The organism is Plantibacter sp. CFBP 13570 (assembly GCF_014841395.1).
GTDB lineage: Bacteria > Actinomycetota > Actinomycetes > Actinomycetales > Microbacteriaceae > Plantibacter > Plantibacter auratus.
In genome coordinates, this window is sequence record NZ_JACYTW010000030.1 from 1 (window position 1) to 46,975 (window position 46,975).

Annotated in this window: 44 protein-coding genes and 1 tRNA gene; 18 read left to right on the top strand and 27 right to left on the bottom strand. The window is 67.8% G+C overall.

Annotation, left to right across the window (positions count from 1 at the left end):
* The 3 genes from IFT89_RS11430 to IFT89_RS11440 all read left to right on the top strand — a co-directional run.
* A partial coding sequence (locus IFT89_RS11430; RefSeq protein ID WP_202939021.1) for a hypothetical protein occupies nt 1-190 on the top strand: 190 nt, incomplete at its 5' end.
* Between the two features lie 11 nt (nt 191-201).
* On the top strand, nt 202-525 hold the full coding sequence (locus tag IFT89_RS11435) for a hypothetical protein (RefSeq protein WP_202939022.1): 324 nt from the start codon (nt 202-204) through the stop codon (nt 523-525).
* 485 nt (nt 526-1,010) lie between these two features.
* Complete coding sequence (locus tag IFT89_RS11440; RefSeq protein WP_202939023.1) at nt 1,011-2,645, top strand: DUF6119 family protein; 1,635 nt, start codon at nt 1,011-1,013, stop codon at nt 2,643-2,645.
* A 466-nt stretch (nt 2,646-3,111) separates the two neighbouring features.
* Here IFT89_RS11440 and IFT89_RS11445 read toward each other — a convergent pair whose 3' ends face one another.
* From IFT89_RS11445 to IFT89_RS11460, 4 genes are all read right to left on the bottom strand, one after another.
* Nucleotides 3,112-6,045, bottom strand: coding sequence for a type I restriction endonuclease subunit R (locus IFT89_RS11445; RefSeq protein ID WP_202939024.1), 2,934 nt, complete (start codon nt 6,043-6,045; stop codon nt 3,112-3,114).
* 2 nt (nt 6,046-6,047) lie between these two features.
* Nucleotides 6,048-7,394, bottom strand: a complete 1,347-nt coding sequence (locus IFT89_RS11450; RefSeq protein WP_202939025.1) for a restriction endonuclease subunit S — start codon at nt 7,392-7,394, stop codon at nt 6,048-6,050.
* Nucleotides 7,394-9,331 (bottom strand): type I restriction-modification system subunit M, encoded by a 1,938-nt coding sequence (locus IFT89_RS11455; protein WP_307783497.1) that lies wholly within the window; start codon nt 9,329-9,331, stop codon nt 7,394-7,396. Before IFT89_RS11455 ends, IFT89_RS11450 begins: the two co-directional genes overlap by 1 nt.
* Nucleotides 9,332-9,563: 232 nt before the next feature.
* Complete coding sequence (locus IFT89_RS11460) at nt 9,564-9,779, bottom strand: helix-turn-helix domain-containing protein (RefSeq protein WP_202939027.1); 216 nt, start codon at nt 9,777-9,779, stop codon at nt 9,564-9,566.
* Between the two features lie 121 nt (nt 9,780-9,900).
* On the opposite strand from IFT89_RS11460, the gene IFT89_RS20270 reads away from it, so the two are divergent.
* Entirely contained in the window at nt 9,901-10,788 is an 888-nt protein-coding gene (locus IFT89_RS20270) for a transposase (RefSeq protein WP_244650704.1), read from the top strand.
* Between the two features lie 300 nt (nt 10,789-11,088).
* On the opposite strand, the gene ychF is transcribed toward IFT89_RS20270, so the two are convergent.
* Complete coding sequence (ychF, locus tag IFT89_RS11470) at nt 11,089-12,162, bottom strand: redox-regulated ATPase YchF (protein WP_191940771.1); 1,074 nt, start codon at nt 12,160-12,162, stop codon at nt 11,089-11,091.
* A 132-nt stretch (nt 12,163-12,294) separates the two neighbouring features.
* On the opposite strand from ychF, the gene IFT89_RS11475 reads away from it, so the two are divergent.
* Both IFT89_RS11475 and rmuC read left to right on the top strand, forming a co-directional pair.
* Nucleotides 12,295-12,876, top strand: a complete 582-nt coding sequence (locus IFT89_RS11475) for an exonuclease domain-containing protein (RefSeq protein WP_064296572.1) — start codon at nt 12,295-12,297, stop codon at nt 12,874-12,876.
* A 58-nt stretch (nt 12,877-12,934) separates the two neighbouring features.
* Complete coding sequence (rmuC, locus tag IFT89_RS11480; protein ID WP_202939028.1) at nt 12,935-14,314, top strand: DNA recombination protein RmuC; 1,380 nt, start codon at nt 12,935-12,937, stop codon at nt 14,312-14,314.
* A gap of 79 nt (nt 14,315-14,393) precedes the next feature.
* Here the strand turns inward: rmuC and glpX are convergent, their stop codons facing one another.
* Both glpX and IFT89_RS11490 read right to left on the bottom strand, forming a co-directional pair.
* Complete coding sequence (gene glpX / locus IFT89_RS11485; protein WP_064296437.1) at nt 14,394-15,392, bottom strand: class II fructose-bisphosphatase; 999 nt, start codon at nt 15,390-15,392, stop codon at nt 14,394-14,396.
* Between the two features lie 50 nt (nt 15,393-15,442).
* The gene (locus IFT89_RS11490; protein ID WP_202939029.1) at nt 15,443-16,438 is read right to left on the bottom strand and encodes a fructose-bisphosphatase class II; all 996 of its coding nucleotides are present in this window, start codon (nt 16,436-16,438) and stop codon (nt 15,443-15,445) included.
* Nucleotides 16,439-16,514: 76 nt separating this feature from the next.
* Between IFT89_RS11490 and fbaA the strand changes: the two genes are divergently transcribed.
* Nucleotides 16,515-17,540 (top strand): class II fructose-bisphosphate aldolase, encoded by a 1,026-nt coding sequence (gene fbaA / locus IFT89_RS11495; protein ID WP_202939030.1) that lies wholly within the window; start codon nt 16,515-16,517, stop codon nt 17,538-17,540.
* A 62-nt stretch (nt 17,541-17,602) separates the two neighbouring features.
* Here fbaA and IFT89_RS11500 read toward each other — a convergent pair whose 3' ends face one another.
* Together IFT89_RS11500 and IFT89_RS11505 are read right to left on the bottom strand one after the other, a co-directional pair.
* Nucleotides 17,603-18,199 carry a DUF6264 family protein gene (locus IFT89_RS11500; protein WP_202939031.1) on the bottom strand — a complete coding sequence of 199 codons (597 nt, stop codon included), beginning with the start codon at nt 18,197-18,199 and terminating at the stop codon, nt 17,603-17,605.
* Nucleotides 18,196-19,227, bottom strand: a complete 1,032-nt coding sequence (locus IFT89_RS11505) for a 4-hydroxy-3-methylbut-2-enyl diphosphate reductase (protein ID WP_071261248.1) — start codon at nt 19,225-19,227, stop codon at nt 18,196-18,198. The genes IFT89_RS11500 and IFT89_RS11505 overlap by 4 nt, the downstream gene beginning before the upstream one ends.
* A 134-nt stretch (nt 19,228-19,361) precedes the next feature.
* Between IFT89_RS11505 and xseA the strand changes: the two genes are divergently transcribed.
* The 5 genes from xseA to IFT89_RS11530 all read left to right on the top strand — a co-directional run bounded on the left by xseA (nt 19,362) and on the right by IFT89_RS11530 (nt 23,668).
* The gene (gene xseA / locus IFT89_RS11510; RefSeq protein ID WP_064296441.1) at nt 19,362-20,621 is read left to right on the top strand and encodes an exodeoxyribonuclease VII large subunit; all 1,260 of its coding nucleotides are present in this window, start codon (nt 19,362-19,364) and stop codon (nt 20,619-20,621) included.
* Between the two features lie 9 nt (nt 20,622-20,630).
* Nucleotides 20,631-20,867, top strand: a complete 237-nt coding sequence (locus tag IFT89_RS11515; protein ID WP_064296575.1) for an exodeoxyribonuclease VII small subunit — start codon at nt 20,631-20,633, stop codon at nt 20,865-20,867.
* On the top strand, nt 20,864-21,559 hold the full coding sequence (locus IFT89_RS11520; RefSeq protein WP_167620449.1) for a DUF4245 domain-containing protein: 696 nt from the start codon (nt 20,864-20,866) through the stop codon (nt 21,557-21,559). Before IFT89_RS11515 ends, IFT89_RS11520 begins: the two co-directional genes overlap by 4 nt.
* A complete protein-coding gene (locus IFT89_RS11525; protein ID WP_064296442.1) occupies nt 21,556-22,197 on the top strand; it encodes a carbonic anhydrase in 642 nt (213 codons plus the stop codon). Before IFT89_RS11520 ends, IFT89_RS11525 begins: the two co-directional genes overlap by 4 nt.
* Before the next feature lie 67 nt (nt 22,198-22,264).
* Nucleotides 22,265-23,668, top strand: a complete 1,404-nt coding sequence (locus IFT89_RS11530; RefSeq protein ID WP_082455866.1) for a class II fumarate hydratase — start codon at nt 22,265-22,267, stop codon at nt 23,666-23,668.
* Between the two features lie 72 nt (nt 23,669-23,740).
* Here the strand turns inward: IFT89_RS11530 and IFT89_RS11535 are convergent, their stop codons facing one another.
* From IFT89_RS11535 to IFT89_RS11550, 4 genes are all read right to left on the bottom strand, one after another.
* A complete protein-coding gene (locus IFT89_RS11535; RefSeq protein ID WP_202939032.1) occupies nt 23,741-24,322 on the bottom strand; it encodes a prepilin peptidase in 582 nt (193 codons plus the stop codon).
* A 100-nt stretch (nt 24,323-24,422) separates the two neighbouring features.
* The gene (locus IFT89_RS11540) at nt 24,423-25,847 is read right to left on the bottom strand and encodes a PhoH family protein (protein ID WP_086473691.1); all 1,425 of its coding nucleotides are present in this window, start codon (nt 25,845-25,847) and stop codon (nt 24,423-24,425) included.
* Nucleotides 25,848-26,050: 203 nt separating this feature from the next.
* Nucleotides 26,051-27,217 (bottom strand): aminotransferase class V-fold PLP-dependent enzyme, encoded by a 1,167-nt coding sequence (locus IFT89_RS11545; RefSeq protein ID WP_202939033.1) that lies wholly within the window; start codon nt 27,215-27,217, stop codon nt 26,051-26,053.
* Entirely contained in the window at nt 27,214-27,996 is a 783-nt protein-coding gene (locus tag IFT89_RS11550) for an isoprenyl transferase (RefSeq protein ID WP_202939034.1), read from the bottom strand. Before IFT89_RS11550 ends, IFT89_RS11545 begins: the two co-directional genes overlap by 4 nt.
* Nucleotides 27,997-28,069: 73 nt before the next feature.
* On the opposite strand from IFT89_RS11550, the gene trhA reads away from it, so the two are divergent.
* Nucleotides 28,070-28,786 (top strand): PAQR family membrane homeostasis protein TrhA, encoded by a 717-nt coding sequence (gene trhA / locus IFT89_RS11555; RefSeq protein ID WP_202939035.1) that lies wholly within the window; start codon nt 28,070-28,072, stop codon nt 28,784-28,786.
* A gap of 43 nt (nt 28,787-28,829) precedes the next feature.
* Here trhA and IFT89_RS11560 read toward each other — a convergent pair whose 3' ends face one another.
* Both IFT89_RS11560 and mca read right to left on the bottom strand, forming a co-directional pair.
* Nucleotides 28,830-29,153 carry a hypothetical protein gene (locus IFT89_RS11560; protein WP_228498154.1) on the bottom strand — a complete coding sequence of 108 codons (324 nt, stop codon included), beginning with the start codon at nt 29,151-29,153 and terminating at the stop codon, nt 28,830-28,832.
* Nucleotides 29,150-30,025: a mycothiol conjugate amidase Mca gene (gene mca, locus IFT89_RS11565; protein ID WP_202939036.1), complete on the bottom strand. Its 876-nt coding sequence runs from the start codon at nt 30,023-30,025 to the stop codon at nt 29,150-29,152. Before mca ends, IFT89_RS11560 begins: the two co-directional genes overlap by 4 nt.
* 168 nt (nt 30,026-30,193) lie before the next feature.
* Here mca and IFT89_RS11570 point away from each other — a divergent pair, with 168 nt between their 5' ends.
* Together IFT89_RS11570 and greA are read left to right on the top strand one after the other, a co-directional pair.
* On the top strand, nt 30,194-30,628 hold the full coding sequence (locus tag IFT89_RS11570; RefSeq protein WP_158596544.1) for a DUF4307 domain-containing protein: 435 nt from the start codon (nt 30,194-30,196) through the stop codon (nt 30,626-30,628).
* A 156-nt stretch (nt 30,629-30,784) separates the two neighbouring features.
* Nucleotides 30,785-31,276 carry a transcription elongation factor GreA gene (gene greA / locus IFT89_RS11575; protein WP_229938696.1) on the top strand — a complete coding sequence of 164 codons (492 nt, stop codon included), beginning with the start codon at nt 30,785-30,787 and terminating at the stop codon, nt 31,274-31,276.
* Between the two features lie 85 nt (nt 31,277-31,361).
* Here greA and ilvA read toward each other — a convergent pair whose 3' ends face one another.
* Nucleotides 31,362-32,618: a threonine ammonia-lyase gene (ilvA, locus tag IFT89_RS11580; protein ID WP_137241989.1), complete on the bottom strand. Its 1,257-nt coding sequence runs from the start codon at nt 32,616-32,618 to the stop codon at nt 31,362-31,364.
* Nucleotides 32,615-33,937: an AI-2E family transporter gene (locus tag IFT89_RS11585; protein ID WP_202939037.1), complete on the bottom strand. Its 1,323-nt coding sequence runs from the start codon at nt 33,935-33,937 to the stop codon at nt 32,615-32,617. The genes ilvA and IFT89_RS11585 overlap by 4 nt, the downstream gene beginning before the upstream one ends.
* Before the next feature lie 109 nt (nt 33,938-34,046).
* Between IFT89_RS11585 and IFT89_RS11590 the strand changes: the two genes are divergently transcribed.
* The gene (locus tag IFT89_RS11590; RefSeq protein WP_137241991.1) at nt 34,047-35,393 is read left to right on the top strand and encodes a winged helix-turn-helix domain-containing protein; all 1,347 of its coding nucleotides are present in this window, start codon (nt 34,047-34,049) and stop codon (nt 35,391-35,393) included.
* A gap of 38 nt (nt 35,394-35,431) precedes the next feature.
* Nucleotides 35,432-36,958, top strand: coding sequence for a proline-rich domain-containing protein (locus IFT89_RS11595; protein WP_202939038.1), 1,527 nt, complete (start codon nt 35,432-35,434; stop codon nt 36,956-36,958).
* Nucleotides 36,959-37,037: 79 nt separating this feature from the next.
* On the opposite strand, the gene IFT89_RS11600 is transcribed toward IFT89_RS11595, so the two are convergent.
* The 6 genes from IFT89_RS11600 to IFT89_RS11625 all read right to left on the bottom strand — a co-directional run bounded on the left by IFT89_RS11600 (nt 37,038) and on the right by IFT89_RS11625 (nt 43,079).
* Nucleotides 37,038-37,922 (bottom strand): M48 family metalloprotease, encoded by an 885-nt coding sequence (locus IFT89_RS11600; protein ID WP_079002033.1) that lies wholly within the window; start codon nt 37,920-37,922, stop codon nt 37,038-37,040.
* A 19-nt stretch (nt 37,923-37,941) separates the two neighbouring features.
* Nucleotides 37,942-38,508: a LemA family protein gene (locus tag IFT89_RS11605; RefSeq protein WP_086473700.1), complete on the bottom strand. Its 567-nt coding sequence runs from the start codon at nt 38,506-38,508 to the stop codon at nt 37,942-37,944.
* 134 nt (nt 38,509-38,642) lie between these two features.
* Entirely contained in the window at nt 38,643-39,953 is a 1,311-nt protein-coding gene (locus tag IFT89_RS11610) for a D-arabinono-1,4-lactone oxidase (RefSeq protein WP_202939039.1), read from the bottom strand.
* Nucleotides 39,953-41,197 (bottom strand): alanine racemase, encoded by a 1,245-nt coding sequence (locus tag IFT89_RS11615; RefSeq protein ID WP_124768974.1) that lies wholly within the window; start codon nt 41,195-41,197, stop codon nt 39,953-39,955. Before IFT89_RS11615 ends, IFT89_RS11610 begins: the two co-directional genes overlap by 1 nt.
* Entirely contained in the window at nt 41,197-42,453 is a 1,257-nt protein-coding gene (locus tag IFT89_RS11620; protein ID WP_202939040.1) for an MFS transporter, read from the bottom strand. The genes IFT89_RS11615 and IFT89_RS11620 overlap by 1 nt, the downstream gene beginning before the upstream one ends.
* Nucleotides 42,450-43,079, bottom strand: coding sequence for a TetR/AcrR family transcriptional regulator (locus tag IFT89_RS11625; protein ID WP_202939041.1), 630 nt, complete (start codon nt 43,077-43,079; stop codon nt 42,450-42,452). The genes IFT89_RS11620 and IFT89_RS11625 overlap by 4 nt, the downstream gene beginning before the upstream one ends.
* A 197-nt stretch (nt 43,080-43,276) precedes the next feature.
* Here IFT89_RS11625 and IFT89_RS11630 point away from each other — a divergent pair, with 197 nt between their 5' ends.
* Entirely contained in the window at nt 43,277-45,472 is a 2,196-nt protein-coding gene (locus tag IFT89_RS11630) for a hypothetical protein (RefSeq protein ID WP_202939042.1), read from the top strand.
* Between the two features lie 34 nt (nt 45,473-45,506).
* Here the strand turns inward: IFT89_RS11630 and IFT89_RS11635 are convergent, their stop codons facing one another.
* The 4 genes from IFT89_RS11635 to IFT89_RS11650 form a co-directional block, all read right to left on the bottom strand.
* Complete coding sequence (locus IFT89_RS11635; RefSeq protein ID WP_064296463.1) at nt 45,507-45,818, bottom strand: rhodanese-like domain-containing protein; 312 nt, start codon at nt 45,816-45,818, stop codon at nt 45,507-45,509.
* Nucleotides 45,819-46,093: 275 nt separating this feature from the next.
* Nucleotides 46,094-46,348 carry a hypothetical protein gene (locus IFT89_RS11640; RefSeq protein ID WP_138946673.1) on the bottom strand — a complete coding sequence of 85 codons (255 nt, stop codon included), beginning with the start codon at nt 46,346-46,348 and terminating at the stop codon, nt 46,094-46,096.
* 71 nt (nt 46,349-46,419) lie between these two features.
* On the bottom strand, nt 46,420-46,635 hold the full coding sequence (locus IFT89_RS11645) for a histone-like nucleoid-structuring protein Lsr2 (RefSeq protein ID WP_064296464.1): 216 nt from the start codon (nt 46,633-46,635) through the stop codon (nt 46,420-46,422).
* Nucleotides 46,636-46,671: 36 nt separating this feature from the next.
* Nucleotides 46,672-46,745, bottom strand: a tRNA-Leu gene (locus tag IFT89_RS11650).
* Nucleotides 46,746-46,975 lie beyond the last annotated feature (230 nt).

A 46,975-nucleotide genomic window follows, 5' to 3' on the forward strand; every position in this document is an offset into this window, starting at 1 on the left:
CCGCCGCCCATCGGCGAAGGTCGGGCGACGCTGGCGCACCGGCTTCGGCGTGGCAGCGCTCGGCCTCGGCGCCCTGCTCGTCATCGGCCCGCTCCGCGACACCCCCGTGGGCTTCCTCGGGGTGGTCAGCGCGTTCGCCGGGCTCACAACCCTCGCGGGCCTGGTCCCCCGCGCCAAGCGCTGGTGGTGACGGTGCGCTACGTGGACCATGAACCAGGAATGTGGTTCCTCGTCGAGCAGGAGGGTTCGCTCTACCTCGACGCGAGGTACACCTACAGCGCCCTCATCGACGATTCCGCGCTCATCCGGCTGAACGACACCGAGCTCGCCGCCTACCTCGCGGGCGACCACGATGTCCTGTCCGACCTCGCCGGACGCATCCACAACAGTGCGCCCTACCGGAGTGAGTCGCCGTTCTTCAGCAGGGATCTGTACCGCAGTGCAGACGGCGCGCAGTATCGCGAAGCCGTCTCAGCCGCGATCGCCGATCACACGTGGATCGCGGAACAGCGGCGGAAGCGGTAGCCACGACCGAGAGCGCTCATTCCGTCGACGTTGGGGCTGGTCGACGACGCGACGTGCGCTTTCGACGGGCTAGACGTTGAAGCGGAACTCCACCGAGTTCCGATGCTTTCGGAACCTTTGGCGCTAAGGCTGTTCCCTGGCCAACAAATGCAGTCTGACCTGGGTCTTTAGTGCGAGGAGTAACTACGCAGAGGGAGACCTGCGCCAGTTGGAGCACCAGAGACCAGATTAACATCCGGGGCTCGTTGAGGTCATCCCGAGGACTGATGGACGCTGGATCGGACGGGCCGGGGAGCTCGCGCCGCTCCCCTGGGTCCTTTGGCCAAGTACGCGCGTCAGGCGTCTCGCTGACACAGCGCCAAGAGCAGCCAGAGTCGCATAACGCTCGGGACTGCTCGGCAATCCTCCATGACCGACGAATAACTTATGGGTCTCGACTCGCGCGGCCAGCACCTACGGCAACACAACCCGTGCTACCAAGAGCTATGGTGCAGATTGTTGCGACGAAGCGGACAACGCTCTACAGGATGCTTGACGGAAGCACGTTTGAGACAGCACTGACCGAGTCTCGGCGAGAGACAGATGACAACTTCAACGTCACCGACCTCCAGGTAGAAGATCGACCCGCGCGCCTTGTTTCCGGCTCCATCACGACCAAGGCCAAGTGGTCGGCGGATCTGAAGCTCCTCACCGGCCAAACCGTTGACCTCAAGAACCGCTCCCCCGGCGCTGCCCTATTGCTCCAGGACACTGGAGACGTAATCTGGGCCATTACCTGGGGCACCGGGTTCCACTTCTTGGATTCGGAGCAGATTGACTTCGGCTTCGGCTCGCGCATCGTAGCGCGGTCTGCGCTTCCCTCGGAAATCAAGTCGCTGACGAAGACCATCTTGGACCACAGAGCTCGTGTGGATCGGAGTTCGATGCCGAACGGAAGCACGATTCGTGATCTCGGAGTAGACGGCTACGGCGAGGTCGTCAGCAGGATTGAGGCAAAGGCGCGGATCAGTGACCTCAGTGTTGGAGACAAGGTCGTGCAGCTGAGCGCGGCGGACTCTCTGAAAGCACCACTCGCAAAGTCAGCAGGACCTTTGCTCGCAGACCTCAAGGTTCTCGATGATCTGTTGCGTCAGCCCGTCCGAACAGGCTTGGAGAGCCTTGAGCAACTCGTCGCGCTCAAGGCCAAGGACAGCCTAGTACCTGCGCTCGACGAGAAGCTCGTTGACGCCTTGAAGTCAGATGCGGGCAAGCGCCTCGGGGTGTCCTGGCCGCACGAGCGTCTTGATGCCTACGGCCCGATGATGAGCGTAAAAGTCACCGGCTTGGGGGATCGCAAACGGCGGGTCTTTGACCAAGCGCCCGACACGAGCGACGTGATCGAGTGGCTCGCTGATACACCAAGAGAGGCGATCCTCGACCGTCTGAAATCCGTGAAGATCGAGCTGCATAGCGAGGCAGATCCCCAGGTCCATACGCTTGTTTCCACGCCTGTGCCACTGCGGCGGTGGCTCGCATTCGAGGTCGAGGAAGACGGCCAACGATTCTGTCTGCACGATGGAAACTGGTACCGGATGGATGACCAGTACCTTGCCCGAATCGACGACCGCGTTCGTGAGATTCTGTCTGAGCCTGCCTCAGTAACCATGCCTCCGTGGGGTGAGGAGTACGAGGATGCCTACAACAAGCACGCCGCCGAGGCCCTGTCGGGGTACTGCTTGGACAGGAAGCTGATCACAACTCCGCTTCATTCGCGTGGCGGGATCGAACCCTGCGACGTGTTCGTCGCTCCGGGCACCCTGATCCATGTGAAGCGCGGGCGGCAGTCGGCTGACCTCAGCCACCTTCTCGCGCAAGGACTTGTGTCTACTGACGCCCTCGCACGAGATGAGAGTGCACGCAATGCATGGACGAAACGCATTGCTGAGGAGAGCAAGGGAGTGGTCGACAAGGCCGAGCTCAAAGAAGTGATCCTCGCGATCGGCAAGGAAGATCCGATCACGGTCGACACCCTGTTCACCTTCACGAAGGTGAACCTGGTCAAACAGTACGACGCGCTCCGCTACCTTGATGTGAGGGTTCGCGTGGCGACTATCGGCCCGCCGCCAGCTTTGGATCAATAACGGCGGATGCCTGCCCAGAAGTTGGACGGTCGGACAAGCTAACGAATCAACGGCAAGCCAGGCCGATTCAAGGTCTCAGACAAGGCTCGCGGCTACGACATGGCTAATGGGAGTCTCGAGGAGAGCCAGCAGACGACACTGAACCGCTTGCCATGGCCACACGACTCCCTCTACTGAGATTCAAGGTTCGGCCTACCGCCAACGCTGAACCAGTACGGACACTCGCCATCGTGGTTCCGCCAGTCGCACGCGTGAGGCCCCTCGTGGTGGTGCCAGCCGCCGAAGCGACCAAGCTCCTCAGACCAGTGCTCACAGCGGATGACCTTCGGGGCACTCTCGGTGTCATCAGTAGCCATGAGTCCATGATCCCACTCATGCGCCGCCGGGGCCGTCGGCACCAACGCGCCCGCACCACGCTCCGCTGCTACACCTTCATCTGCGAAGAGCCCTTTCGACGCGGTAGCGCTCAAGCACTCTTCCGGTAGGTCGCGTTGAATACTGCGTTGGCAAGCCACTGCTTGAAGCTGCTGTTGTCCTGGAACTCCTTGAAGAGCTGAGTGTCATCTGAGATGAGACGTAGCATGACCTGGCTGAGTGCACGGTCGCTCTCGACGCGGGCGTTTACCGGATCGTCGTTGGCCTGCGCGTTCTTGTAGGCCTCGTCCTCCGACACGAGCCTCGGAATCTCCTCGGTGATGAACCGCTCGACACGATCGGCATCATTCCACTCGATGTTGCCGAAATGATCGTTGAAGCTTCTTACGATCGCCGAGAGCCTCTCGAGCTCCGGATCCGAGAGGTGTCCTCCGCCGGCGCCCGGGATCGGTGCAAGAGTCCCGTCTTCGTCATCGAGCACGATCTTCATCGCACTGAGCTTCTCAGCGCGATACGACTCCAGGTCGATGTTCTCGAGGATTCCGGCGGAGAGATCCTCTTCCTTGGGAGCCGGCAGCTTGGGCACGAGGTGGTCAAGGAAGATCGATCGCTTCTCCCACTCAGTGCTGCCGTAGGGCAGGACGGTGGAGAGGAAGTTGTACGTGCGAAGGAAAGCTTTGGCATCGCCCTTGAACTTCACCTGGTCATCTTCGTCGGGGAGTTCGATGTACTCAGCGACGCTGGTGTCCAGCAGCGGGTCAAGCTGGTCGCGCCTCTCCCCCGCCAGGTACCGGCTGACAAACTCTTCGACTTGCTCGGGTGTGTAGATCCCGAATGCGTCGAGGTCGTTGACCAGGTCATGCAGCTTGTTGGCGTCCGTCTCTTCAGCTAGCACGGTCGTGCGGTAGTACGGTTCAAACGCGCGTTGGATCTCCGCAGCATCGTTGGCGAAGTCGAGGACGAAGGTGTCATGCTTCGCCGGATGTGCCCGGTTGAGCCGTGACAACGTCTGCACCGCCAGTACACCCGACAACGCCTTGTCCACGTACATCGTGTGCAGCAGTGGCTCGTCGTAACCGGTCTGGAACTTGTTCGCGACGACGAGAATTCGATTAGGGTCGGTTTTTACCTGTTCGGCGATCGCGTTGGAGGGGAAGCCATTCAAGCTCGCCTCGGTGACTTTCAGCCCTTTGTACTCGTGCTCACCAGAGAAGGCGACGACCGCCTTGTACGGGCTCTTGCGTGCAGCTAGCGCGTCACGAATCGCATGGAAGTACTCGATGCACCGTGCGATCGACGAAGTTACGACCATTGCCCGCGCTTGGCCGTCGATCTTCCGCTTCGCGACCACCTGAGCAAGAAAGTGCTCGATCATGATGTCGGTCTTCTGAGCAATGGCGTGCTCGTTGCCCTCGACATATGCGCGCAGCTTCTTCGAGGCGCGCTTCGCATCGAACTCGGGATCGTCCTCCACAGTCTTCATCAGCTTGTAGTAGCTGCCGACCGGTGTGTAGTTGGAGAGAACATCGACGATGAAGCCCTCCTGGATCGCCTGCTTCATCGTGTATGAGTGGAATGGTCGGAAGCTCGTGCCTCCTTCGCCGTTGGGCACCGGTTCGCCGAACATCTCGAGCGTCTTGTTCTTCGGCGTCGCGGTGAAGGCGAAGTAGCTCGCGTTCGTCAACAGCTTCTTGCCCTCGATGATCCGGTTGATCCGGTCCTCGACGGTGTCTTCCTCATCGGCTTCGACACCTGCAAGCGCACGAGAGACGGCCGCGGAAGTCTTCGACCCCTGGGACGAGTGCGCCTCGTCGATAACGATGGCAAATGTGCGGTCACGGTGGTCCGCACCGATGTCATCCAGGATGTACGGGAACTTCTGCACCGTAGTGACGATGATCTTCTTGCCTGCGGTGATCGCGCGGCGTAGATCTCCGGATCGGTCGGCATGGACCACAGTCGAACCCACCTGCAGGAACGACTTGATGGTCTGTGTGAGCTGGCTGTCGAGGATGATGCGGTCGGTGACGACGATGATCGAGTCGAAGGCGATCTTGCCGTCGTGTGTGGCCTCGGTGAGCTGGTGAGTCAGCCAGGCAATCGAGTTTGACTTGCCGCTGCCAGCCGAATGTTGAATGAGATAGCGGCGACCAGCACCGTTCGCCTCGACATCGGACAGGAGTTGGCGCACGACATCGAGCTGGTGATACCGAGGGAAGATCGCCTTGGAGACCTTCTTGCCAGTTTTCTGGCTCTTTTCAACCACGATCTGCGCATAGTTCTCGATGATCCCGGCGAGGCTCTGCGGTGCGAGCACTCGCCGCCACAGGTAGTCCGTCATAACTCCATCGGGATTCGGCGGGTTACCCGCACCATCGTTGAATCCTTGATCGAACGGCAGGAACCACGATGAAACACCCTTGAGATCGGTGCAAAATCGTGCGCGCTGATCATCCAGGGCGAAGTGCGCGATCGTCCGGCCGAACGCGAACAGCGGCTCACGAGGGTCGCGGTCTCGCTGGTACTGCTGAACGGCGTCTTCGACCGTTTGGTTCGTGATGTTGTTCTTCAATTCGAACGTAAAGATGGGCAGACCGTTGACGAACGCCACAAGGTCGACGGCATCCCCCGGGTTACTGACGCTGTGATGCACCTGCCGCGTGACGACGAACCGGTTCGCGGCGAAATGCTCAGCAGCCTTCGGGTTCCCAGCTGCAGGCGTCGGGTAGTACAGGTCGACGTGCAGACCGAGATGGTCGATGCCGTTTCGCAAGACGTGGACGACACCCCGCCGCGTGATCTCACCCTGGAGCCGAGCGAGGAACTTGTGACGCGTGGGAGTCTCCGATGCGAGCCTGAGCGAGTCGACGAGATCGGGCTGGGTTGACTCGATGAACGCAGCGAAGTGCTCCAGATCGATCGCGTAGGAAGCGACGTAGTCTCCGGGGGCCCCCGCGGTCCAGCCGCCCTCGCTCATCTGAGTGACGATGAGCGATTCCAAGCTCTCCTCGTTGAGTCGCTGCATGCTCACTCCTCGCCTTCGCTCAGTGCTTCCTCAAGATCATCATCGGTTGCTGAGACCGTGTTGTCGAACGACTCGGGTGCGTCCGGCAGCGTCGCTGCGATGGCACGGACGTCGACCTGGCCCGTCACCACGTCCGCGACGAGCCTGGTGCGGAACTCCTGGAGGAGCTCGATTTCTGCACTTAGCCGCTCACGCGCGGTATCAATTTCGGCGAATTCTGTCGAGAGTTGCTCCATGATCGATCTCTGTTCATCCAATGGTGGCATCGAGATCGGGATCGACATCAACCGATCTCCGGTGAGCTTCGGCTGAGCGGCACCAGTGATCCACGGCCGATAATCCAACAGCTCGAGCCGCTGAACGAGGTAATCCACATCTGCACTCACTACTCGGAGTACGTGTGCATGGTTGTTCACCCAGAATTTGCCGTCTACTCGTAACACTAATGGCAAATTTCGAAGCACGAGATTCGCCCCGTCTTCTGCCAGGAGAACCAGAGTCTCATCGAAGATGTAGTCCTCGACTTTGTCGATAACGCCCGAAGCGCCGTAGTAGTCGTAAATACGAGACGACATTTTTCCTCTTTCGACTGTGTCGAGAGGAATCCGACGAGAGTCGAGATTCTGAGTCAACTGTTTTACGCGAACGATCTTCCAGTGTTCCGGGAAATCACCAATCCATTTGATCCCCGACTCCCGAAACCGCACCGATGGCTCCAAGCCCTTCAGTATGAGCTCGTGTCGACGTTGCACCCGCTGTTCCCGCAGTAGGGCAATGAGGCGGCGTTTGGCGGCGATGGCCTTGTCGATTCGGGCGTTCGCGTGGGTGAGGTACTTTACGATCGCTGCCTGCTCCTCCACTGGCGGCACGGGAAGCAGATCGACAGCCAGCATCGAGTAGTCAATGTTCTGGCCCTCCCTTATGCCAGTCACCGCGAGTGTGAGTGAGCTAATGAAAGGCTTCGATTTGAAAAGGAAGGTCAGATAGTCGCGATATACAGCGGATCTGGCCGTCAGCACGGTATACGCGGGAGAAATGATTCCTCGGTGATAGCAGCGCTCAATTCCTCCCTGAAACGAGCGCAGACTGATCACAAAGTCGCCGATATCGACCAGCTTCAGCAGATGAAGGTCTTTCGACGCAGTGACGGTCCTAGTGCCATAGTCGGACTTTCTGATGACTCCGTGACTCTGTGTTGCTGCAAGTAGTGCCTCGTCGGGATACCCCTTTTCGACTCGTTCAATCAAGAGCGACTTGGTGCGCTCGGTCGTCCAATGCGCAGGCAGCTCACCTAGCCACGGACTGTTGTTCGCCGCGTACCCGTCATGCCGGGGGAGACCACGAAACATCAGTCCTCACCCGCGATCTCGGCGATAAGATCGTCGGTTTCGGCTTCGAGTGCACGGATGTCTGCCTGAATCTCGGCCAGCGTGCGCGACGGGGCGGGCTTGTAGAAGTGGCGCGTGAAGGAAATCTCGTAGCCGATCTTCGTTTTCGACCCATCGATCCAGGCATCCGGAGCAAAGGGCGTCACCTCACGTCGGAAGAACGCTTCGATCCCATCTGCGTGGTCACCAGCTGGCTCGGTCAACGGCACCTGCTCGGTGTCGCGGAGCTCGGTGTCAGGCTCGTACTCGACAACGCGGGTGCGACCACCGATGACCGCCTCATATCGTCCGTACAGTGGGTCAGGCTTCGCCGCATACGGGAGCGCTCTTTTGATGACCGGTGGCCCGCTCTCGTCGCGCATCCCGTCTTCCTTGAGCTGCTTGATCTCTTTCGTGGTGTACACGCGGTTCGGGTCCGCGCCGACGATGCGCAGCGGTCGCTCGACGGTGATCTTCTTGTAGCCGAAGTCGACCCCGTCGAACACCTTGGAGCGATCGGTGTCGTCGTACTGGTCGAATGCGGTGAAGGCCTCGAGCACCTTGTCGGCGTCGGACGCACTGACTTCCACGCCTTTCTCACCGAGGTTCTTGCGCAGTGGTGTCGACCAGCCTGTGGCATCGATGAGCTGAACCTTGCCTTTGCGGCGCTCTTCCTTGCGGTTGGAGAGCACCCAAACATAGGTGGCGATGCCGGTGTTGTAGAACATCTTGAGCGGCAATGCGACGATTGCCTCGAGCCAGTCGTTCTCGATGATCCACCGACGGATGTTGCTCTCGCCCTGGCCGGCGTCGCCCGTGAAGAGCGACGACCCGTTGTGCACCGACGCGATCCGGGAGCCGCGATCGGTTTCCTGCTTCATCTTCGAGATCAGGTTTGCGAGGAACATCAGCTGCCCGTCGCTGCTGCGCGTGACAAGCGAGTACTCGCTGTCGCCATCGTGAGTCACGATGAATCGAGGGTCGATGATCTTCTTCGCGCCTCCGAGGCGATCCTGGTCGGTCTTCCAGCTCTTGCCGTACGGCGGGTTCGAGAGCATGAAGTCGAACTCTTGGCCCGCGAACGCATCGTTGGAGAGGGTCGAGTACTCCGGGCCACCGACGATGTTGTCTGCAGCCTTGCCATCGCCTTTGAGGATCAGGTCGGCCTTCGCGATCGCATACGTCTCGGCGTTGATCTCCTGCCCGTACAAGTGGGTCGAAACCTTCTTGCCAGACGATTCCGTGAGGTGATGCAGCGTCTCCTCAGCGACGGTCAGCATGCCGCCGGTGCCCATAGCGCCGTCGTAGAGGCGGTACGTGCCCGACGGGATCGCGTCAGCGATCGGTTCAAACATCAGTCGGGTCATGAGTCGGACAGCATCGCGCGGCGTCCAGTGCTCGCCGGCCTCTTCGTTGTTCTCCTCGTTGAAGCGGCGCACAAGCTCTTCGAATACCGTGCCCATCCCATGGTTGTCCATCCCGGCCGGGGAGAGATCGAGATCCGGCGCGAGGAACTTCTCGATCAATGCACCGAGCGCGTCAGCCTTCGTCAACCGGGGTAGCTGGTTGCGGAACTCGAAATTGTCGATGATCTCCTGCACGTTGGGCGAGAACCCGTCCAAGTACGCCTCGAAGTTCTGCCGCAGGCGCGTCGAGTTCGACACGTGGCGCAAGTCCTGCAGCGAGAAACCAGACGTGTTGTAGAAGTCCTGCTTGGCCGCATCCCGCAGCGGTGCATCCTGGTCGGCGACGCCAGCCTCGTCCAGCATCTTCTTCATCGCCATCACGGCTTCCTGCGTCGGGCCAAGGACGCTGTCCAGGCGACGCAGGACCGTGAAGGGAAGGATCACGTCACGGTACTTGCCTCGGACATAGAGGTCGCGGAGCACATCGTCAGCGATGTTCCAGATGAGCGCCACGATTCGAGAGTGGTTGATGGAGCTGTGTGGCACGGGGATCCTTCACTTGTGACTAGGCATCCTGCCGAGCGGCGGGGCGATGAGACTGGTACAGGCGATGCCGCCCAACCAACACTGAAGGTAGACGGCACCACTGACATTCTCTCAGCTCGTGCAAAGTCTTGTCTGCTCGGCCAGGCTCCGAGCGACGCCCACCTCGTCCGCTGTGCCAGAGCAACTCATGTACCGGCCGTCATCGACGGACGACCAGTGACTGCGCCTCGACGCCGAGCTGTTCAGCGAGGGCATCCACCGAATCCAGGGTGAGGTTGCGCTCTCCACGCTCGATACCGGCAAGATACCGAGTCGACACACCGAGCTCCTCAGCGAGGCCCTCCTGCGACAGATGGCGCGCAAGGCGCAGATCGCGCACCTGCGCTCCGAGCACCTTCTTCAGCGGTTCTGTCACACAACCAGCCTCAGGTCTGGTAGTCATGACTTCCAGGAAGTTATCGCTTCCGGTAGCGGTCGAGGCAGGGCCGCGCGCGACTCGCACTGAGCCGCATCTGACCTCGAAGGAGAGCGTGACGATGTTCGAATCGCAGCAGATCCCCGACGGGAGCTCGACAGCTCTCCCCCGCGTCCTGCACACACCACGGAGTAGGGCGCTGCTCTCGGAATCGTGGGCCCAAGCAGACGAGGCGAAGCGGAGGGAGCGGGCAGGCGACGACCTCCAGCTTCCGTATGAAGCCTATGCAGCCGGCAAACCCTGCCGCGCATGTGGGCGCGCCCTTCTCGGTGAGCCAGCCCTGGGTACTGATGAAGAGGGCCTTGCACTGATCGACGCCGACAATGCCCAGTTCCGCGCCGAGCACGCGGCATGCAGCATGGGTGTCTGGCGTCTCGAGAACAACAGGGTGGAGCACTGCCACCTGTGCTGCCCATTCCCGCCACTTTCACCGGCTCAACGCGATGAGCTCCGACAGCTCCTACACCCACCCTCATTGCACATCGACCGCAGCGCCACCTGGCGAGTGGAACTGACCTGCCAGCACGTCGAGACCTTGGCCGCGCACTCCCCCCGCTACGTTGAACCGACCGTCCAATGCACCGAATGCGCCGTCATCCGCGGCGTGGTCAAAGCCGTGCGAATCGATGACCAGGCAAAGGATGGTGACGACGGCAGAGACATCGAGAGCCTCCAGCCCGGCTATCAACGACTCACAGATGAGCAATGGAGCTGGATCAAGCACATCGTTCACACAGAAGAAGGCCCTCGCCGCGGGCGGCCACGTACTGACATACGCACGATCGTCGACGCGGCGCTTTTCAAGACACGCACCGGCATCACGTGGCGCGAGCTCCCAGCAGAGTTCGGGTCATGGCAGACCGCCTTGCGCCGGCACCGCCAATTGGTCGCGAGCTCCCAGTGGGACGAGATCACTCGCACTCTGGCGAAACGAGACCTGCCCCGGTGAACCGCGGCACTGTTGGGACATCCGACTTTTGAGTCAGACTGATTTTTGAGTCAGCACACCGCCCGAGAGATCGCGCGTCGAACGACTCGAACTCACCCCGGAACCGGCCAGCCGAGACTGCCTATCAGGGACGCTACCGCACTGCGGAAACGAGAATCGGCCCCGGCGGAAGCTCCGCAGGGGCCGATCAAAGTCCCAGGTCAGCGGGGAAAACGCTTAGCACCTGAAGGTAGATCGGAACTCGTCCGCCGAGCCCAATCAGAGGGCGAGAGGGTAAAATCCCTGGTCAGACGCCCTTTTTTAGACATTGAACCTGAATTCAACGACGTCGCCGTCCTGCATGACGTAGTCCTTGCCCTCCATGCGGGCCTTGCCCTTGGAGCGGGCCTCGGCGACGGAGCCGGTCTCGACGAGGTCGTCGAACGAGATGACCTCGGCCTTGATGAAGCCCTTCTCGAAGTCCGTGTGGATGACGCCGGCCGCCTGGGGCGCCTTGGCACCCTGCGGGATCGTCCACGCACGCGACTCCTTCGGCCCCGCCGTGAGGTAGGTCTGGAGACCGAGCGTCGCGAAGCCGATGCGTGCGAGCTGGTCGAGGCCGGACTCGGTCTGGCCGGTCGACTCAAGCATCTCGCGGGCGTCGTCCTCGTCGAGGTCGACGAGCTCCGACTCGAGCTTGGCGTCGAGGAAGACGGCCTTCGCCGGCGCCACGAGGGCTGCCAGCTCGTCGAGCTTCGCCTGGTCCTGGAGGACGTCCTCGTCGACGTTGAACACGTAGATGAACGGCTTGGCCGTGAGGAGACCGAGCTCCTTGATGGGCGCGAGGTCGATCTTCGTCGCCGAGAGCGGGGTGCCGTCGTTCAGCGCGTCCTGCGCCTCCTTCGCCGCCGTGAGGACGGAGGGGTCGAGCTTCTTGCCCTTGACCTCCTTCTCGAACCGGGTGATCGCCTTCTCGAGCGTCTCGAGGTCGGCGAGGATGAGCTCGGTGTTGATGGTCTCCATGTCGGACGCCGGGTTCACGTCGCCGTCGACGTGCACGACGTCGGGGTCTGCGAAGCCGCGGACGACCTGCGCGATGGCGTCGGCCTCGCGGATGTTCGCGAGGAACTTGTTGCCGAGCCCCTCCCCCTCGCTCGCGCCCTTGACGATGCCGGCGATGTCGACGAAGGACACCGCGGCGGGCAGGATGCGCTCGCTGCCGAAGATCTCCGCGAGCTTGCTGAGCCGGGCATCGGGCAGTTCGACCACGCCGACGTTCGGCTCGATCGTCGCGAACGGATAGTTCGCTGCGAGCACGTTGTTGCGCGTGAGCGCGTTGAACAGGGTGGACTTGCCGACGTTGGGCAGGCCGACGATGCCGAGAGTAAGAGCCACGAGGGTCTATCGTACTTGGCCGCGCGTCCCCGTGGGTCGCGTCTCCCCTCCGGGCACGGATCGGCACCGTCGATCGAGCGGCATGCGGCGTGCCACCCGAGCGGTGTCGGACGCTGGTGCGAGGGTGAGGACGTGCCACTGGATTTCACCGCCATCGACTTCGAGACCGCGAACTCGTCATCCGCCTCCGCCTGCAGCGTGGGCCTCGTCAGGGTCCGCGACGGCATCGTCGTCGACCGCGCGGGCTGGCTCATCCAGCCCCCTGCCGGACACGACGCGTTCCTCGAGTGGAACACCCGCATCCACGGGATCGTCGCGACCGACGTCCTCGGGGCGCCGGGTTGGGCGGACCAGCTCGACACCCTCCTCGACTTCGCCCAGGGTGACGCCCTCGTCGCCCACAACGCCGGCTTCGACATGGGCGTCATCCGGGGTGGCTGCGCCGCCACCGGCCTCGACTGCCCCGACCTCAGCTACCTGTGCAGCCTCAACGTCGCCCGCAAGACGTATCAGCTCGACTCCTACCGGCTCCCCGTGGCGGCCCTCGCCGCCGGGTTCGACGACTTCCAGCACCACGACGCCACCGGCGACGCCGAGGCCTCCGCGCACATCATCATCCACGCCGCCGCCCGCCATGGAGCATCCTCGATCGCCGAACTCGCGCAGCTCACGAGCGTGAAGATCGGCCGGATCGGGACAGCCGTCGCCGCCTGAGCGCGCGGTCGCCGCGCGGCCTCCGAGCGATGTCGGCGGCCCGCGACACACTGAGGGCATGGACAGCGCACTCGCCCTCGGGATCGGCCTCCTCATCGGACTCGTCATCGGCGCAGCCGTGGCTGTCCTCCTGCTGCAGCGGCGCACCGGTGCGGGGTCGGTCGACCCGGCGCTCCTCGAGGCCAGGCACACCGCCCAGCTCGCCGACCTCCGCGGTCAGCAGGCACAGCTCCTCGCCGACGCGTCCGCGCAGGAGGCCGAACTCCGCGCCGCGCTGCGCGCCGAACTCGCCGCGCTCGACGCCACGGCCGACGGGCTCGGACGCGAGCTGAACGCTCAGCGCGAGCAGTACCGCGAGCTCGCCGAGCGCCATCGCGCCGACGCCGAACGACGATCGCGCCAGGAACACGAGGAGAGCCAGGTCCTGCAGGCCCTCGCGCCCGTGCAGCACAGCCTCGAGCACATGCAGGCGAAGGTCGCGGAACTCGAGCAGCAGCGCAGCCGCCAGCACGGTGAGCTGGCCCAGCAGCTGAAGACCGCTTCGGAGTCCGAGGAACGCCTGCGGTCGACGACGGAGTCGCTCGCCTCGGCGCTCCGCAACAACGCCACCCGCGGCGTCTGGGGCGAGACCCAGCTCCGGAACGTCGTGGAAGCCGCGGGCCTCACGCAGCGCGTCGACTTCGACCTGCAGTCGAGCATCACGTCCGACAACGGCATCGGCCGACCCGACATGGTCGTGCGACTCCCCGGCGGCAAGTCGATCGCGGTCGACGCGAAGGTGCCGTTCGCGCAGTACCTCGAAGCCAGCACCATCCCCGTCACGGCGACAGGCGAGGAAGCCGCACGACGTACCGCCCTCCTCGCGCAGCACGTGAAGGCCGTGCGGTCGCACGTCGACGCCCTTGCGGCGAAGGGCTACTGGCGCGGCCTCGAGTCGAGCCCGGAGTTCGTGATCTGCTTCATCCCGAGCGAGTCACTCCTCGCCGCAGCACTCGAGGCCGACGCGAGCCTGCTCGACTACGCCTTCGGCAAACGGGTCGCCCTCGCCTCCCCCGTCAACCTGTGGGCGGTCCTCAAGACGGTCGCGTTCACCTGGCAGCAGGACGTCCTCACCGAGGACGCGAAGCGACTGTTCGACCTCGGCAAGGAGCTCTACCAGCGGCTCTCGACGCTGTCGGACCACGCCGACCGCCTGCGCCGGTCCATCGAGAGCACGGTCACCAACTACAACCAGTTCGCCTCGTCGTTCGAGACCCGCGTGCTCGTCACGGCGCGCAAGCTCGACGGCCTCGACGAGGCGACGGTCATCGGTCAGGTGAGCCAGAGCGACGCCTCACCGAAGCGCCTCACCGCACCGGAGGCGCAGCCCTCGCCGGAGCCGTCCGATAGCGAGCCGAGCGAGCTCGAGGCGCGACTCGCGCACCGGCTGCAGGACTGACCGGCACGAGCACCGCACGACGAAGCGCCCGGCACCACCATGAGGTGGAACCGGGCGCTTCGCTCTGCTGGAGGAACGGCTACAGCCACTTCGCAGCGAGGTGGTCCGCCTCGACGCGACGGATGGTGCCGGAACGCGACCGCAGCACGAGGCTCTCGGTGCGGATGATCGGCCCCTTGCGCTGCACACCGTCGACGAGTTCACCGTGGGTGACGCCCGTCGCGACGAAGTACGTGTTGTCGCCTCGGACGAGGTCGTTCGCGCCGAGGACGCGGTCGAGGTCGTGACCGGCCGCGAGCGCACGCTCACGCTCGGCGTCGTCCTTCGGCATGAGCTTGCCCTGGATGAGCCCGCCGAGCGCCTTCACCGCACACGCGGTGATGATGCCCTCAGGCGTGCCGCCGATGCCGACGCACATGTCGATCCGCGAGTCGTAGCGCGCGGCGTTGATGCCACCCGCGACGTCGCCGTCGAGCAGCAGACGCGTCCCGGCACCCGCCGCGCGGATCTCCTCGATGAGCTGCGCGTGGCGCGGTCGGTCGAGGACGGCGACGCGGATGTCCTCGGGCTGCTTGCCCTTGGCCTTCGCGAGCTCGCGGATGTTGTCGCCGATGGACTGGCTGATGTCGACGACACCGATGCCGTCGGCGCCGGTGACGATCTTGTCCATGTAGAACACCGCGGACGGGTCGAACATGCTGCCGCGGTCGGACACGGCGATGACGGAGAGGGCGTTCTGGCGGCCTGCGGCGGTGAGGCTCGTGCCGTCGATCGGGTCGACGGCGATGTCGCAGGACGGGCCGCGGCCGTTGCCGACATGCTCGCCGTTGAACAGCATGGGCGCTTCATCCTTCTCGCCCTCGCCGATGACGACCACGCCGTCGAAGTTGACGGTGCCGAGGAAGGCGCGCATGGCGTCGACCGCTGCGCCGTCGGCGGCGTTCTTGTCGCCTCGCCCGATGAACGGCGCCGCCCGGATCGCGGCGGCCTCCGTCGCTCTCACGAGCTCCATGGCGAGGTTGCGGTCGGGCTGCAGATAGTGGGAGCCGGTTTCAGGCTGGGTCACTGGATCCTCCATGGATCGCTCGCCTCGTGGGACACGACGCTTCGGTGGATGAGGGTTTCAGCCTATCGAACCGGGCTGGGAAGGCCGCTGGGTGCGTCTCGATCGAGGCGCTTCCGTGACCTCGTCAGCGGGCTCCCGGGACCGACGACGACGGACTCGACCATGACACCGCCGTCCGCTTCGACCCGGACTCCGGCGAGTTCGGCTCCGGCGGCGAGCGCGGTCGACGTGACGGCACTGAGCAGCAGCCAGGCGTCATCGCGGCAGAGTTCGTCGAGCGGGACCTCGCGATCGAGATCGGTCCCGGCCTCAACGAGCCGCGCACGTTCCTCCGGCGACTGCGGTGCGAAGCGCGCCGTCATCCAGCCGCCGAGGGCCCGGACCGCGGCAGCCGTGAGGATGCCCTCCGGGGCCCCGCCCACACCGAGGAGCAGATCGAGGTCGCCGTCGGCGGCCGCGGCCCGCAGGGACAGGGCGACGTCGCCGTCCATGAAGCTCACGAGCTCGGCACCGGCGGCGGTCACGGCCTGGGCGGTCGCCGCGTTCCGAGGACGGTCCTGGACCGCGACCCGCAGCTGCTCGACCGGCCGCCCCAGCCGGGCCGCGAGCCGGTCGAGGGTCACCGCGATCGGGTCGGCCAGCGACAACTCGCGTCCCCCGCCGGCAGCGACGAGCTTCTCGAGGTAGTACGCCGGGCCGATGTCGAACATCGCACCGCGCGGGGCGATGGCGATCACGGCGACGGAATCCGGCTTGCCCGTGGCCGCGAGCTTCGTGCCGTCCACGGGGTCGACGGCGAGGTCGATCGCCGGCCCAGCACCCGTGCCGAAACGCTCCCCGACGAACAGCATGGGCGCCTGGTCCTTCTCGCCCTCCCCCACGACGACGCGCCCGTCGACCGGGAGCGATTCGAGCGCCCGGCGGAGCGCATCGACGGCGACCCCGTCGATGCGCATGCCGTCTCCACCTCCGACGAGACCCGCGACGGCGGCAGCCGCGGCCCTCGTGGCGTCGAGGAAGCCGTCGAGGAGGTCGGTGTCCGGAGTGCGCTCGATCATGTCCCCATCGTGCCGTATGCCTCGGAGCCCGAGTCACTAGACTTCAAGGCGAATCGTCCCCACGCAAGGAGAAGACATGCCCGTCGCCACCCCGGAACAGTACGCAGCGATGCTCGACAAGGCGAAGTCGAACGGGTTCGCGTACCCGGCGTTCAACGTCTCGAGCAGCCAGACCATCAACTCCGTCCTCCAGGGCCTCACCGAGGCCGGTTCCGACGGCATCATCCAGGTCACCACGGGCGGCGCCGACTACTTCGCCGGCCACACCGTGAAGAACCGTGCCGCCGGCGCGATCGCCTTCGCGAAGTTCGCGACCGAGGTCGCCAAGAACTATCCGGTCACCGTCGCGCTCCACACCGACCACTGCCCGAAGGACGCGCTCGACGGCTTCGTCATGCCGCTCATCGCCGCCTCCGAGGAAGAGGTGAAGGCCGGTCGCAACCCGATCTTCCAGTCCCACATGTGGGACGGCTCGGCGGTCCCGCTCACGGAGAACCTCGAGATCGCGACCGAGATGCTCAAGCGCACGAAGGCCATCAACGCGATCCTCGAGGTCGAGATCGGCGTCGTCGGCGGCGAAGAGGACGGCGTCAGCCACGACATCAACGAGCACCTGTACACCACCCTCGACGACGCCATCGCGACCGTCGAGGCGCTCGGCCTCGGCGAGCAGGGTCGCTACATGGCCGCCCTCACCTTCGGCAACGTGCACGGGGTCTACAAGCCCGGCAACGTCAAGCTCCAGCCCGAGCTGTTGAAGACCATCCAGGACGGCCTCGCCGCCAAGTACGGCCACGGCCCCAAGCCGCTCGACCTCGTCTTCCACGGCGGGTCCGGTTCCACCGACGCCGAGATCGCCGAGGCCGTCGCGAACGGTGTCGTCAAGATGAACATCGACACCGACACGCAGTACGCGTTCACGCGCTCGATCGCCGGCTACATGCTGTCGAACTACGAGGGCGTGCTGAAGCTCGACGGCGAGGTCGGCAACAAGAAGGTCTACGACCCCCGCGCCTGGGGCAAGGTCGCCGAGTCGGCGATGGCCGCTCGCGTCCTGGAGTCGACGAAGCAGCTCGGCTCGTACGGCACCAGCACCTCCTAGTCACCTGCACGTACAGCACGGGCCCGGCATCGCTGCCGGGCCCGTTCTTCGTGCGTGGACGACTACGGCTGCTGCGAGCGGACGTACTCCATGAACGCCGGGTCGGCACCCATGGCCACGGCGAGACAGATCACCACGACCAGGTTCGCCGCGACGCCGGCGACGAGCGGGATCCAGAAGGTCAGTCGACCCGCGCGGAGCGACCGGCTCGACAGGATGATGGCGCCCACCCACAGGGCGATCTGGAGACCGAGCGCCAGGATGCCCATGGCGCTCGCGAGACCGTCCGAGGAGTACCCCGAGACACCCATCTGCACGAGTGCGGGCCGAATCAGGCCGGGGAGGTCGAGCAGGCCCGGCATGGTCACGATCAGGCCGACGAGGCCGAGTCCGAGCAGGATCGACGTCGCGATGCGGTCACCCGCGACGGGTCGTCTGGCGGCCACGGTCGGAGCGCCCGGCTGCACCGCCCCCTGCTCACGCGTCTGCTCGCGGAGGGTCGGCTCCTGCTGCTGCCGCGGTTGCCGTTCGACGGGGACGACCGGTGCGATGCCGAGCTCCTCCGCCCGCTGTTCGTCGATGGGCTCGGCGATCCGGGCACGCTGCTCCTCGGGGGACGCGTACTCACCGAACTGCGGACGGGGGCGGGATTCGCTCATGGTCGACGCCCTCCCAGGGCGCGCGGATCGGTCGTGCCGGCAAGGTCTTTGCGCAGCTCCTTCGGCAGGGAGAACATGAGGTCCTCCTCGGCCGTCTTGACTTCCTGCACCGCGCCGTAGCCGGCTCCGGAGAGTTCTTCGAGGACCTCGTCGACGAGGACCTCCGGCACGGAGGCGCCGCTGGTGACACCGACCGTGACGACGCCGTCAAGCCAGGCCTGCTGGATCTCGTGCGCGTAGTCGACGCGGTAGGCGGCCTTCGCGCCGTATTCGAGCGCCACCTCCACGAGGCGCACCGAGTTCGACGAGTTCGCCGACCCGACCACGATCACGAGGTCTGCGTCCTGGGCGACCTTCTTGATGGCCACCTGGCGGTTCTGGGTCGCGTAGCAGATGTCGTCGCTCGGCGGATCCTGGAGCTTCGGGAACCGCTCGCGCAGGCGGCGGACCGTCTCCATGGTCTCGTCCACCGACAGCGTGGTCTGCGAGAGCCACACGACCTTGTCGGGGTCGGCGACGACGAGGTCGTCGACGGCTTCGGGGCTCGTCACGAGCGTGACGTGGTCGGGCGCTTCACCGGCCGTCCCCTCGACCTCCTCGTGCCCCTCGTGTCCGATGAGCAGGATCTCGTAGTCGTCGCGGGCGAAGCGGACGGCCTCGCGGTGGACCTTGGTGACGAGCGGGCAGGTGGCGTCGATCGCGAGCAGCCCGCGGTCGGCGGCGGCGTCGACCACGGCTGGCGAGACACCATGCGCACTGAAGACGATGTGCGCGCCGGACGGCACCTCGTCGACCTCTTCCACGAACACCGCGCCCTGGGCCTCGAGCTGATCGACGACGTGCACGTTGTGGACGATCTGCTTCCGGACGTACACCGGTGCGCCATAGTGCTCGAGGGCCTTCTCGACGGCGACGACCGCGCGGTCCACGCCGGCGCAGTAGCCACGAGGGGCGGCGAGCAGGACGCGCTTCTCGCCGGCGACGGGGAGGTCTGCGAGGCGTCCGGCGATGCGTCGGAGCCTCGGCATGCCGAGGCCGATGGCTGGGGCGTCGCGGAGATCGGTCACGTGTGGATTCTACGCGGCAGCGCTCGGGAGTCGGCCGTGAACGGCCGGGTGATCCGCGACCCCGCGCCGTCGGTGCTCGCGGCTAGGCTGGAGGGATGAGCGATGCACCGGCCACCATGGAAGCCCCCTGGCCGGTCGCGCTCCTCGGCACGAAGCTCCGCGACTACATCGACCGCCTCGGCACGGTCTGGGTCGAGGGCGAGATCACGCAGTGGGGCGCCTCGGGCGGCAACGTCTACGGCAAGCTCAAAGACCTCGAGATCGATGCGACGGTCGGGTTCACCATCTGGTCGTCAGTCCGCGCGAAGATCCCCGCCGACCTCAAGCAGGGCGACCACGTGGTCGCGTTGGTCAAACCGAACTACTGGCTCAAGGGCGGCACGCTCACCATGCAGGTCATGGCGATGAAGCACGTCGGCATCGGCGACCTCCTCGAGCGACTCGAACGACTCCGTCGGCAGCTCGCCGAGGAGGGGCTCTTCGACGCATCCCGCAAGCGCCCACTGCCGTTCCTCCCGCAGTGCATCGGGCTCGTCACCGGCAAGGACTCCGACGCCGAGAAGGACGTCCTGCGCAACGCTGAGCTGCGCTGGCCGTCGGTCCGGTTCCGCGTCGTCCACGCCGCCGTCCAGGGCGACCGCACCCCTGGCGACGTCGTGAGCGCCTTGCAGACGCTCGACGCCGACCCCGAGGTCGACGTCATCATCGTCGCGCGTGGTGGTGGCGACTTCCAGAACCTCCTCGGGTTCAGCGACGAACGCGTGGTCCGAGCCGCGGCCGCCTGCACCACGCCCCTCGTGAGCGCCATCGGCCACGAGGCGGACCGCCCGCTGCTCGACGACGTCGCCGACCTCCGCGCCTCCACGCCGACGGACGCCGCCAAGCGGGTCGTCCCCGACGTCGCGGAGGAGTTCGCTCGCGTGCAGCAGGCCCGCGTCCGGTTGTCCTCCCGGGTGACCTCGTTGCTCGGTCACGAGATCGACCGACTCGCGACGCTCCGCACCCGTCCCGCGCTCGCAGACCCGTCATGGATCGTCGACTCACGGGCGGACGAGCTGACCCGCACGGTCGCGAGGGGTGCCGAGCTCATCGACCGCGCCGTCGAGCGCTCCCAGCGCGAGGTGACGGAACTCCGCGCGCACCTCCGCGCCCTGTCGCCGCAGCGCACGCTCGACCGCGGCTACGCCATCGTCCAGCGAGCGGACCCGGAGGCCGGCGTCCCGGGTGGCGCGGTCATCCGTGCGGAGGGCGACGCCCCCGCCGGGACGGAGCTCCTGGTCACCCTCGCCTCCGGCGCGATCGGCGCCTCCAGTACCGGCCCGGCCACGGCTGCCGCCCGGACCGACGACGAATAGGATAGAAGCATGCCAACCCCCTCCGATGTCCAGGAGCTCAGCTATGAGCAGGCACGCGACGAGCTCGTGCGTGTCGTGTCCGAGCTGGAGCAGGGCTCGGCGTCGCTCGAGGACTCCCTCCGGCTCTGGGAGCGCGGCGAACAGCTCGCCCAGCGCTGCGAGGAGTGGCTGATCGGCGCGAAGGCACGGCTGGACGCGGCTCGCGCCGCCCAGCTCGGATCCGGCACTCCGGACGCATCGCGGTGAAGGACACCAAGCCGCCGCGCGTCGTTGCCGAACTCGGCCGCCCCGAGACGCCGCAGGAGACCGCCGACCGCAAGGCGGAGAACTCCCGCCTCTACCGCTCGCGCAAGACCGTCAACAACCTCGTCCTGTCGCTCCTGGCCACGGTCGGCCTCGTGGTCGTGATCGTGCTCGCCGTGCCCCGAGGTGAGGCCCCGGAACGCCCGACCGTCGACTACGCGCAGCTCGCCGGTCAGGCGCAGCCCGACCTCCCCGTCCCGCTCCTCACCCCAGAGCTCGGCGACGACTGGGGCAGCAACTACGCCGACGTCCGCACCGCAGCCTCACCGGTCGCCGGCACGCCCGACATCCGCTCCTGGAACGTCGGGCTCATCTCCCCCGACGACGAGTTCGTCGGCCTCGTCCAAGGCGTGGACGCCAACGACACCTGGCTCCTCGCCGAGCTCGACGAAGCCCGGCCCACCGGAACCGTCACCATCGACGGCGTCGAGTGGGTCGAATACGCGAACGGCAGCGGCTCCGACGACGGTAACGTCGCGTACGCCCTGTCGACCGTCGCCGGTCGGAGCACGATCGCCGTGTTCGGCACGGCGAAGCCCGAGTACGTCCTCGATGTCGCACGCTCCGTGCGCACCGGGGTCACCGCCAACCTCGACGCCCCGTCGGGCGCCCCTGCAGAAACGGACTCAGAATGACCCAGAAGCGCCCCGGTGCCGTCTGGCGCGAGATGCAGCGCGGCAACGCGCGGTTCGTCGCCGGTCAGCCCGCCCACCCCCGCCAGGACGTCGAACGCCGCGCCACGCTCGCGCACTCCCAGGCCCCGGAGGCGGTCATCTTCGGCTGCTCCGACTCCCGCCTCGCGGCCGAGATCATCTTCGACAAGGGACTCGGCGACCTCTTCGTCGTCCGCAACGCCGGCCAGATCGTCTCCGACTCGGTGCTCGGCACCCTGGAGTACGCCGTCGGCGTCCTGCAGGTCCCGCTCATCCTCGTGCTCGCGCACGACGAGTGCGGCGCCGTCCGCGCGGCCATCGACTCGCAGATCGAGGACGCAACGCCGCTCCCCCCGTACATCGACCAGCTGATCCAGCAGATCGTCCCCGCCGTGAGTGCGGTCGCCGGCCCTGCACCGATCGACGCAGCCTCCGTCGACACCTCCGAGGTCGGACGACGCCACCTCCGCCGCACCGTCATGGAGGTCGTCTCGCGCTCCGAGCTCATCAGCGACGCCGTGGCGGCCGGGACGGTCGCCATCATCGGCGCGAACTACAAGCTCCTCGAGGGCACCGCCGTCGCCGACATCGTGATCGGCGACGTCACCGTCCCCGAATGACCTCCACTCCGCTCACCGACCGGTCGAGCGCAGCACCACCGCAATCGCACGAAGGAGAACGAACAGCGTGGTAGACACCTCAGCAACCGAGTACCGCATCGAACACGACACCATGGGCGAGGTGCGGGTCCCCGCCAACGCGCTCTACGGTGCGCAGACGCAGCGGGCCGTCGAGAACTTCCCGATCTCGGGCAGCGGGCTCGAGTCGGCGCAGATCGCCTCGCTGGCCCGGATCAAGAAGTCCGCGGCACTCGCGAACGCCAAGCTCGGCGTCCTCGACCAGGGTGTCGCCGACGCGATCGCCGCTGCAGCCGACGAGGTCATCACCGGCGCGCACGACGCGCAGTTCCCGGTCGACACCTACCAGACCGGCAGCGGCACCTCGTCGAACATGAACATGAACGAGGTCCTGGCGACGCTCGCGAGCGCGCGCCTCGGCAGCCCGGTGCACCCCAACGACCACGTCAACGCCTCGCAGTCCTCCAACGACGTCTTCCCGACCTCGGTGCACATCGCGGTCACGAGCGCCCTCATCGACGACCTCATCCCGGCCCTCGACCACCTGGCCGTGTCGCTCGAGCGCAAGGCCGAGCTGTGGAAGACCGCGGTGAAGCCGGGCCGGACGCACCTCATGGACGCCACGCCGGTCACCCTCGGCCAGGAGTTCGGTGGCTACGCCCGCCAGATGCGTCTCGGCATCGAGCGCGTGCGCACGGCGCTCCCCCGCGTCGCGGAGGTCCCGCTCGGCGGAACCGCGACGGGCACCGGCATTAACACGCCGAAGGGCTTCCCCCAGCTCGTCATCGAGCTGCTCGCGCAGGAGACCGAGCTGCCCATCACCGAGGCCCAGGACCACTTCGAGGCTCAGGGCGCACGCGACGGACTCGTCGACGCCTCGGGAGCCCTCCGGGTCATCGCGGTGAGCCTCACCAAGATCTGCAACGACCTCCGCTGGATGGGCTCGGGCCCGAACACCGGTCTCGGCGAGCTGCACATCCCCGACCTCCAGCCGGGGTCCTCGATCATGCCCGGCAAGGTGAACCCCGTGATCCCGGAGGCCGTCCTGATGGTCGGCGCCCGGGTCATCGGCAACGACGCGACCATCGCCTGGGCCGGCGCCTCGGGCTCCTTCGAGCTCAACGTGGCGATCCCGGTCATGGGCACGGCGCTCCTCGAGAGCATCCGTCTCCTGTCGAACGCGACCCGGGTCCTCGCAGACAAGACCGTCGACGGCCTCGAGGCCAACCTCGACCGCGCTGCGGCACTCGCCGGCTCCTCGCCCTCGATCGTCACTCCGCTGAACAAGATCATCGGCTACGAGTCGGCGGCGAAGATCGCCAAGCACTCCGTCGCCAAGGGCCTCACCGTCCGCGAGGCCGTCGTCGACCTCGGGTTCGTCGAACGTGGCGAGATCACGGAGGAGCAGCTCGACACGGCGCTCGACGTGCTCTCGATGACGCACCCCGGCTGAGTCGACCAGCTCGTCGAACGACAGAACGGCCCCGGAACCCTCGCGGTTCCGGGGCCGTCTCCGTCCGTGTGGTCACGCCGAGGCGGCGATCGCGCTCCAGCAGCCGAGGAGCAGGAACGGGCCGAACGGGATGCGCGTGCGCCAACCGGCTGAGCCACCACGTGAGCGTGCGAGGAGCACGACGACCACACCCGCGAGGCCGGCCGAGGAGACCGACACCACCGCGAAGAGCAGTACCGCGGACGTCCCGAAGCAGCCGACCGCGAGGCCGAGCAGCGCGCCGAGCTTCACGTCCCCCATGCCCAGCCCGCCGAAGACGGCGCACACGTACAGGACGGCGCCGACCGCGAACCCCATCAGGAGCGGTTCGAGCGGGGCCACCTGACGCACTGCGGCATCGACCGCCGTGAGCGGCACCGCGATGGCGAGCGCCGGCAGCACGAGACGGTTCGGGAGCCGCCGCTCCGCGACGTCGATGCGCACGAGCGGCGGCGTGATGCAGGCGAGCCATACGAGCACGATGCCGACCGGACGCGGGTCGGGGCCGAGCCGGGCAACGGTGACGGCCACGAGCAGCAGCGTCGAGCCGGCCATCGCCGCGGTGGCGACACGCGGGCGGAGCCGCCTGCCGGTGGAGGTCGGTCGCGAGGGCATCCCGTCAGGATAGGAGGATCCTCATGCCGGCCCTCGGCGTTCTCCACAGGCGGCCGGGGCCGGCGGAGCGAGCCTCGCGAGCCCGCTCCGCCGACGGCCGCTAGGCCAGTTCGTTCCCCTCGAGCATCTCGGTCACGAGTGCCGCGATGGCCGAGCGCTCCGAGCGCGTCAGCGTGACGTGCGCGAACAGCGGGTGCCCCTTGAGCGTCTCGATCACCGAGGCGACGCCGTCGTGTCGGCCGACGCGCAGGTTGTCGCGCTGGGCGACGTCGTGCGTGAGGACGACCCGCGAGTTCTGCCCGATCCGGCTGAGGACCGTGAGGAGGACGTTGCGCTCGAGCGACTGGGCCTCATCGACGATCACGAAGGCGTCGTGGAGCGACCGGCCGCGGATGTGCGTCAACGGGAGCACCTCGAGGATGCCCCGTTCGACCACCTCGTCGAGCACGTTCTGCGAGACGACCGCGCCGAGCGTGTCGAAGATCGCCTGTCCCCAGGGGTTCATCTTCTCGCCCTGGTCGCCGGGCAGGTACCCGAGCTCCTGGCCGCCGACCGCGTACAGCGGCCGGAACACCATGATCTTCTTGTGCGCCTGTCGCTCGAGGACGGCCTCCAGACCCGCGCAGAGGGCGAGCGCGGACTTCCCCGTCCCTGCTCGACCTCCCAGCGAGAGGATCCCGATCTCGGGGTCGAGCAGGAGGTCGATCGCGAGCCGCTGCTCGGCCGAGCGTCCGTGCAGACCGAAGACGTCGCGGTCGCCGCGGACGAGCTTGTAGCTCCGCTTGCCCGTGACCCGTCCGAGTGCGGATCCCCGGTCGGAGTGGATCACGAGGCCCGTGTTGATCGGCAGGTCCTCGATGATCGGCGTCGTCCCCTCCTCGCGCTCCCACAGCGTGCTCATGTCCTCGGAGCCGAGGGTGATCTCGGACATGCCCGTCCAGCCGGAGTCGACCGCGAGTTCCGCCCGGTACTCCTCCGCCTGCAGACCGATAGAGGCCGCCTTGACGCGCAGTGGCAGGTCCTTGGACACGACCGTGACCGTCAGGCCGTCGTTCGCCAGGTTCAGCGCGACCGCGAGGATGCGCGAGTCGTTGTCGCCGAGCTGGAGACCGGATGGCAGCGAGGCCATGCTCGAGTGGTTGAGTTCGACCCGCAGGGATCCGCCGTCACCGACGGGGATCGGGAAGTCGAGGCGTTCGTGCTCGATGCGGAGCTCGTCGAGGATGCGGAGTGCCTGACGTGCGAAGTAGCCGATCTCGGGGTCGTTGCGCTTGCCCTCGAGCTCGCTGATGACGACGACCGGGATGACGACGGCGTGCTCGGCGAACCGGAAGAGCGCCTTGGGGTCCGACAGCAGCACGGAGGTGTCGAGCACGTAGGTGATCTCGGCCTGCGCCTGATCTCCCCCGCTCGCCGTGTGGTCGGCGGGTCGCCGGCTCGGTCTCGTCGACGCGTCCCGCGTCTCGGTCCCGGCTGACGTGTTCTGGATTTCTCGCGAGGCCACAACCACTCCCACCCCGAGCATCTGATGCTCGGATCACTGTGCGAAACGGCCGCCTGCAGGGTTTCGAGCCGAACTTGTGTGGCCGTCTCGACCGGGCTCCATGCCCGATGAGATGAACGTACGTCCGGCCGCCGACATCGACGCGACGACACGCCCCGTGTCCTGTTACGGGGAGGTGAACAGATGGGGGCCGTCTCCTGGCCCGCCGGTGGTCGGACGGCGGCTCAGTAGCTCGCGGCCGTCGCGAACGACAGCAGCGCACCGCGCAGCTGGTCCAGCGTCTGCCGGCTGGTACCGGCGTGCACGCTGAGCCGCACGGCCCCGGCGCGGATGGTCGCGGTGACGCCGTGGTTCTCGAGCGAGGTCCACAGTGTGTCGAGGACGGACTCCTCCGGCTCCAGGACGACGATGCCCGCGCGTTCGTGCTCGTCTCGCGAGGAGACCACCGCGACGCCGAACTCGTCCGCGAGCTCGATCACCTCGGCCGTGAGCTCGGCGATCGCGGCGTGGACCGTCGCGGTCCCCACGGCGACCGTGTCTTCCAGCGACGCCGCGAACCGCGCCGCCGCCAGCGGGTCGGGCCTGGTGATCGAGTACGCGCGCGCCGATCGGCTAGGCGAAGGGGTCGCACTGAACGGCCAGGGCTCGTCGGTGCCGGTCACGCCGGAGAAGACCGGCTCGAGTCGCTCGACGGCGCGGTCGCTCAGGGCGAGGAACCCGGTGCCCCAGCCCGCCCGCATCCACTTCTGCCCGCCCGAGGCGACCACGTCGGCGACGGCGTAGGGGGCGTCGACCACACCGAAGCCCTGGATGGCGTCGACGATCAGGAGGCGGTCGCCGATCACCTCGCGGACGGCTTCGAGGTCGCAGACGTATCCGGTGCGGTAGTCGACGAGGCTCACGGCCACGGCGGTGACGGTGTCGTCCAGCTGCTCGCGCACGCTCTCGGCCGTCACGTGTCCGCGTCGCGTCTCGAGCCATCTCGGCGTGAGCAGGTGCCGGTGCTCGGCGGCCCGCTCCGCGGCGAGCGGCAGCGTGGGGTATTCCAGGCGGGAGAGCAGGACCGTGCCGCTCAGGCCGAACATCGCGTGCATGAGGCCCTGCGAGGTGTTGGGTTGGGCGACGACCTGGTCGGCTCGGAACCCGGTGAGCGTCCCGACGGCGGTCCGCATCCGCTCGTCTTGCCCGTCGACCGCGCCGAGCGTGCCGGGGGTCGCGCTCGCGAGCACGTCGTTCCAGCGGGCGGCCTCGAGGACGACGGACGCGGCCAATGGACCCACACTGCCGTAGTTGAGATAGCCGTCGACCTCACCGAATCCCGCTTGGAAGGTCTCCAACCGGGACGCCGTCTCCGGCTCGTCCGACTCCGAGGCGGGCGTGGACCGGCTCATCCGCCGAACCGTCGCTGCCGTCTGGAGAAGTCGCGGAGGGCGCGGAGGAAGTCGACCTCGCGGAGGTCGGGCCCGAGCGCCTCGACGAAGTAGAACTCGCTGTGGGCGCTCTGCCAGAGCATGAAGTCGCTCATCCGTTGTTCGCCGCTGGTGCGGATGACGAGGTCGGGGTCGGGCTGGCCTCCCGTGTAGAGGTGCTCACCGATGAGGTCGGGGGTGAGCAGCGCCGCGAGGTCTTCCAGGCTCCGACCCTCGAGGTGGTGCTTGGCGACGATCGCGCGCATCGCGTCCACGATCTCGGTGCGACCGCCGTAGCCGACCGCGAGGTTGATGTGCATGCCGGAACGGTCTGCCGTGCGCTCCTCCGCGCTCGTCAACGCCGTGCGCAACGACTCCGGGAGGCCGTCGCTCGAACCGACGTGCTTGACGCGCCAGTCACGGTAGTGCGACAGCCCCTCGGCGAGGTCGGCGATGATGTCGACGAGGTCGTCCAGCTCGTCCGGCGCGCGGTTCACCAGGTTGTCGCTCGACAGCAGGTACAGGGTGACGACGCCGATGCCGAGGTCGTCGCACCAGGCCAGGAACTCGCGCATCTTCGCCGCACCGGCCCGGTGGCCGTGCGCCGCGGTGTCGTACCCGAGCTGCTTGGCCCACCGCCGGTTGCCGTCGATGATCATCGCGACATGGTGCGGCAGCGTCTGCGGTGTGAGCGCCTTCCGGAGGCGCCGTGCGTAGACGCCGTACAGGAAGCCGTCCACCGGTGCGGAATGCCTCGTCATCACCCTGCAACGCTAGTGCAGTTTCCTGCATCGCTCCCAGTACGGGTTCCGTACCACCCCGTATCCTGGACCCATGACGAGTGGAGATCCCGAGCTGCCGAAGCTGCCGTTGCTCGAGGTCGCCGCCGACGATGCCGCCGCACCGGAGGAGGTCAAACCGACCTGGCGCGGATGGCTGCACGCCGGGATCTTCCCCATCTCGATCGTCGCCGGGATCGTCCTCGTCGTGCTCGCACAGGGCGCGGCCGCCAAGTGGAGTTCGACGGTGTTCGTGCTCACCTCGATGCTGCTCTTCGGGAACTCGGCGTTGTACCACCGGTTCTCCTGGCGCCCCTCGGTCAAGCTCCTCCTCAAGCGGATCGACCACGCCAACATCTTCCTGTTGATCGCCGGCACCTACACGCCGCTCGCCGTGCTCGCGCTGCCACCGGCGCAGGGCAACCTTTTGCTCGTGCTCGTCTGGGGCGGCGCGCTCCTCGGCATCGGCTTCCGCGTGTTCTGGATCAACGCCCCGCGGTGGCTTTACGTCCCGCTCTACCTGGCACTCGGGTGGGGTGCGGTCGCGTACCTCGGCGATATCGCCCGCGGCAACTTCGCCACGATGGTGCTCGTCGCCGCCGGTGGCCTGTTCTACACGGTCGGCGCGGTCATGTACGCCATGAAGCGACCGAACCCCTGGCCGGGGCGGTTCGGGTTCCACGAGCTCTTCCACCTGTGCACGGTGCTCGCGTTCCTCTGCCACTGGTCCGGGATCCTGCTGATCGCGATCGACCCGGTCTACAACCGCTGACGGCCCGCGACCCCGCGAGCGGCGAGGCGTCGCGGTGGTGGTGTCAGCGGGCCGACTGGTCCGACGGCGGGCGAGGGTCGTCCTCGACGCCTGCGGGGGCCGCCTTGCCGGCGTCGCTCCCCGCGCGGTCCGCGGCTGCCCGCTCGGCGACCTCGGCCTGGAGCCGCTCGTCGATCTCCGCGCGGTAGTTGACCCGGCGCACGCGACGCACCATGTCGATGACGAGGAAGACGACGATGCCGGCGATGGCGAAGGTGATCACGAAGCCCCACGGTCCCGGCGTCACCTGGTTCTCGTCGAACGCCGGCGAGGGCGACGGCGACGGCGTGACCGCCAACAGGACCTCGGTGAACAGGTGGTGCATCATGCGGTTCCTTCGCTGGTGTCGATGCCGTCGAACAGCTCCGACTCTGGGGTGGTCGACGCGACGTGCGACGTGACCAGTTGGTAGTCCTCGAACGGCCATGCGGCACGGAGGACGTCGTTGGGCCAGAAGAAGAACGGTGAGTCTGGCGGCACCTGGCTGCCGTGCGCCCGGAGCGCGGCGTCGCGCGCCTCGAAGAAGTCGCCGACGCGCACGTGCGTCGTCGCGAGATCGGGCCGGCCGGCCATCCACTCGCGCATCTCGGCCAGTCGCTCGACCGCCGGGTCGTCGGGGTGGTGCTCCAGCAGGTAGGCGTACACGGCCTCGAGCCGGGCGGGGCTGAACGAGCGGTCGTAGTACAGCTTGTCGACGCGCCAGGGCTCGCCCGCTTCGGGATAGCGCGTGGAATCGGCCGCCGCTTCGAACGCGGCGACGCTCACCTCGTGGCACCGGATGTGGTCGGGGTGCGGGTAGCCCCCGTTCTCGTCGTAGGTGATGATGACCTGCGGCCGGAAGGAGCGGACGATGCGCACGAGCACACCGGTCGAGACCTCGAGGGGGATGTCGGCGAAGCTCGCGGGTGGGACCGTACCGTCGTCGCGGGCCATCCCGCTGTCCTGATAGCCGAGCCACCGGTGCTCGATGTCGAGGATCTCCTGCGCCGCGGCCATCTCGAGGCGACGGTAGCCGGGGAGGTCGCGCTCGATCATCGCGACGTCGGCGAGCCCGGGGTTCTGGAGGTCGCCGCGTTCACCACCCGTGCAGCTGACGACCATGACCTCGGCGCCGAGGCTCCGGTAGTGCGCGAGGGTCGCCGCCCCCTTGCTCGACTCGTCGTCGGGGTGCGCGTGCACGGCGAGCAGTCTCATGGTCATGGTGCTCCGCCTTCCGGCTGGTCTGCGCGAGGGGACCGCTTCGCGACTCGTGACGTGACGACGCGGTCGGGACTCCGCATCCAGGAAGAGGCAATACGCTTGAGGTGTCGACCTCGAGGCGTCTCGCACTCCTGGTCCAGCTTAACCGTTCGAACCGGAGCCCGTGACGTGACCTCTCCCCTGCAGGATGCCGGCCCTCAGGACGCCATCGCGGCGCGATACGGACGCACCCCTGGCAACCGTGCCCGCGACCGCCGCCTGATCTGGCTGGCCGCCGCAGCGTTCGCCGTCGTCTTCATCGCGTGGGTCGTGTGGGCCGGTCTCGACGGCAGTCGCCCGAGCATCGAGTCGCGCAACACGGCGCACGAGATCGTCGACGACACGATGGTCAGCGTGTCCTTCGAGGTCACCGGCCCGCAGGACACCCCCATGGCCTGCTCGGTCCAGGCGCTCAACGAGCAGTTCGCGGTCGTCGGATGGAAGGTCGTCGAGCTGCCGCCGTCCGAGCAGCGCACCCGCACCTTCACGGAGAGCGTCCGCACCACGGAGCTCAGCAACACCGGCGTCGTCGACACCTGCTGGGTGGTCGAGCACCGCTCCTGACCCGCGACGGCGTCGGCGCGTGCACCGCACTCGCGCGCCGATCGTGCGATACTCGAAGGCAGTACTTCATACGCCCCGGCATTCCGCCGGGGCGTCTGGCATATGACGGGCGTTTCGGCCGTCGTGTGCGGACCCACCATGCAAAGGAGTTCCATCGTGTCCGAGCAGATCCAGGAGACGTTCCTCACCCAGCAGGCCTTCGACCGGCTGCAGGCGGAACTCGAGCACCTCAGCACGACGGGCCGCGAGGAGATCGCCAAGCGCATCGAAGCGGCTCGCGAAGAGGGCGACCTCAAGGAGAACGGCGGCTACCACGCCGCGAAGGACGAGCAGGGCAAGCAGGAGGCCCGCATCCGGACGCTCACGCAGATGCTGCGCGACGCCAAGGTGAGCGAGGCACCGCAGTCCAGTGGTGTCGTGGAGTCCGGCACCGTCATCACGGCCGTCGTCGCGGGCGGCGAGGAGCGGTTCCTCCTCGGCAGCCGCGAGATCGCCGGCAACACCGACCTCGACGTCTACAGCGAGGGCAGCCCGCTCGGTGCCGCCATCCTCGGTCTGAAGATCGGCGAGAAGACCACCTACGAGGCGCCGAACGGCAAGGAGATCACCGTGTCGATCAGCGCGGTGGAGACCTACACCGGTTCCTGATCCAGTAGGTCGCGCCTTCGCGACCGACCAGACGCAGCAGGGCCCCGCCGACACGGCGGGGCCCTGCTGCGTTCCGGCAGTCGGATCAGTCGTCGACGATCTGCGGGTCGTACCCCGCCTCGCGGAGCGTCTGCACGACGAGGTCGCGGTGGTCGGGCCCGCGCGTCTCGATGCTGAGTTCGAGTTCGACGTCGCTGATCTGCAGGCCGTGGCCGTGCCGGGTGTGCAGCACCTCGATGACGTTCGCGTTGGCCTGCGCGACGAGCTCCGCCGTCCGTGCGAGCTGCCCCGGTCGGTCGGGCAGCGGGATGCGCAGCGTCAGGTAGCGGTCCGACGCCGCGAGGCCGTGGCTGACGACCCGCTGCAGCAGGAGCGGGTCGATGTTGCCGCCGGAGAGGATGGTGACCGTCGTGCCGGTCGGCTCGATCTTCCCGGCCAGGATCGCCGCGACACCGGCGGCTCCGGCAGGTTCGACGACGAGCTTGGCGCGCTCGAGGAGGACGACGATCGCCCGGGCGAGGTCGTCCTCGCTGACGGTGACGACCTCGTCGACGAGGGCGCTGATCATCTCGAAGTTGAGCACACCGGGACGGGCCACGGCGATGCCGTCGGCGATGGTCGGCTGCACGGTGATGGTCGTCGGGGTTCCGGCTTCCAGCGACGCCGGGTACGCGGCCGCGTTCGCCGCCTGGACGCCGATCACACGGATGGTGCGTCCTTCGAGGGCCGCTCGCTGCTTCATGACCCCCGCGACACCCGAGATGAGCCCGCCGCCGCCGATCGGCACGATCACGGTCTCGACGTCGGGGACCTCCTCGAGGATCTCGAGCCCGAGCGTGCCCTGCCCGGTGATGACGTCCGGGTGGTCGAACGGCGGGATGAGGATGGCACCGGTCTCCGCGGCGAACTCGGCGGCCGCGATCAGCGGTTCCGCCACCGTGTGGCCGCGCAGGATGACGTGCGCACCGTAGTCGCGCGTGGCGGCGAGCTTCGGGAGCGGGACGCCGACCGGCATGAAGATGGTCGCGGTGATGCCGAGCTCACGGGCGGCGAAGGCGACACCCTGCGCGTGGTTGCCCGCCGAGGCGGCGACGACGCCGCGCGCCCGCTCCTCGGGGGTCAGGCTGGACATGCGGTTGTACGCGCCGCGGATCTTGTAGGAGCCGGTCCGCTGGAGGTTCTCGCACTTGAGGTGCACGGGCACGCCGAGGACGTCGGCGAGGTAGCGGGAGCTCTCCATCGGCGTGCGCTGGACGGTGCCGACGAGGGTGTCCCTGGCTCGCTCGAACGCGGCGAGCGACGGGCCGGGGAACACGGGGGTGGTGGTCGTTGTATCGGTCATGGTGTGCGGGGTCCTGGACTTTCTGGGGACGAGGTCTCTCGGAGGTCTTCGCTGGGGTGCTGGGGCTCCTGATCGCTTGGGCGATCCTGCGGCTCGTGGGACGAGCGGGAGCCCGGACGGATTCGCCTGGGGGTCGGGACGGTCTGCCAGATGGCGCCGTCGGCGTCCGGTTCCGGCGGAGCACTGCCGCCGGTCCGCCAGGTGCCGCTGGCGATGGTGTGGACCATCACGTTGATCACGGCCACCACGGGCACCGCGAACAGGGCGCCGGGGATGCCGGCGACGAGCGTGCCGCCCGCGACGGCGAGGACGACGGCGAGCGGGTGGACCTTGACGGCCGTACCCATGATGAGCGGCTGCAGGACGTGCCCCTCGAGCTGCTGGACGAGGAGCACGACGCCGAGCATGAGCAGCGCGATGACGGGACCGTTGTAGACGAGCGCGAGGAAGACGGCGACGGCGCCGGTCACCACGGCGCCGACGATCGGCACGAACGAGCCGAGGAAGACGAGCACGGCCACCGGGATCGCGAGCGGGACGCCCAGGAAGAACGCGCCGAGTCCGATACCGACCGCGTCGATCGAGGCCACGAGGATCTGCGTGCGGACGTAATTGCCGAGCGTCCGCCACCCTGCGCGACCGGCGCTGTCGACGGCGGGGCGTGCCCGCTGCGGGAAGACGCGCACCGTCCAACGCCAGATCGTCCGTCCGTCGATGAGCATGAACAGCAGACAGAAAAGCGTCAGGAAGACGCCCGTCGCGACATGGCCGAGCGTCGAACCGATCGACAGGGCGCCTGAGAGCAGGACCTGGCTGTCCTGCTGGAGCGAGTCGAACGCCTGGGCGATGAAGTCGTTGAGCTGTGTCTCGGTCACGTGCAGCGGGCTGGCGAGCAGGAAGGCCTTGAAGTCGCCGTAGGCGGTCATGGTGCGGGCCTGCACGGAGGCGAACTGCGAGGTGATCTGCGAGATGGCGAGGAAGATCAGTCCGCTCACCACGGAGAGCGTGCCGACCATCGCGAGCGCGATGGCGAGGCCCTTCGGCCAGCGGTGCCGCACCAGGACGTCGACGAGAGGCTTCAGGAGCGCCGAGATCAGGACGGAGATCAGCAGCGGGATCACGATGAGGCGGAGCTGCACGACGAGGAAGACGAGCAGCGCGACGACCGCGGCCACCAGCAGGATCCGCCAGGACCACGCTGCGGCCACGCGCATCCCGCGCGGGACGCTGCTCGACCCGCTCAGGTCCGGTTCGCGCACGGGCGAGGCCGCTTCGGGAAGGAAGCGTCCCCACCAGGTCTTCGGAGTGTCGTCCGCCATTGCTCAAGTGTATGGCTGGCACATGCCGGTGAGCGCATGCGGACACCGGTGGGCGGCGTCGGTTCCGCCGGTGCACGGTGGTGTCCGATGCCGGTGCTAGCGTCGGGCCGTGTCCGCTTCCCTCTCCCCCGCCCTCGCCCGACGGGTCGCGCTCGGTGCGCAGGGTCTCGGCGCCCCGCAGCGCTCGACCCCGGCGGGTACCCGCACCCTGCGCTCGACGATCGATCGCCTGGGTCTCCTGCAGATCGACTCCGTCAACGTGTTCGAGCGCAGTCACTACCTGCCGTTGTTCGCAAGGCTCGGCGGGTACGACAAGACACTGCTCGATCGACTCACCCTCGGAGCCGACGCACCGTACCTCGAGTACTGGGCGCATGAAGCCGCCTTCATCCCCCGCGACTCGTGGCCGCTGTTCCGGTGGCGGATGGACGCGCACCGCGCGAAGCATGCCGGCGACGAGACCACCTGGGCGAGCCAGAACACGGAGATGTTGGACTGGGTGCGAGCACTCCTGCGCGTCGAGGGGCCGCTGAAGGCGAGCGAGATCGAGCACGATGCGAACGTCCGCCGCGGACCATGGTGGGGCTGGTCCGATGTGAAACGGGCGTTGGAGGTCCTGTTCCTCTATGGCGAGGTGGTCACGGCCGGTCGCGACCGGTTCGAACGCCGGTACGCGCTGGCCGAGCAGGTGCTGCCGCAGCACCTCCTCGACCTCGAGGTCGCCCGGCCCGACGCGATCCGTGCGCTCGTCGAGCAGGCCGCGGCAGCGCAGGGCGTCGCGACCGTCGCGGACCTCGCGGACTACTTCCGGATCAAGCCGCAGACCGCCGTCCGCCGAGCGGTCGACGAGCTCGTGGACGCCGGTGTCATCGAACCCGTGACCGTGGCCGGCTGGGACCGACGCGGTGGCCCGCAGGAGGCGTGGCTGCACCGCGACGCCCGACGGCCGCGACGGATCGAAGGGGCCGCGCTGCTCAGCCCGTTCGACCCGGTCGTCTGGTTCCGTGAACGCGCCCTCCGCATGTTCGGACTCCACTACCGGATCGAGATCTACACGCCGGAGCCCAAGCGCGTTTACGGCTACTACGTGCTACCGGTCCTCGTCGACGGCGAGATCGTCGCGCGCGTCGATCTCAAGAGCGACCGCCAGGCCGGGGTCCTGCGGGTCCAGTCCGCCTGGTTCGAGCGTGGACACCAGGATGCCGTCGCCAGAGGGCTTCGTCCCGTCGCCGACGACGCGATCGCGGGACGCCTCGCGGAGCTCCTCGCACAGACGGCCCGCTGGCAGGGACTCGACGCGGTGGTCGTTGTCGACCGCGGGACGCTGGCGGCGCCCCTCGCGCATGCGGTCGGTACCCGGCTCCTCCCCGGCTCGCGCGCGTCGGAGATGGGTACTACTCCCCATGCTCAGGAGGCGCAATCACTCTCAGGGGATGCACACCGACTGCTAAGTTGATGAGCACCTTCATGGTCCGAAACGAGGGGAACCCGCCCATGAGCAACGACGACACCACACCACAGCAACCAGGCCGACCGAACCCGGGCGAGCAGCAGAACCAGCCGTCCCAGGGTGACCAGCAGCCCTCGTACCAGCAGGGTCAGCAGCAGCCCAACCCGTACCAGTCCGGCCAGCAGCAGACGCCGAACCCGTACCAGTCCGGACAGCAGCAGACCCCGAACCCGTACCAGCAGGGTCAGCAGGGCCAGCAGAACCCGTACCAGTCCGGGCAGCAGCAGACGCCGAACCAGGCACCCCCGGCTCCCTACGGTCAGCAGACCGGTCAGCAGACCGGCGCCCAGAACCCGTACCAGCAGGGCCAGCAGGGCCAGCAGCCCAACGGCCAGTACGCGACGGCGCAGAACCCGTACGCGACCGGTGCTCCGAAGCAGCCGATGGACCCGAAGCAGAAGAAGCGGATCATCCTGTGGTCGTCGATCGCCGGTGGCGCACTCGTGCTCATCGCCGCCGCCGCCATCACCATCAGCGTGCTGAACACCACGGCGTTCGGCCCGCAGGCGAAGGTCGAGGAATACCTCAAGGCCATCGCCGCCGGCGACGCGAAGCTCGCGACGAGCCTCGTCGCACCGGACCCCTCGATCGTCGGCAGCACCGACGACGAGTCCGCAGCGCCTGAGGAGTCCGCAGAGCCCGAGGCGACCCCGGATCCGTCCGCGTCGGCCGATCCGGATGCGGACGCCGAAGCCGAGGCTCCGGCCGCCGTCAAGCCGACCGCTCTGCTCACCAACGAGGTCCTGAAGGGCGCCGACGAGCGCATCAAGAACCCTGAGGTCGGCCGCGTCTACAACCGCAACGGCGAAGCACGCGTGCAGGTCACGTACGAGCTCGGTGGCAAGAAGTACGAGGACTCGGTCACGCTCGAGAGCGAAGGCAAGCAGTTCCCGTTCTTCGACCAGTGGAAGCTCGCCAGCTCCCTCGTCGGCAGCATCAACGTCTACACCGGTCTCGGTGGCACGGCGTTCAGCGTCAACGGCGTCAACTTCGACGGCGCGTCCGACGAGAGCCTGTTCGCCTACCCGGCCATCTACACGGTCGCACCGCCGGAGAGCAAGTTCCTGCAGGGCGATGCCCAGACCATCACGCTGAGCTCGTACAGCGCCGGCGAGGGTTCGGCCTTCATCGACATCGACGTGACCGCCACCGAGGCACTCACGACCGAGGTCACGAAGCAGGTCGTCGCGATGATCGAGAAGTGCCTCGACGCCACCACGCTCGACACCACCTGTGGCGTCATGCCGGACTGGCAGCAGAAGCAGTTCACGAGTGTCGGCCCGGTGACCTGGACGCTCACCTCTCCCCCGACCGTCGAGGTCGATGAGAGCGGTTCGTACTTCTACACCTCGGACGGCCGGATCGACGGCTCGTTCGACGCCTCCTGGTACGGCAGCGCCGTGGCGGGTCAGCAGGTGTGGGACACGTACCTGAACTTCCCCGGCAAGATCACGATCGACGCCGACGACAAGGTCACGGTGACGTTCGACTCCGACGAGCAGACCGAGTAACGGTTCTCGCCTGAACGCCGAATGGGGCGGCACCTCCGGGTGCCGCCCCATTCGTGTGTCCGAGGCCGGAGGCCCTCGCCTAGAAGCCGCCGCCGATGGTGCTCAGGCGCTTGATCCGTTCGACGAGCGGCGGGTGGGTGCTGAACAAGCGGGCCACCGCGCCGGGCTTCAACGGGTCGGAGATCCAGAGGTGCGCCATGGACGAGTTCTGCTTCGCCATCGGTCGACCGTAGGCGGCGAGCTTCCCCAGTGCGCTCGCGAGCGCTTCCGGGTGACGGGTCGTGAGGGCGCCCGTCGCGTCGGCGAGGTACTCGCGCTGACGTGAGATGGACAGCTGGACGAGCGTCGCGAGCAGCGGTGCCACGAGCATCGCCACGATGCCGATGATGAGCATGACGGGGTTGCCGCCGTTGTTGTTGTTCCGGTTGCCGCCACCCCAGATCGTCATCCGGAGGAGCATGTCGGAGAGGAACCCGATCGCGACGACGAGCCCGAAGACGACCATGGACACGCGGATGTCGTAGTTGCGGACGTGACCGAGTTCGTGGGCCATGACCCCCTCCAGCTCGGCGTCGTTGAGGATCTCGAGGAGGCCGGTCGTCGCGGCCACCATCGCATGCTGGGGGTCGCGACCCGTCGCGAAGGCGTTGGGCGCCGGGTCGGCGATGAGGTACACCTCGGGCATCGGCGTCCCGGTCGTGATCGCGAGGTTCTCGACGATGCGGTACAGCCTCGGGTTGTCGGCCAGCTCGATGCGCTGCGCTCCGGTCATCGCGATGGCTTGCCGTCCGGCGAAGAAGTACTGGATCACCGCGTACACGACGGCCACGACGAGCACCACGATCGTGATCGTCAGGTTCTGGTAGAGATACCCCGCGAGCCAACCGAGGCCGCCGATGATGACCAGGAAGACGACGAAGATCAGGACCGTGTTGAGCTTGTTCCTGGCGATGGCGCGGTACATGGGACTGCGCTACCGCACGTCAGAACTGGACGCGCGGCGGTTCGGCGATCGCCGCGTTGTCGGTGACCTCGAAGAAGTCGTGCTCCGAGAAGCCGAGGCCCTTGGCGAACAGGTTGTTCGGGAACACCTTGACCTTGGTGTTCAGCTCCCGGACACCGCCGTTGTAGAAGCGGCGCGAGGCCTGGATCTTGTCCTCGGTGTCGACGATCTCGGACTGGAGCTGGAGGAAGTTCTGGCTCGCTTGCAGCTGCGGGTAGGCCTCCGCGACGGCGAAGATGCTCTTCAGCGCCTGCTGCATGTGGGTCTCGGCCTCACTCACGGCCGCCGGCCCCTGCGCGGTGAGCGTCTCGGCACGAGCCTTCGTCACGTTCTCGAACACGGCCTTCTCGTGCGCCGCATACCCCTTGACCGCCTCGATGAGGTTCGGGATGAGGTCGGCGCGTCGCTTCAGCTGGACGGTGATGTCGCTCCAGGCTTCCTCGACCCGCACGTTCAGCGTCACGAGCGAGTTGTACGTCACCCAGAAGTAGATGCCGACGATGAGGACCAGGGCGACGACGATGAGGACTGGGATCAGCCATTCCATGAGGATGGGCTCCTTGTGAGTCGATGGAGAGCAGGTCTGCTCATTCTACCTGCGACCCGCCGGTGCCCTTGGGGAGTTCGGAGGAAGCACGCAGCAGGCGTGCAGCGCGGACGCATCGGACACTCGGCGGGCCGTCATTCCCCGAGGACGCGGGCGAGGTACCGGTTCCCGAACAGGCGGCCGGGGTCGAGGCGGTCGCGGAGGCGGACGAATTCGTCGAACCGAGGATAGGCACCACGCAGGGACGACGCGTCACGGCCGTGCAGTTTGCCCCAGTGGGGCCGACCGCCCAACTCGATCATGATCGCCTCGACGGCGCGGAAGTACTCCCCCGGGTCCTCGCGGAAGAAGCGGTGCACGGCGACGTATCCGGTCGCTCGTCCCGATGCTGTGGAGAGCCACAGCTCGTCGGCCGCTGCGACCCGGACCTCGATGGGGAAGGAGATCCGCCACCCCCGCTCCTCGATGAGCGCGCGGATCCGGGCGAACGCGGTCGGGAGGTGCTCGAGCGGCACCGCGTACTCCATCTCCACGAACCGCACCGTGCGGCTGGAGGTGAACACCCGCGTCGACCGGTCGGTGAACTCGCGATCGCCGACGAGGCGGTCCGCGAGCCGGTTCACGCGCGGGACGATGGCCGGCGCGACGGCGCCCGTGTTGCAGAGGACCCGGTAGACCCCGTTGGCGAGGAGCGTGTCGTCGACCCACTTCGCGACCGGGCGGAGTGGTCTGGTGGGCGCGTCACCCGGCAGCCGGTGGTTCGTCTTGGTCAGGGCGGTCGCGGTGTGCGGGAACCAGTAGAACTCGAAGTGGTCGACGGCGGCGGCACGGTCGAGCAGCGTGGGCAGCAGATCGTCGAGCGACTCCGGCCGTTCCACCGCGTGCAGAACGAACGCCGGGACGCACTGCAGCGTGACCTCGACGAGGATCCCGAGCGCGCCGAGCCCGAGCGCCAGCGCTGGGAGGAGCCCTGCCTCCTGCTCGGCGTCCGACGTCAGCAGCTCGCCGTCCGCCGTCACCATCGTCACCCCGACGACCTGCGTCGCGATGCCGCCGAACGCCGACCCGGTCCCGTGTGTGCCGGTGGAGATCGCGCCGGCGACGGACTGCCGGTCGATGTCGCCGAGGTTCGGCATGGCGAGACCGAACGGTTCGAGGAGGCGCGGGATGTCGTGGAGGCGTGTGCCTGCGCGGAGGGTCACCCGGCCACGTTCCCGATCGACCCGGACCAGACCGCTCAGGGCGTCGAGCTCGAGCAGCACACCGGGCGCCACGGCGATCCCGGTGAAGCTGTGTCCGGCTCCGACGGCCTTGATCGGGAGGCCCGCCCCCGCCGCGGCACGCACGAGGCGCTGCACTGCACCGACCGAGTCGGGCCGCTCGACCCGCACGGGCCACGCCCGCTCGGTCCGCGCCCAGTTCGTCCACGCTGTCGTCTTTCCCATCACACGAACCCCTGCCCTTCGCCGCGGTACGTCGGCAGGACGGCCTCCACCCCGTCGTCCCCGACCACGTGGAAGGCGTCCACCCGTTCGCTGAGCTCCCCGGACTTCGTGTGCCGCAACCAGACGCGGTCACCGAGCCGGAGCGACGCCGCCGCAGCCCCGGAGACCGGCGTCTGCACCTCGCCGGCCATCTCCCGCGGGAGCATCTCGAGGCCCTCCGGCCACGCGATGAGCGGGAGGCGGTCGAGCCCTGGCGGACCGGAGGCGACCCATCCGCCGCCGAGGATCGTCGCGAGCTCCGGCGACGGCTTCCGGACGACCGACAGACCGAACGCCGCTGCCGGTGCCGGGGTGAACGCCCGGTAGTGGTCGAAGAGGTGTCCGCCGAAGACACCGCTCCCCGCCGCGATCTCGGTCACCGAGTCGTCGGACGCGGTGAGCTCCAGGGATCCCGTCCCGCCGCCGTTGACGAACTCCAGCTCCGCGACCGCTCGGACCTCCGCGACCACGGCGGCACGACGTTCCCGGAGTTCGGCCCACGAGCGCCGCTGGATCGCGCGGAGCGCAGCCGACCACGCCGGTCGACCCGCGAGGTCGTCCCCCTGCCCGGCGATCTGCGCCTCGTAGGCCATGATCCCGACCAGGCTGAAACCGGGTCGGGCGACGACCGCCTCCGCGAGAGCCCGGACCTCGTCCGGCGTGCGCAGGGGCGAGCGGCGGACACCGACGTGGCCGAGGGCGGGCGCGCGGAACGAGGCGTCGAGCTCGATGCACACGCGGATGCGTGCACGTCGCTCCGGAGGTGTCACCGCGTCGACGAGGTCGAGGTGGTCGAGGGAGTCGATCATGAGGGTGATCCGCGAGGCCGCCCGTTCGTCGGCTGCCAGCCGCGCGATGGCGCCCCGCTCCGCCGTCGGGTAGCCGACCACGATGTCGTCCACCGTCTCGGACAACCAGAGCGCCTCGGACAGGGAGTAGGCCAGCACGCCGGCGTACCCGGGTTGTCTGAGGAGCGCGTCGATCACCGCCCGGACGCGGATGGACTTGCTGGCGACGCGGATCGGTTTCCCCGCGGCCCGTCGGAGCATGTCGTGCGTGTTGTGGCGGAGGGCTCCGAGCTGCAGGACGGCGACGGGCGAGTCGACGTCCGAGACGGCCCGCTCGATGCCGCCCCAGTACCGTCTCGGGTCGAGCCAGGGCATCGGGTCGGACACCCGGCCGCCGGCGGTCAGTTCGATGCTCATCAGCGCACTCCTCGTACTCGGGTGACAGCGACCGCCCCTGCGACGGCGCAGGCCGCGGAGACGAGGTAGAGGCCGGCGAATCCGCCGAGCCAGGCGACGAGGCAGGCGCCGATGAGCGGAGCGACCGCCTGCGGCACCGCCTGGGCGATGTTCATGATGCCGAGGTCCTTGCCGTGCGACGCCGGGTCCGGCAGGACCTGCGTCGCGAGCGCCTGGTCGACCGACATGAAACAGCCGTAGCCGAGCCCGATGAGCGCTGCCGACACGAACCCCATCGGCAGCGAGGGCCAGATCGCGAGCAGGAGTGCGGCGAGCGCCTGTGAGACGGAGGCCGCGACGACGAAGACGCGTCGTCGTCCGATGCGGTCGGACAGCCGGCCGAGCAGGATCGAGGACCCGACGACGAACACCGTGTAGACGACCGTGACCAGCAGGAGGTCGGTCTCGGCGTCGGCGTCCCCCAGCCCGAAGAGTAGGAAGTAGAACAGCAGCGAGGTGCTGAAGGCGTTGCCGAGGTTCACGAGGACGCGGCTGAGCATGGTCCAGGCGAAGTCGGGATGGCGTCGCGGTGAGATCCAGAGGCTCTCCAGGAGCGCGTGAACGGTGAGTGGCACGGGTCGATCACCCATCGGGAGTGGATCGGGCAGCCGGAGGAAGGGCACGACGAGCACGAACAGGAGGACGGCGAGCGCCAGGTACCCCACGACCATCTGGGTGCCGAGCAGGAGCAGGAGGGCGATGCCGAGGATGACCCCGACAGCCTGCGGAGCGGAGATCCACCCCGAGACGAAGCCGCGCTGCCCCACGGGCACCTGATCGGAGATGGTCGCGGTGAGCGCCGCTCCGAGGATGCAGAAGCCGATGATGGCGAGGCACCAGCAGACGCCGATGCCGACGATGCCGGTCTGGAGTCCGAGGAGGACGAGCCCCAGGGCGAAGACGAGCGCACCAGCTGCGATCCACGGTCGGCGTCTCCCGAACCGCGACCGTGTGCGGTCGGACAGGGCGCCCGTCAGCGGATACACGACGATGGAGCAGAGTCCGGCCGCCCCGGCGACGACACCGAATGCGACGACGCTGTCCACCCAGTGTTCGGGAGCGAGCGTCGCGTCGATCTGCGCGGGCAGGAGGAGCTGCAACGGGGCGAGCTGGGCCATCCAGACGCCCAGCCAGGCGACCGCGAAGGCGGCGACCCAGCGCCCGGTGACCCGTCGGTCGGCCGGGTGGTCGACGGCCGCGGTGCCGAGGCCGCTCATCTCTGCCCCGGTTCGGCGAGGGTTGCGACGAGGTGCGCCACCGTCCCGACGAGTCGCCTGGCTTCGGCATCGTCCCGTCGCACCAGCCAGCCGAGTGTCAGCCCGTCGGTGAAGGCGATGACGGTCCGCGCGATCTCGTCGACGGGCTGCGTCCAGGTGCTGCCGCTGACCCTGGCGGCGAGCGCGAGCGACTCACGCGCGAGCTCCTCGTACCGTCGGTACTGCTCGAGCGCGAGGTGCTCGAGGCCCGGCGTCCGCATCGCGTAGGCGCTGAGCTCCTGCATCGCCGCCTCCCGAGCCGGATCGGCGCGGAGGAGGTCGACGTAGCGTTGGAGGCCGGCACGGACGACGGCCTCGAGGGTGGGCGAATGCTCCTGAGTGGCCTCCTCGTCCGTCAGCAGCTCGCCGACGTCGAGGACGACGCGTTCATGCTCGACGACGTGTGCCACCAGTTCGGCGAGGAGCTCGTCTCGGGAGGCGAAGGCGTAGTGGAAGCTGGCCAGCGACATCCCGGCCTCGGCCACGATGGCCCTGGTCGTGGCGGCGGCGACGCCCTCGGCTGCGACGACGCGGAGGGCGGCGCTGATCAGCTCGGCTCGTCGGTCGACAACGGAGATCCTCGGCATCGCAACCCTTCCCGGGGCGCCTGCGGGTCGTGCCGCTCCATCGCGGTCGACCCGACTGGGACGGATGACCCAGTCGCGCCAGTATGGCGGACCACCGGTCGGAGCGCACCTGTCGCGACGGTTTTCCTGAGCGGATCGGCCGAGAATGTGACCCGATCTGGCGCGGGAGGTTGACTTCCCGCGGTGATCTTGGGGGAATGGAGACGGTGACCGGGGAACACGCGCGCGCAGGAACAGGAGTCCGATCGAATCGCTCGATCGGACGCGTCGCGATCCTCCTCGCCGTCTTCCTCTCGGCCGGACTCTGGACGACGACCGTCGCGGGCCCCGCATCGGCGACGCCCGAACCGCTCCCCTCCCCGAGCGAGAGCGCTGCGGCGCCGACCCCACCGCCGCTCGACGGGCCGACCATCACGAGTCCCGATTCCGGTTCCTTCATCGGCAGCGGCGGCACCACGGTCACCGGGACGAAGGACGCCGGCACGGGTGTCCAGCTGCAGGTCGGCGACGGTCTCGAGCCGGTCTGCATCCTGCCGCAGGACGACAGCACCGACTGGTCCTGCTCGATCGACCTGCCCGACGGCGGCGGCCTGCTCATCACCGCCGTCGAGGTCGGCGTCCCGGAGACGCTCTCTGCACAGATCTCCGTGTCCGCGCTCGGCCCGCCGACCATCACCGAGGGGACGCCGAGCAACGGCGGCGTCCGCGGCACCGCCTACCCCGGGGCGACGGTGACGGTCCGCGCCGACTCCGGTGCCACCTGCAGTTTCGCGGCGGACAGCTCCGGAAGCTGGTTCTGCGTGCTGGGCGAGCCGCTGCCGACCGGCGACCTGTCCGTGACGGCGACGCAGCAGGCGTCGTTCAGCGGCAATCAGCGCTCCGACGCGTCCGCTCCGATCGTGCTCACCATCGACCGCGACGCTCCGGCTCCGCCCGTGATGTCCTCACCGACGGCCGGACAGGCGATGCCGATCTCGGCGGCGAGCTACGCCGGCACCGGCGAGGAGGGCGCGACCGTCACGGTCTTCGCCGACTCGACGTCGGTCTGCACGGCGGTCGTCACCGGTGGCGCCTGGAGCTGCTCGGGCGGTGGCGTGCCGGCGGGCGCGCACGTCGTCCTGGCGATCCAGCAGGATGCCGCGGGCAACACGAGCGGGGCGAGTAGGGCGATCACCCTGACGTTCGGCGACGCATCGGCCACGCCCGCCACGCCGGCACCGTCCGCCTCCCCATCGCCGTCCGACGGCACCGAGCCCGCGCCCGCGCCCGGGGCACCCGCTCCGGGAACGCAGCAGCCGACCCCGTCGCCCAGCGGCGAACCGGTGCCCGGCGCCGCCCCACCCAGCGGCGGTGGCGGGCTCTGGTCGGGGACGACACCGTTCACGCAGACCCTCGCCTCCACGATCGACGGCCGCGGCCAGCCGGTCTGGTGGCTCGCCGCCCTCCTCGCCCTCGCTGCGGTGGCGCTCATCGCGATCCCGGCCCGACTCCTCGCGACCTCCATCGCCCCCTGGCGCGCCACGATCGCCGACCGTCGTCGTGCAGCGGTGACCGGGCGCAACCGACCGAGGGACGAGTTCGAGCGGGTCCCGTCCGTCCCACTCCCGAGTCGCACGGCGATGGCCGTCGTGACCGCCGTGCTCGCGGCAGGCATCCTCATGTTCGCGCACCCCGTGAGCGGCCAGCCGGCGTATCTCCGGCTGTGGTTCGCCTCGCTCATCGCCGTGGTCGCGATCAACGTCGTGGGCCTCCTCGCGCAGCTCGTCGTCGCCCGCCGAGCCGGGCTGGGGTCGATGCGCGTCAGCGTCCGTGCCGGCGGCCTGGTGACGGTGGGCATCGTCACCGCGCTCTCACGCCTCCTGGCCCTGCAGCCGGCTCTGCTCTTCGCCCTGCTGACCGAACTCCGGCCGACACGGAGACCCGAAACGCATGAGGCCGGCTCGACAGCCTCGGCGGAGACCGATTCCGATGCCATCACGCCACGCATCGCGGGCCGCCTCGCGCTGGCCCGGATCGCTGCTGCCGCCGGGCTCGGTTCGATCGCTTGGCTCGTGTCGGCGCTGGCCGGCGAGCCGAGCGGCGGCGTGGGCGCGATGCTCGTCGAGGCAGTGAACCTGACCGCGATCGCGGGGATCGGATCCGCGTCGATCGCGCTCCTCCCCCTCGGGCCGCTCGGTGGGCGCGCCATCCTCGCCTGGTCGAGGGCGGTGTGGCTCGGCAGCGCGTTCGTGGGCTTCACGCTGCTGTTCGGGCTCCTGGGACCGACTGCGACGGTTCCGGGTGTGGGTGACACGCTCGTCGGGCTCCTGCTGGGGTCGCTCGCCTTCGCGGCCGTCGGCGCTGGGACGTGGGCCTGGAACCGCCACCTCCGGCCGCTCATCGACGCGCGCTGAACGACGCTCGACGGCCGGTTGGCCCGATCAGACCTCAGCCGGCGTCGGCGGGACGCTCGACCGGCAGGCCGCTGGCGGCCCACTCGGAGATACCCCCGGTGACGTTCACGGCGTCGTAGCCCTGCTGTTCGAGGTAACCCGTGACGCGGGCACTGCGGCCGCCGGAATGGCACATGACGTACACGGTCTCTTCGCGGGGCACCTCGTCGAGGTGGTCGAGGAAGGATGACATCGGCAGGTGTCGGGCACCGGGCACGCTGGCGACGGCGACCTCGTCGGCTTCGCGGACGTCGATGATGACGGCCTGCTCGAGCTTGCTCAGTTCGGTGGGGGTGATCTCCTGCATCGTTTCAGCCTACCGTCGAGGACGTGCGGCCGGGCCGGAAGATGCGGCGGGCAAGCGTGAGGGCGAGGTAACCCGAATACCTCGCCCTCACTTGAGGCGTCTAGCAACCGGTCGACCAAGAAGCTTGCGGCTTCCGGGACCGGCTCACGGGTGACGCCCCCACCTCGAAGGTAGCGGACTCGAGGCACCTTGCGTGACGCAACACCGCCGTGTCGCGTTCGCGTCGTCCGTTTTGTGCACCCCGTTCAGGGGTCAACGCCCGAGGCATCGTTGTCTCAGTGCGCGCTGTCGGGGTCGCGAGGGATGTGGAGCTCACCCGGGTCGACGTCGACGTCGCCGGTGTCGTCCGGACCACCGGTCCCGGGGGCGACGTTGATCATGCCGGAGGCGATGTCTGGATCGCGGACGACGGGCTGCCCGTCGTCCTGCTTGGCCGCAGTCTCCGCCTCGCTGGAGGGGCTGTACGTGCGGTCCTTGCTCGTCTGCTCATCGTCGTTCAGTGCGTGGTCGTGGTCGCTCGGAGTACTCATGCTGAGCACGCTAGTCGCGCTGCCACGCCCGGCAGGGACCCTTGCAGGATCGAGGCGAACGTGCAGACCGCTCAGTGCAGGCGGCGGAGCGATGCCGACGCGATGACGGGTCGCGCGGCCTCGACGTACGACGCCAGCGTCTCGCGCAGTGCCGCCGCGTTGTCGTCGGTCAGGTCGATCTCGTAGTTCTCGCCGTCGATACCGAACCGGACCGTCTCCCCCAGCCCGCGTGGGATGTCGGAACCGTCGAGGTCGTCGACGAGCGTCGTGATCGTGCGGGTAGCCATGCGTCCATCCTTCCATGCGGGAGGCGGTACGCGTCGTACCCCCGGTGGGGTTCGAACCCACACTGCGGCGATTTTAAGTCGCCTGCCTCTGCCAATTGGGCTACGGGGGCGTGCACCTCATCGTATCGAGGCGCCGAACGCCGAGAGGCGCATGCCCCGGCGGACCGGATGACATGCGCCTCTCGAGGAACGGAGCTGGGCTCCGGACCGGACTACTTGTTCGCGCTGACTTCCTCAGCGGGCGTCGCGTAGGCCTGCTCGTCGTCGGCACCGGTCGGGGCGCCGGTGCCGGCAGGAGCCTCGGCGGCAGGCGCCTCGGCGGCTGGCGCTGCGGCCTCGG

What these genes read in the sequence shown, in the direction of transcription:
- IFT89_RS11440 (WP_202939023.1), top strand. Translation starts at nt 1,011, where the DNA reads ATGGTGCAGATTGTTGCGACGAAGCGGACAACGCTCTACAGGATGCTT.
- IFT89_RS11445 (WP_202939024.1), bottom strand. Translation starts at nt 6,045, where the DNA reads ATGCAGCGACTCAACGAGGAGAGCTTGGAATCGCTCATCGTCACTCAG.
- IFT89_RS11450 (WP_202939025.1), bottom strand. Translation starts at nt 7,394, where the DNA reads ATGTTTCGTGGTCTCCCCCGGCATGACGGGTACGCGGCGAACAACAGT.
- IFT89_RS20270 (WP_244650704.1), top strand. Translation starts at nt 9,901, where the DNA reads ATGTTCGAATCGCAGCAGATCCCCGACGGGAGCTCGACAGCTCTCCCC.
- rmuC (WP_202939028.1), top strand. Translation starts at nt 12,935, where the DNA reads ATGGACAGCGCACTCGCCCTCGGGATCGGCCTCCTCATCGGACTCGTC.
- glpX (WP_064296437.1), bottom strand. Translation starts at nt 15,392, where the DNA reads ATGGAGGATCCAGTGACCCAGCCTGAAACCGGCTCCCACTATCTGCAG.
- IFT89_RS11490 (WP_202939029.1), bottom strand. Translation starts at nt 16,438, where the DNA reads ATGATCGAGCGCACTCCGGACACCGACCTCCTCGACGGCTTCCTCGAC.
- fbaA (WP_202939030.1), top strand. Translation starts at nt 16,515, where the DNA reads ATGCCCGTCGCCACCCCGGAACAGTACGCAGCGATGCTCGACAAGGCG.
- IFT89_RS11500 (WP_202939031.1), bottom strand. Translation starts at nt 18,199, where the DNA reads ATGAGCGAATCCCGCCCCCGTCCGCAGTTCGGTGAGTACGCGTCCCCC.
- IFT89_RS11505 (WP_071261248.1), bottom strand. Translation starts at nt 19,227, where the DNA reads ATGCCGAGGCTCCGACGCATCGCCGGACGCCTCGCAGACCTCCCCGTC.
- xseA (WP_064296441.1), top strand. Translation starts at nt 19,362, where the DNA reads ATGAGCGATGCACCGGCCACCATGGAAGCCCCCTGGCCGGTCGCGCTC.
- IFT89_RS11515 (WP_064296575.1), top strand. Translation starts at nt 20,631, where the DNA reads ATGCCAACCCCCTCCGATGTCCAGGAGCTCAGCTATGAGCAGGCACGC.
- IFT89_RS11525 (WP_064296442.1), top strand. Translation starts at nt 21,556, where the DNA reads ATGACCCAGAAGCGCCCCGGTGCCGTCTGGCGCGAGATGCAGCGCGGC.
- IFT89_RS11535 (WP_202939032.1), bottom strand. Translation starts at nt 24,322, where the DNA reads ATGCCCTCGCGACCGACCTCCACCGGCAGGCGGCTCCGCCCGCGTGTC.
- IFT89_RS11540 (WP_086473691.1), bottom strand. Translation starts at nt 25,847, where the DNA reads ATGCTCGGGGTGGGAGTGGTTGTGGCCTCGCGAGAAATCCAGAACACG.
- IFT89_RS11545 (WP_202939033.1), bottom strand. Translation starts at nt 27,217, where the DNA reads ATGAGCCGGTCCACGCCCGCCTCGGAGTCGGACGAGCCGGAGACGGCG.
- IFT89_RS11550 (WP_202939034.1), bottom strand. Translation starts at nt 27,996, where the DNA reads ATGACGAGGCATTCCGCACCGGTGGACGGCTTCCTGTACGGCGTCTAC.
- trhA (WP_202939035.1), top strand. Translation starts at nt 28,070, where the DNA reads ATGACGAGTGGAGATCCCGAGCTGCCGAAGCTGCCGTTGCTCGAGGTC.
- IFT89_RS11560 (WP_228498154.1), bottom strand. Translation starts at nt 29,153, where the DNA reads ATGATGCACCACCTGTTCACCGAGGTCCTGTTGGCGGTCACGCCGTCG.
- mca (WP_202939036.1), bottom strand. Translation starts at nt 30,025, where the DNA reads ATGACCATGAGACTGCTCGCCGTGCACGCGCACCCCGACGACGAGTCG.
- ilvA (WP_137241989.1), bottom strand. Translation starts at nt 32,618, where the DNA reads ATGACCGATACAACGACCACCACCCCCGTGTTCCCCGGCCCGTCGCTC.
- IFT89_RS11585 (WP_202939037.1), bottom strand. Translation starts at nt 33,937, where the DNA reads ATGGCGGACGACACTCCGAAGACCTGGTGGGGACGCTTCCTTCCCGAA.
- IFT89_RS11595 (WP_202939038.1), top strand. Translation starts at nt 35,432, where the DNA reads ATGAGCAACGACGACACCACACCACAGCAACCAGGCCGACCGAACCCG.
- IFT89_RS11600 (WP_079002033.1), bottom strand. Translation starts at nt 37,922, where the DNA reads ATGTACCGCGCCATCGCCAGGAACAAGCTCAACACGGTCCTGATCTTC.
- IFT89_RS11605 (WP_086473700.1), bottom strand. Translation starts at nt 38,508, where the DNA reads ATGGAATGGCTGATCCCAGTCCTCATCGTCGTCGCCCTGGTCCTCATC.
- IFT89_RS11610 (WP_202939039.1), bottom strand. Translation starts at nt 39,953, where the DNA reads ATGGGAAAGACGACAGCGTGGACGAACTGGGCGCGGACCGAGCGGGCG.
- IFT89_RS11615 (WP_124768974.1), bottom strand. Translation starts at nt 41,197, where the DNA reads ATGAGCATCGAACTGACCGCCGGCGGCCGGGTGTCCGACCCGATGCCC.
- IFT89_RS11620 (WP_202939040.1), bottom strand. Translation starts at nt 42,453, where the DNA reads ATGAGCGGCCTCGGCACCGCGGCCGTCGACCACCCGGCCGACCGACGG.
- IFT89_RS11625 (WP_202939041.1), bottom strand. Translation starts at nt 43,079, where the DNA reads ATGCCGAGGATCTCCGTTGTCGACCGACGAGCCGAGCTGATCAGCGCC.
- IFT89_RS11630 (WP_202939042.1), top strand. Translation starts at nt 43,277, where the DNA reads ATGGAGACGGTGACCGGGGAACACGCGCGCGCAGGAACAGGAGTCCGA.
- IFT89_RS11635 (WP_064296463.1), bottom strand. Translation starts at nt 45,818, where the DNA reads ATGCAGGAGATCACCCCCACCGAACTGAGCAAGCTCGAGCAGGCCGTC.
- IFT89_RS11640 (WP_138946673.1), bottom strand. Translation starts at nt 46,348, where the DNA reads ATGAGTACTCCGAGCGACCACGACCACGCACTGAACGACGATGAGCAG.
- IFT89_RS11645 (WP_064296464.1), bottom strand. Translation starts at nt 46,635, where the DNA reads ATGGCTACCCGCACGATCACGACGCTCGTCGACGACCTCGACGGTTCC.